Origin of the sequence: Flavobacterium sp. FlaQc-57 (assembly GCF_044007395.1) — a bacterium.
Taxonomy (GTDB): domain Bacteria; phylum Bacteroidota; class Bacteroidia; order Flavobacteriales; family Flavobacteriaceae; genus Flavobacterium.
The window spans coordinates 1-57,671 of sequence record NZ_JBIPDA010000007.1 but is presented as its reverse complement, the minus strand read 5'-3'; the positions used below and the strand labels follow the sequence as shown (position 1 = coordinate 57,671).

Below are 57,671 nucleotides of genomic sequence, written 5' to 3'. Positions count from 1 at the left end.
GATTGCCAGATTAGGTATGGGTGATTATGTTTCCCAAGTTTTAGTACCTACGGAAAAAGTAGTTACTGTAAAAGAAGGAAAGAAAATGTCTAAGGATAAAGTTTATTTCCCTGGATATGTTATGATCGAAGCTAACTTGGTTGGTGAGATACCTCATATTATTAAGTCTATTACTAGTGTAATTGGATTTTTAGGTGAGATCAAAGGTGGGGAACCTGTTCCTTTGAGACTTTCTGAAGTAAATAGAATGTTAGGTAAAGTAGATGAGTTAGCTGTAAATACAGATACTCGTGCTATTCCTTTCAACTTAGGTGAAACTGTTAAAGTGATCGATGGTCCTTTTAATGGATTTAATGGAACAGTTGAAAAAATAAATGATGAAAAGCGTAAACTTGAGGTTATGGTGAAAATTTTCGGAAGAAAAACTCCATTAGAATTAAGTTTTATGCAAGTTGAAAAAGTATAATTTTTGTTACATCTATAATAACCACTGTAATCGCTTCCAATGATTAGGGTGTTAAATTTTTTAAAAAATGGCTAAAGAAATTAGTAAGGTAGTTAAACTACAAGTTAAGGGAGGTGCTGCGAATCCGTCGCCACCGGTTGGACCTGCTTTAGGAGCTGCTGGGGTTAATATCATGGAGTTCTGTAAGCAGTTCAATGCTAGAACACAAGATAAACCTGGCAAAATATGCCCAGTACAAATTACTGTGTATAAAGACAAATCATTTGATTTTGTTGTAAAAACTCCTCCAGCTGCTGTCCAATTATTGGAAGCTGCAAAGCTAAAGTCTGGATCAGGTGAACCAAATCGTAAAAAAGTAGCTAGTGTTACTTGGGATGTTATCAAAGCAATTGCTGAAGATAAAATGGTAGATTTAAATGCATTCACAATCGAAGCTGCAATGAGCATGATTGCTGGAACTGCTAGGTCTATGGGTATAACTGTATCAGGAGATGCTCCTTTTTAATTAAGAGAAAGAAATGGCAAAATTAACAAAAAAGCAAAAAGAGGCTGCTTCAAAAATTGAAAAGAACAAACTATACTCTTTGAAAGATGCAGCTGCATTGATTAAAGTTATAGCTTCTGCAAAATTTGATGAGTCTGTTGATATCGCAGTTCGTTTGGGTGTAGATCCAAGAAAAGCGAATCAAATGGTTAGAGGTGTAGTTACATTACCTCACGGAACAGGTAAAGACGTTAAAGTATTAGCATTGGTTACTCCAGATAAAGAAGCGGAAGCTAAAGAAGCTGGAGCTGATTATGTAGGTCTTGACGATTATTTACAAAAAATTAAAGATGGTTGGACAGATGTTGATGTTATTATCACGATGCCAGCTGTTATGGGTAAATTAGGTCCATTAGGTCGTATTTTAGGACCTAGAGGTTTAATGCCAAACCCTAAAACAGGTACTGTAACTATGGATGTTGCAAAAGCTGTTGCAGAGGTTAAAGCTGGTAAAATTGACTTTAAAGTTGATAAAACTGGTATCGTACATGCAGGAATTGGTAAAGTTTCTTTTGGAGCTGAGCAAATTTATGACAATGCACACGAAATTATTCAAACATTAATCAAACTTAAACCAACTGCTGCTAAAGGTACCTACATTAAAGGTATTCACCTTACAAGCACTATGAGTCCTGCAATTGCATTGGACCCTAAAGCAGTATAATTGGTAGTTAATAATTTTTAGTATGACTAGAGAAGAAAAATCAATCGCGATTGAAGATTTAACTGCACAGTTAGCTGGTACAAATATTATTTATGTATCTGATATTTCTGGATTAAATGCAGAAACAACTTCAAACTTGAGAAGAGCTTGCTTTAAAGCAGGTATTAAATTAGAGGTTGTAAAAAATACTTTGCTTGCAAAAGCAATGGAAGCTTCTGCTAATGACTATGGTGATTTACCTTCAGTATTGACTGGTAATAGTGCTATATTTATTTCAGATGTTGCAAATGCACCTGGAAAAATAATTAAAGATTTCAGAAAAAAATCGGCTAAACCTGTATTAAAAGGAGCTTATATTAATTCTGAAGTTTATATTGGAGATGATCAATTAGATGCATTAGCAACTATTAAATCTAAAGAAGAACTTCTTGGAGAACTTATTGGATTATTGCAATCACCAGCACAAAGAATTATTTCTGCTTTACAAAACAAATTCGCTGGTAGCGAAGAAGAAGCTGAAGCATAATAATTCAAAGCAAGGATTTCATTCCTTGTTGCTTAATTAGCGCACAATAAATAAATTATATTTTACAAATCATTTTAAACGATAGAAAAAATGGCAGATTTGAAACAATTCGCAGAACAATTAGTTAACTTAACAGTTAAAGAAGTTAACGAATTAGCAACAATATTAAAAGACGAGTATGGTATCGAGCCTGCTGCTGCAGCTGTAGTAGTTGCTGCTGGTGGTGGAGAAGGTGCTGCTGAAGAAGCACAAACTGAATTTACAGTTGTATTAAAAGAGGCTGGAGCTTCTAAATTAGCAGTTGTAAAATTAGTAAAAGAACTTACAGGTTTAGGTTTGAAAGAAGCTAAAGATGTAGTTGACGGTGCTCCAAGTAACGTTAAAGAAGGTGTTTCTAAAGAAGAGGCTGAAGGTCTTAAAAAATCATTAGAAGAAGCTGGAGCTGTAGTTGAGCTTAAATAATTCAACTCAGTTTTAAGAACTAGGTTTAGGTCTTGAGTTAACTCAATGACCTAAACCATTTTTCGTATAATAAAATAGATCAAGTTTTATTATCAAATAGTTTAAAATACGAAAAAGTTTTTGATCAATACGAAGAAAAAAATTAAACTGTCTTATACTGGTTTATTTTAAAGATGTATTGATTATAATAAGAAAGTATAGATTAAACAGTGTGTTTTACACAAAAAAATTACTTTTTTTTAATCAAAATTTTGTCCATTGATGATAACAAATCAGACTGAAAGATTGAATTTTGCCTCTACAAAAAATATCCCTGACTATCCAGATTTTCTAGATGTTCAGGTTAAATCTTTTAAAGATTTCTTTCAATTAGAAACGAAATCTGACGAAAGAGGCAACGAAGGGTTATACAACACCTTCATGGAAAACTTCCCAATTACAGATACAAGAAATAACTTTGTATTGGAATTCCTAGATTATTTTGTTGATCCGCCACGTTATACAATTCAAGAATGTATAGAAAGAGGTCTTACTTATAGTGTGCCTTTAAAAGCAAGGTTAAAACTATACTGTACAGATCCAGAACACGAAGATTTTGAAACTATTGTACAAGACGTTTATCTTGGAACAATACCTTACATGACTCCAAGCGGTACTTTTGTTATCAATGGTGCTGAGCGTGTAGTAGTATCTCAGCTACACCGTTCTCCTGGGGTTTTCTTTGGACAATCATTCCATGCAAATGGAACAAAACTTTATTCTGCCAGAGTAATTCCTTTTAAAGGTTCTTGGATAGAATTTTCTACAGATATTAACAGCGTAATGTACGCTTATATCGATAGAAAGAAAAAATTACCTGTAACAACTTTATTCCGTGCAATTGGATTCGAAAGAGATAAGGATATCCTTGAAATTTTCGACTTAGCAGAGGAAATTAAAGTTTCTAAAACTGGTATTAAGAAATATATTGGAAGAAGACTTGCTGCGCGTGTATTGAATACATGGCACGAGGATTTCGTTGATGAAGATACCGGTGAGGTAGTTTCTATCGAGCGTAACGAAATCATCCTTGATCGTGATACAATTATCGACAAAGATAATGTTGAAGAAATCATCGATTCTAACGTTAAATCTATTTTGTTACACAAAGAGGATAATAACCAAGCTGATTATGCTATTATCCACAACACGTTACAAAAAGATCCAACAAACTCTGAAAAAGAAGCTGTTGAGCATATTTACAGACAATTGCGTAATGCAGAACCGCCTGATGAAGAAACTGCTCGTGGTATTATAGATAAATTGTTCTTCTCTGATCAACGTTATAACTTAGGTGAAGTTGGTCGTTACAGAATGAACAAAAAACTTGGTTTGGATATTCCTATGGAAAAGCAAGTGCTTACCAAAGAAGATATCATTACCATTGTAAAATATTTGATCGAATTAATTAACTCTAAAGCAGAGATTGATGATATTGATCACTTATCAAACCGTCGTGTTAGAACAGTTGGAGAACAATTGTCTCAACAATTCGGTGTAGGTTTAGCACGTATGGCTAGAACTATCCGTGAGAGAATGAACGTTAGAGATAACGAGGTGTTTACACCAATCGATTTGATTAATGCTAAAACATTATCATCGGTTATCAACTCTTTCTTTGGTACTAACCAGTTATCTCAATTTATGGATCAAACGAATCCATTAGCTGAGATTACACACAAAAGAAGACTTTCTGCACTTGGACCAGGTGGACTTTCGAGAGAGAGAGCTGGATTTGAGGTTCGTGACGTTCACTATACACACTATGGTCGTTTATGTCCGATTGAAACTCCAGAGGGACCAAACATTGGTTTGATTTCATCTCTTGGTGTTTATGCAAAAGTTAACGGAATGGGATTCATTGAAACTCCATACCGTAAAGTAACTAATGGTGTAGTTGATTTAGAAAGTACTCCAATTTACTTAAGTGCTGAAGAAGAAGAAGGAAAAATGATTGCTCAGGCAAACATTGAAATGGATGAAAATGGTAAAATTACAGCAAGCAATGTTATTGCTCGTGAGGAAGGTGACTTCCCGGTTGTTGAGCCATCTGTAGTTCATTATACAGACGTTGCACCTAACCAAATTGCTTCGATTTCGGCTTCATTGATTCCTTTCTTGGAACATGATGATGCGAATAGAGCCTTGATGGGATCTAACATGATGCGTCAGGCGGTTCCTTTGATCCGTCCGGAAGCACCAATCGTTGGTACAGGTTTAGAGCGTCAGGTAGCTTCAGATTCAAGAGTATTAATCAATGCTGAAGGGCATGGAACTGTTGAATATGTTGATGCTAATATCATTACTATTAAATACGATCGTACTGAAGACGAGAGAATGGTTAGTTTTGATGCTGATGAGAAAACGTATAATTTAATTAAATTTAGAAAAACCAATCAAGGTACTAGTATTAACTTGAAGCCAATCGTAAGAAAAGGTGACAGAGTTATTCCTGGACAAGTATTATCTGAAGGATATGCGACTCAAAATGGTGAATTAGCTTTAGGTAGAAACTTAAAAGTTGCGTTCATGCCATGGAAAGGGTACAACTTCGAGGATGCGATTGTAATTTCTGAAAAAGTAGTTCGTGATGATATTTTTACTTCTATCCACGTTGATGATTATTCATTAGAGGTTAGAGATACTAAGTTAGGAAATGAAGAGTTAACAAACGATATTCCTAACGTTTCTGAAGAAGCTACTAAAGATTTAGATGAAAACGGTATGATCAGAATTGGAGCAGAGGTTAAACCTGGCGACATTTTGATCGGAAAAATTACACCAAAAGGAGAATCAGATCCTACTCCGGAAGAGAAATTGCTTCGCGCAATCTTTGGGGATAAAGCAGGTGATGTAAAAGATGCTTCATTAAAAGCTTCTCCATCTTTACACGGTGTAGTTCTTGATAAAAAATTATTTGCAAGAGCCGTAAAAGATAAACGTAAACGTACTCAGGATAAAGATGCTTTAGGTGCTTTAGAAATGGAATTCGAAACTAAATTTGTTGAATTAAAAGACAGATTGGTTGAGAAATTATTCTTGATCGTAAACGGAAAAACATCTCAAGGTGTAATGAATGATTTGGGTGAAGAAGTTTTACCAAAAGGTAAAAAATATACTCAAAAAATGCTTTACGCAGTAGAAGATTTTGCTCACTTAAGCAAAGGTCAATGGGTTGCTGATGATGCTACTAATAAAATGGTGAATGATTTAATTCATAACTATAAAATTAAGCTGAATGACTTACAAGGATCTTTAAGAAGAGAAAAATTCACTATTACAGTTGGAGATGAATTACCATCTGGAATCTTGAAATTAGCGAAAATTTATATCGCTAAAAAACGTAAGTTGAAAGTAGGGGATAAAATGGCAGGACGTCACGGTAACAAAGGTATTGTTGCAAGAATCGTTCGTCATGAAGATATGCCTTTCCTTGAAGACGGAACACCGGTAGATATCGTATTGAATCCACTGGGGGTACCTTCACGTATGAACATTGGTCAGATTTATGAGACTGTTCTTGGATGGGCTGGACAAAATTTAGGTAGAAAATTTGCTACTCCAATTTTTGATGGTGCTTCTTTAGATCAAATCAATGCTTTGACTGATGAGGCTGGAGTGCCACGTTTCGGACATACACACCTTTATGATGGTGGTACTGGAGAGCGTTTCCATCAAGCTGCAACTGTGGGTGTAATTTACATGCTTAAATTAGGACACATGGTTGATGATAAGATGCACGCACGTTCTATCGGACCATACTCGTTGATTACACAACAGCCACTTGGAGGTAAAGCTCAATTTGGAGGTCAGCGTTTTGGAGAGATGGAGGTTTGGGCACTTGAGGCTTATGGAGCATCAAGTACACTTCGTGAAATCTTAACAGTTAAGTCGGATGACGTTATTGGTAGAGCTAAAACTTACGAAGCTATCGTTAAGGGAGAGTCTATGCCAGAACCAGGATTACCTGAATCATTCAATGTATTAATGCATGAATTAAAAGGTCTTGGACTTGACATTCGTTTAGAAGAATAAATAAAGTTTTCAGTTACAGTCTCAGTATTCAGTTCAACACTGAAAGCTGAGACTGAAGCTGTTTATTAAAATAAAGTTTTTAGGATTTATACCCGTAACCCGTTCCGATTTTTTACTTAAACCTTTAAGGTTTGTAATTAGCACTTCAAAATCGACGTTTGAAGTTTAGAGAAGTAATCCGTGGTAGTGACTTGATGGTTTTACTCTTTTTAAAGAGAAGGTTATAAGTTAAAATCAATTTTTTAATTGCAGATAAATCAATAGTAAAAACTATGATGAATAATAGAAATAATAATAAAGATAAAAATCCGGTTAAAAGATTTAACAAAATCTCGATTGGATTAGCTTCACCAGAATCTATCTTGAAAGAATCAAGAGGAGAGGTGTTGAAACCAGAAACAATTAACTACAGAACTCACAAACCAGAACGTGACGGACTTTTTTGCGAAAGAATCTTCGGACCTGTTAAGGATTTTGAATGTGCTTGTGGTAAATATAAAAGAATTCGTTACAAAGGTATCATCTGTGACCGTTGTGGTGTTGAAGTTACAGAGAAAAAAGTACGTCGTGACAGAGTAGGACACATCAACCTTGTTGTGCCAATTGCTCACATCTGGTACTTCCGTTCTCTTCCAAACAAAATTGGTTATATCCTTGGTCTTCCATCTAAGAAATTAGATATGATCATTTACTACGAAAGATATGTAGTAATTCAAGCTGGTATTGCTAAAAATGCAGATGGAGAATCATTACAAAGATTAGATTTCTTAACTGAAGAGGAATATTTGAATATTTTAGATACTCTTCCGCAAGAAAATCAATATTTAGATGATATGGATCCTAATAAATTTGTTGCCAAAATGGGAGCAGAGTGTATTATGGATTTATTAGCACGTATCGATTTAGATGAGTTGTCTTACCAATTGAGACACAGTGCTAATAACGAAACATCTAAACAACGTAAAACTGAAGCTTTAAAAAGATTACAAGTTGTTGAGTCTTTCCGTGAGTCTAACTTAAACCGCGAAAATCGTCCAGAATGGATGATTATGAAAGTGGTTCCTGTTATTCCACCAGAATTACGTCCGCTTGTGCCACTTGATGGAGGTCGTTTTGCAACTTCAGATTTAAATGATTTATACCGTCGTGTAATCATCCGTAACAACCGTTTGAAAAGATTAATGGAGATTAAAGCTCCAGAAGTTATCTTAAGAAACGAGAAACGTATGTTACAGGAATCTGTAGATTCATTATTTGATAACACTCGTAAAGCTTCTGCTGTTAAAACAGAATCTAACAGACCATTAAAATCATTATCTGATTCCTTAAAAGGTAAGCAAGGACGTTTCCGTCAAAACTTACTTGGAAAACGTGTGGATTATTCTGCTCGTTCGGTAATTGTTGTTGGTCCTGAATTAAAATTATTCGAATGTGGATTGCCAAAAGATATGGCATCTGAATTATACAAACCTTTCGTTATCCGTAAATTGATTGAAAGAGGTATTGTTAAAACAGTAAAATCTGCTAAGAAAATCATAGACAAAAAAGAGCCTGTAGTTTGGGATATCCTTGAAAATGTAATTAAAGGACACCCAGTGTTACTTAACCGTGCTCCTACGTTACACAGACTTGGTATTCAAGCTTTCCAGCCAAAATTAATTGAAGGAAAAGCGATCCAATTGCACCCATTAGTATGTACGGCTTTCAACGCCGATTTTGATGGGGATCAGATGGCAGTTCACTTGCCATTAGGACCAGAAGCTATTTTAGAGGCACAATTATTAATGTTGGCTTCTCACAATATCCTGAATCCTGCAAACGGTGCTCCAATTACGGTACCTTCTCAGGATATGGTCTTGGGTCTATATTATATGACCAAAGAGCGTATCTCAACACCAGAACACATTATTTTAGGTCAAGACTTAACATTCTATTCTGCTGAAGAAGTAAATATTGCATTAAACGAAGGAAGATTAGAATTGAATGCTCGTGTAAGAATCAGAGCAAAAGATTTTAATGACGCTGGAGAATTGGTGTTTAAAATTATTCAAACAACTGCAGGACGTGTATTATTTAATGAAGTAGTACCTGAAGCAGCTGGATATATCAATGATGTATTGACTAAGAAAAACCTTAGAGATATTATTGGACACATTTTAAGTGTGACTGATGTACCTACAACGGCAGCTTTCTTGGATAATATGAAAGATATGGGGTATAAATTTGCATTTAGAGGAGGTTTATCATTCTCTTTAGGTGATATTAGAATTCCAGAACAAAAAACTAAATTAATTGCAGATGCCAGAGAGCAAGTTGAAGGTATTTCTGTGAATTATAACATGGGTCTTATTACCAATAACGAACGTTACAACCAAGTTATTGACGTATGGACTTCAGCAAATGCTCAGTTGACAGAATTAGCAATGAAAAATATTAGAGAAGACCAACAAGGTTTCAACTCTGTATATATGATGCTTGACTCTGGAGCGAGGGGTTCTAAGGAACAGATTCGTCAGTTAACTGGTATGCGTGGTTTGATGGCTAAGCCTAAAAAATCTACTGCTGGTGGTGGTGAGATTATTGAAAACCCGATTCTTTCTAACTTTAAGGAAGGTCTTTCGATCCTTGAGTACTTCATTTCTACTCACGGTGCTCGTAAAGGACTTGCGGATACGGCTCTTAAAACTGCCGATGCCGGATACTTGACAAGAAGGCTTCATGACGTATCACAAGATGTTATTGTAAACATCGAAGATTGTGGTACTTTAAGAGGTGTTGAAGTTTCTGCATTGAAGAAAAATGAGGAAGTTGTTGAATCTTTAGGAGAAAGAATTTTAGGACGTGTTGCATTGCAAGATGTTATTAATCCTCTTACTAATGAAGTTCTGGTTCAATCTGGACAACAAATTACTGAAGCAATCATGAGAGTTATCGAAGCTTCTCCGATTGAAAAAGTAGAGGTTAGATCTCCATTAACTTGTGAGGCTTTAAAAGGTATTTGTGCTAAATGTTACGGTAGAAACTTAGCTACTGGTAAGATGACACAAAGAGGTGAAGCTGTCGGAGTTATTGCAGCTCAGTCTATTGGAGAGCCAGGTACACAGTTAACACTTCGTACGTTCCACGTTGGAGGGGTTGCTGGAGGTATTTCTGAAGAGTCTAGTATTGTTACAAGATTCAACGGTAGACTTGAGATTGAAGATTTGAAAACTGTAAAAGGTGAAGACAGTGAAGGTAATGCGGTAGATATCGTAGTATCACGTTCAACTGAATTAAAATTAGTTGATGAGAAAACTGGAATCGTTTTAAATACACACAACATTCCTTACGGATCTAGTATTTTTGTTAAGGATGGTGAAGTAGTTACTAAAGGATCTGTGATCTGTAAGTGGGATCCATATAATGGTGTAATTGTTTCTGAATTTACTGGTAAGATTGCTTACGAGGATTTAGAGCAAGGACAATCGTTCATGGTTGAAATCGATGAGCAAACAGGTTTCCAGGAAAAAGTAATTTCTGAAGCAAGAAATAAAAAATTAATCCCAACTTTATTGGTTTACGGTAAAGAAGGTGAATTGATTCGTTCGTATAACTTACCAGTAGGGGCACACCTTATGGTTGAGAACGGTGAGAAAATTAAAGCAGGTAAAGTATTAGTAAAAATTCCACGTCGTTCTTCTAAAGCAGGCGATATCACGGGAGGTTTACCAAGAATTACTGAGTTGCTTGAGGCTCGTAACCCTTCAAACCCAGCAGTTGTTTCTGAAATTGACGGTGTTGTTTCTTTTGGAAAAATCAAAAGAGGTAACCGTGAAATTGTTATCGAATCTAAATTTGGTGAGATTAAAAAGTATTTAGTTAAACTTTCTAGCCAAATCTTAGTACAAGAAAATGACTTCGTAAGAGCAGGAGTGCCATTGTCTGACGGTGCAATTACACCAGACGACATCTTAAGAATTCAAGGTCCGGCTGCTGTTCAACAGTACTTGGTAAATGAAATTCAAGAGGTATACCGTTTACAAGGGGTAAAAATTAATGACAAGCACTTTGAGGTAGTTATTCGTCAAATGATGCGTAAAGTAAGAGTTCAAGATCCAGGAGATACATTATTCCTAGAAGATCAATTAATTCACACTAAAGATTTCATCGTTCAAAACGATAAATTATACGGTATGAAAGTAGTTGAAGACGCTGGAGATTCTGCTGTATTGAAACCAGGTCAAATTATTTCTCCTCGTGATTTACGTGATGAAAACTCATTGTTGAAACGAAATGATAAAAATCTAGTTGTAGCTAGAGATGTAATTACTGCAACTGCAACGCCAGTTTTACAAGGTATTACAAGAGCTTCGCTACAAACTAAATCATTCATCTCTGCTGCTTCTTTCCAAGAGACAACAAAAGTACTTAACGAAGCTGCTGTAGCTGGTAAAGTAGATGATTTAGAAGGATTGAAAGAAAATGTAATTGTTGGACACAGAATTCCTGCGGGAACTGGTATGAGAGAATACGATAATACTATCGTAGGATCTAAAGATGATTACAATGAAATGATGGCTAATAAAGAAGAATATATTTATTAATTAGGAAACTATGAGTAATCCGAAACAACAACAAGAGCAAATTAATATTGAGTTAGACGAAACTATTGCAGAGGGAATTTATTCTAATCTTGCAATTATCAATCACTCATCATCAGAGTTTGTTTTAGATTTTGTAAGCATTATGCCAGGTATTCCTAAAGCCAAGGTAAAGTCAAGAATTGTCTTGACACCACAACATGCTAAAAGATTATTAAAAGCAATTGGTGAAAACATTCATCGTTTTGAGGCAGCCCATGGCGAAATCAAAGAGACAGAACAAGCGCCAATACCGCTTAATTTTGGTCCGGCAGGACAAGCATAAAATTAAAAGCCCCATTTAATGGGGCTTTTTTGTTTTATAGCAATAATGACAGAGATGTATTTCAACTGATTTAGGTCTACTTTCATCGACTAAATTTTTTATTTTAATTCTATTTTTCTACTTTGGTTTCTCCTAATAGAAAAGATTAATTTTTGGAATATAATAACTAGTAAGGTTGGATTAATTCAAATTAAAAAAAAGCGCTAATTATAAATTAGCGCTTTTTTTATGATTACTGGTTTAGTTCTGAGACAGAAACACTATCGGTGTTAAAATCAATTTTCGTGTCTTCCCAACCTTTTTATTAAAAATGTACTCTATTTAAGTAATAAGAATCTGCAAAAGATTTTAAATTTAAAAAAGTACAACATGAAAAATAAATTCACTTTAGAGATAGCAAGCCCTTGTTCAGAAAATTTTAATAAAATGATTCCAAGTGCAACTGGTTCTTTTTGTAACTCATGTGCAAAAAACGTTATTGATTTAAGCAAGAAATCAAATTCTGAAGTGGCTAAATTTATTGCAGAAACTAAAGATGTAAGTATTTGTGCGCGTTTGAGAGTAACACAATTAGAGCAGGAGTTTGAATATAATGAAATTTCTAAAATTAATAATTTGAAATATGCAGCAGTAGCCGCATCAATTTTATTAGCTTCTAATGTTGTTGGGCAAGAAAAAACAATGGTTAAAACTGAAATAAGCTCTCCAAAACCTGGCAATTATTTAATGGGTAAAGTAGCCTATAATCATAACGTTGATAAAGAATTGTTGATAACCGTCAAGGGAAAATTACTAGATGCTAAAACGAATAAACCATTTGCCAGTAAAGATTACCCAAACTTGGTACTTGAAATTAATGGTTCAGGAAGAACATTTAGGACAAATTCTAAAACTGGCGAATTTTCAATTCCTGTACAAGTTTTAAAAAACAGCAAAAGTTTTATGATTACCATTACGGGAGATGATTATTATCTTTCAAAAGAGATCCCTTTTGCCGTAGAGTCAGTTAAGAATAATATATTATTGCAAGATATAATCATTGCTGAAGATGAGCTTACTAAAATTATGATTGCCGGAGGATTAGGAATTAATTATATTAAGGACAAGTAATATTTTAAATTAAAAGACCGTCTAAATAAGTTTAGACGGTCTTTTTATGGTTTTATCTTTTGGACGAAATATTATTCAAACTCTGATGTGAAGAATAATTTTACACTAGGGTATTTACTTTGTGTCATTTGAATTGTAAAATCAGAATCAGCCAAAAATACCAGTTGACCGTATTTATCGTGTGCTAAGAATTTTTGTTTGATACGTTTGAATTCTTTAAATTCATTGTTTTTAGCATCATCAGGTTTTACCCAACATGCTTTATGAACAGGGAAGTTTTCATAAGTACATTTTGCACCATATTCATGTTCCAGACGATATTGAATAACCTCATATTGAAGAGCTCCAACAGTTCCAATTACTTTACGATTATTCATTTCAAGTGTAAATAACTGCGCTACACCTTCATCCATTAACTGATCGATACCTTTGTCAAGCTGTTTTGCTTTCATAGGATCGGCATTGTTGATGTATCTAAAGTGCTCTGGAGAGAAACTTGGGATTCCTTTGAAACTCATTATTTCACCTTCAGTTAAAGTATCACCAATTTTAAAGTTTCCGGTATCATGCAAACCTACAATGTCACCAGGATATGAAATGTCTACAATTTCTTTTTTCTCAGCAAAAAAGGCATTCGGACTTGAAAATTTTAAATTTTTCTTTTGACGAACGTGATAATAAGGTTTGTTTCTTTCGAAAGTTCCTGAAACTATTTTGATAAATGCTAAACGATCTCGGTGTTTTGGATCCATATTAGCGTGAATTTTAAATACAAATCCAGTCATTTTCTCTTCAGTAGGATCTACTAAACGAGTTTCAGAATCTTTTGGTCGTGGAGAAGGAGCGATAGATACAAAACAATCTAATAATTCGCGTACTCCAAAATTATTTAAAGCCGAACCAAAAAATACTGGTTGAAGTTTTCCATCTAAATAATCCTGACGATCAAATTTAGGATAAACTTCATCAATTAGTTCTAGTTCTTCACGTAATCTGTCTGCTGGTTTCTGACCAATTATTTTTTCTAATTCAGGATTTTGAACATCAGAAAAAGCAATTGTTTCTTCAATATTTTTTCTACTGTCTCCACTAAAAAGATTGATGTTTTGTTCCCATAGATTATAAATTCCCTGAAAATCATAACCCATTCCTATTGGAAAACTTAAAGGCGTAACGGTTAGACCTAATTTTTGTTCTACTTCATCCATTAAGTCAAAAGCATCTTTTCCTTCACGGTCTAATTTATTGATAAAAACAATCATCGGAATGTTACGCATTCTACAAACTGCAACTAATTTTTCAGTTTGTTCCTCAACCCCTTTTGCAACATCAATTACCACGATAACACTATCAACAGCCGTTAAAGTTCTAAAAGTGTCTTCTGCAAAATCCTTGTGTCCGGGCGTATCAAGAATATTGATTTTTTTGTCTTTATAATTAAAAGCAAGTACAGAGGTTGAAACCGAAATACCTCTTTGGCGTTCGATTTCCATGAAATCACTCGTTGCTCCTTTTTTAATTTTATTATTTTTTACGGCACCCGCTTCCTGAATAGCGCCTCCAAACAACAATAATTTTTCAGTTAATGTTGTTTTACCGGCATCGGGATGCGATATAATTCCAAATGTTCTTCTGCGTTGTATTTCTTTTAAAAAGCTCATATTTCGTATAAATAGGTTGCAAAAGTACTATTAATTACTGCCATTTAAAAATAAATAAGTTTCTGTTTTTAGTATTGCAGGATTGGTTTCTGACTGAAATTGCTATTAAAAATCCTTTAGAAATTTCTTTTTGCTGTATTCGTTTTAATAATGCATATAATTTTTTGTTAATAGTATAGCCGATAGTTGTATTATGTAATTGAATTGTTATTTTTGTTCGTTATAAGTTAAAAAGAACTAGATCTTAATTATTTAGTGTTTTCAGGTTTATTCATTGGAGATGCATTTTAAAATGATTTTGGTTTAAAACGAAATTCTAAAGCAAGATCTTTACATTCAAATTAAATTTAAAATAATGTTATTAAAAAAATTACCGCTAAAAACAATTGATTTCAAGTTAGTGTTGACAATGTGTTTTTTATTTTTTTTCAGCTCAATTATTTCGGCTCAGGAAGTCATTAAGGATTCAGTAGCTAAGAAACCGGTTGGAGTTGTGCCTTCAGGGCAGAAACTAAAAATTGACGGTATTATTGCAAATGTTGGAGATTATATTGTTTTAGATTCTGATATTGACAAGGGATATTTAGAAATTTCAAGCCAAGGAGGTTCTATAAAAGATATTACAAGATGCCAAATGCTTGGAAAACTTTTAGAAGATAAGCTTTACGCACATCAGGCAATTCAGGATAGTATTGTTGTTAGTGATGCCGAAGTTAAAGGAATGATGGATGAACGATTGAATTATATGCTTCAACAAGTTGGAGATATCAATAAAGTTGTCGCTTATTACAAAAAGAATTCAGTAGAAGAGTTTAAAACTTATTTTGCTGACATATTAAAAGAGCAAAAATTAGCTCAAGAGATGACGAAGAAAATTGTTGATGCTGTAGAAATTACACCAGAAGAAGTTCGTAATTTCTTTAAAAAAATACCGAAAGATGAGTTGCCAACTTTTGGAGCAGAAATGGAAGTTGCACAGATTGTTGTAGAACCTAAAGTTTCGAAAGAAGACGAACAAAAGGTAATTGACAGATTAAATGCAATCAAAAAAGAGGTATTAGAAGGATCTAGCTTTGCAACAAAAGCAGTTTTGTATTCCCAAGATCCAGCATCCTCACCAAACGGAGGTTTTTATAAAATGACAAGAAAAACTCCTTTCGTAAAAGAGTTTAAAGATGTTGCTTTTAGTTTAGGCGAAGGAGAAATTTCAGATCCTTTTAAAACTATTTTTGGATATCATATTATTATGGTAGATAAAATAAAAGGACAAGAAGTTGAATTGCGTCATATATTAATTGCACCAACTGTTTCTGAAAATGCATTAAAAGATGCTAAAGAAAGAATTACAAATATCAGAAATAAGATTATTAGCAAAGAAATTTCTTTTGCAGATGCTGCGAGAACAGAATCTGATGAAAAAGAAACAAGAGCAAATGGAGGAACTTTAGTGAATCCTAATACTCAGGATACACGTTTTGAATTGACAAAAATGGATCCTACTTTATACGGACAGGTTTCGAATTTAAAAGACGATGAAGTTTCTCAGCCAATTTTAAATACAGACGATAAAGGTAAAAAGACTTATAAGTTAATTACAGTTACCAATAGAATTGATCAGCACGTTGCAGATTACGCTAAAGATTATACGAAAATTAAAGAATTAGCATTGAAAGAAAAACAAATCACAACAATCTCAAAGTGGTTTGATACTAAAATAAAAGATACTTATATTAAAATTGTTGGAGAGTACAGAGATTGTAATTTTGTATACAATTGGTTGAAAAAATAATTTTTATTAAATAAATAAAAAGAGTTAGTTTTATGAATTCATAGAGCTAACTCTTTTTAAATTTAAAAACATACTTAAATGTCTGACGTAGCAGCAATTCATAATTTAGTTCAAAAACGAAATGAATTAAAAAACGAAATAGCAAAAATTATTGTAGGCCAAGATGCAGTTGTAGATCAAATTTTACTTTGTATATTTTCAGGTGGACATGCCCTGTTAATTGGTGTTCCGGGTTTGGCAAAAACATTAATGATAAATACTTTGTCTCAGGCTTTAGGTTTAGATTTTAAAAGAATTCAGTTTACTCCGGATTTAATGCCTTCTGATATTTTAGGTAGTGAAATTTTAGACGAAAACAGACAGTTTAAATTCATCAAAGGGCCAATTTTTTCGAATATAATTCTGGCCGATGAGATTAATAGAACTCCACCTAAAACGCAAGCAGCTTTGCTTGAAGCAATGCAGGAACGTTCAGTAACAATTGCAGGGCAAAACTATAAATTAGATTTACCATACTTTGTTTTAGCAACACAAAACCCAATTGAGCAAGAAGGAACATATCCTTTACCGGAAGCTCAGTTAGATCGTTTTATGTTTGCAATCAAACTGGAATATCCAACTTTTGAAGAAGAAGTACAAGTTGTAAAACGTACAACTTCTGACGCTAAAACAACTATAAATCCATTGTTTACAGCTCAGGAAATTATCGATTTTCAACATTTGATTCGTAGAATTCCTGTTGCTGATAATGTAATTGAATATGCGGTAACTTTAGTTAGTAAAACACGTCCTGATAATGCTTTGTCAAATGATTTTGTTAAGAATTATTTAGATTGGGGAGCAGGGCCAAGAGCCTCTCAAAACCTAATTTTGGCAGCAAAAGCACATGCCGCTTTTAATGGCAAATTTTCTCCGGATATTGAAGATGTTAAAGCAGTAGCAACCGGAATTTTGAGACATAGAATTATTAAAAACTACAAAGCAGATGCTGAAGGAATAACAGAAGAGATTATTATTCAGAAACTAATGTAAGTTTTGTATAAAAAATATAAAAAGCCTAATAGATGTAAAAATCTATTAGGCTTTCTTTTTTAAAGCATTTTATTTGTTTCGTTTATAAGCCGTATTGGTTTGTTATAAACGAGTTTTATTAGCAAAACTTCAATAAGAGAACTGTATTTCTTATTATTGCATTCGTACCACCAATAGGAAGAATATAGTTCGTTGTTTTTCTCCATTTTCGCAAAGCATATTTCTTCATTGTTTTTTTTAATGACTTTTGATTCTATCACTTTATATCCATTTCCGGTCCAGCAAATTAAAGGATTGTGTGCTGGAGTTTTAATATAAATGAGTTTGTTGGCAGCTACGATTTTAAAAACCTCTTTGTTTACCCAAATTCCTTTGCTTGCTTCATATGTTGGATTTAATCCGTCAAGTAATTTATAATCTTGTTCTTTTTTGATTTCTAAACTTGTTGCAAAAAGAATAACTGTTGCTATAATAAGTGGAAAAAATTTGAAATTTTCGGATTTTGAATCTGCAATTGTTTCTTTAGCAGGTTTAAAAAAACGAATTAAAAACAACATTGGAGCAATTTGATAAAACACAAAACAAATTAAGCCGATAGTGTGATGAAAAGCATTCTCTTCGGTGCAGTTAAAAAGAATCAAAGTTATAATTCTGAAATAATTTGAAATAATATTTAAGAGAATCAAGAAAAAAGAAAACAATAAAATTTGTTTGATATTGAAGTGTTTTTGTTGTTTTCGCTCTTCGAGAGTTAATAAAAAGGCTCCGGCAAGTAAACCGGTTTTAAACATTGATAAGCCCATGCAGGCTGTGTCTATTGTGATTTTTGCATTGTTGATATAAAAATTCACGCCTTCGATTTTATCAATATGAATGAAATTTTTTAAGGTTAAATAAACAGTATAACAAAGAGTTTGTTTGATTTCTACTGTCAGATAATCAAAAAAAGTATTGAAGAGTGAAGAGAATAGCAGAACACAAATAAAAGCAATAAACGAAAATTTTTGGGTAAAGCTATAATATACAAAACATACAAAAAGTGATAAAGCTAAAAAATGTATCGATTTGGTGTGTAAACGATAACTAATAAATTCTAGTAGAAAAATTAATCCCAATAGAGGGTAGTTCATATTAAATGAAGTTTTTCTACCTCCGATTAGAAATAATAGTATCGAAAATAAAATTCCAAAAAGATTGCTATTAATTCCATTTACTATAATAATATAGTTGATTGCTAAAAGGCAACCTAAAATAATTAGAGCAATCTTTTTAGAATGTTGAATGATGAAGTTATGCATTAAATCGTTTGTTTTGATTTTCGATAATAGAAAAAGAGAATTGTAGAACCAATGATAATTAATAACCATTCATGTGGTTCGGGTACTGCTCCGTCATTGTTGATTGAGGCATTTCCTAAAGTATTGACATTTTTCTCAATTTCATTATTTTTGTAATCTTCATCAGTTTCCAGAACAATCAATGATGAAATTGGCGTAACAATGTTAGCCTCTTTTGCCAATTCTACATATTGATTTTGTGCTAAAGTGTCATTTTGAATTTTGACGTGTTCTTCCAGAACTTTTCCAAAAGCGTACATTCTGTAAATATGATCAGGACCTTTGCTTTTAAGAGAGTCATTTTTTGAATTTTCTGAAATTGAAATATGAGCAGGTTCGATATTGACAGTGTTTTTCTCGGTTTTGTATAAAATAAATTGATTTTGCTCAATTAATTTTAGGCATTCTTTGGAACTGGTTTGAAAATAATCTACATATTTCTGTTCTTTTGCAGTTTGCCAGAACGGATTAATGTCTGATGAGATATTGAGCACTTTCAGATTTCGCTGCTTTGTTTCAGTTTTTATTTTTTTTAGATAATTAGAATCTTCAAGTTCTTCAAAATTGGCCGAAAATGTGCCACATTTTGTAATGATTAAACTATTTGGAGCGATTTTGTAAAGAGGTAATAAAGAATAATGTAAGTTTTCAAAATCCAATTCGATAGCCCTGAAATTTTCTTTATTAATTGCTTTCTTTTCGCCATTTATAAATACAAACAAGTTTTTTTTGTTCAGATTTACGAAAGATTCTATTTGTCTAATAGTCCAACTGCTGTTCAGGTCTAATATGATTTCGGATGGTGAAAAAGGGATAGTTGATTTCTGAATGTCCTTTACTTCATAAACTTTGTCTTTCCATGCAAATGAATTTAATTTTGTTTTTTTTGTTAGCGGCATGAAAGCTTCCCAATTATCTAATCCTTTTGATTGGTTGATATAGTAATGATTCGTAAGCTCAAAATCTTTGCTGGTTTCTATTTTTGTATTTCCGACAATTTGAATTCTTGAAATAGTTTCAGCATTCGAAATGTTTGGCCCTTTTATAGAAAGGCTTTGATATTTCATTTCATTGTCTTGGACTTGTAAAGGAGTCGTAAAGCCACATTTAAATGTTCTTGGAGTTTTAAGGTTAATTGGAAAAACTCGTACTACTACTTTGTTTCCTTCTTTCCATTGCATTATAGAGGGATCACGACTTTCTACTCCAACAATTTGTTTGTAGGCTTTTTGAGCTTTTTCTTTTGTTGTTAGAACCCCTTTTCGCTCAATGCCATTAACCCACAGCGAGAGAGAAGTTGCCACCGAGCCTTCAGGTAACTGAAAAGAGTAAATAGCTTCTTTGTCTTGCCAGGAATCTTCAGTACAGGCAATTTTCATCGTAATTTCGGTGTATGCTAAGCGTGCATCTGCATAAATTTTCACATCTTCTTTGATGCTTTTGGTAATTAAATCCTCCCCACTCCAAAGTTGCTCTTCGGTTTCTAATCGTTTATCAAAATTTGATTTCAAAATATTAATTCGATCGTCGTTATTCAAATCCAAATCTTGACAAAACAAATATGCAATAGAGATAAAAGGGTTGTGAATCTTTCTTTCATTGTATTGTTTGCTTCCAAAAGAGTTAAAGCTTCCAATTGAGAATATATCGTGAAGCGGAATGTAAACGATGTCTTTTTTTAGTAGAATTTCGTTAAAAAAGTTCGGCTTTAAATTTTGTGAAATAACGATGTGATTTGGTAAATCGCTGTTGTTATTAAAAGAGTTTAAAGTATTGACTTTCGCAATTTTACTGCTTTCAAGACTTAACCCAATTGTGAAAATAGCAAGTCCAATCAAAACGATAAAGAATCCTGCACTAAAAGAAAGTGAATAATTTCTGTTTCCGGATAAGTGTCTAATGATTGTTAAGCAGTGAATAATAAGAACTAATGCAGGAACCAAACCGTAGAAACCCATTCCTAAAGCTATTATTCCGATAAAAGAAATTGGCATTATAGGAATTAAATAGAGAACAAAGTACACTATGATTCCAAAGGATAAACCGTTTATGAAAAAGGGAACTGAAATGTTGTGATCTTCTTCTGAGCTTTTATAAATGAAGAAATTAGACAAACAAAAGACGAGTGTTGCCAGATAAACCCATATTGGTAAATCGTGAAAAACAGGAATAAAAGTATTTAAACAAAAGCATCCGATAAACCAGTTCAAGATCAAAAATGGAGTTAAATGAATGTATTCTTCCTTTTTTCTTAGAATTAGAAATGAAAGACCGGCTCCATAGATAAATTCAAAGATCAAACTTATTATTGCAATGGATTCGAAATTGTAAAAATCGAGTTTTTTGCAAAACAGTGCACTTATGAGTAAAAGAGTATTCAACGCAGTTACAGCCAAACTAATTTTGACTCCTTTTTTTTGAGAGTAAAGTTCTAGAATATCTAATTTGTATTTCATAGTTGTGTATATTTAAAAGTACTTTGAATTGCAAAGTTATTAGAAAATTTGAAATACAAGTTTTTTTTTATGTTTTTTTTGAGCTTGGTGAACTTTGATAGGAAAGTTGTAAAATGAGAAGAGAAAAGAGTAACTATAACGTTATAAATGCTAATTTAGAAAGGTTCTTTGGTAAAATAGAAGTAAAATCCGACTTCTCTTTTAACATTAAATTTCGACTTTGTTAAAGAAAAGATTTTAAAATATCAATAATTCATTTTTTTAATGCAAAACTGATATTTTGACAAAAACAAGCAGTCAAAATCGTTTTTTAGCAATAATAATTTTTGAAAAGGCGAGTTCTATTATATTATTTTTAATTATCGGCATTAATTCTTAAATTTGCGTACAAAAAAATAAAAATACCTAGAAAAGACTTCTATTATGAATATTTACAAGGATTACATTCAAGAAATTAAAGAAAGAAAAGAACAAGGGCTTAACCCAAAACCAATTGATGGAGCTGAATTATTAAGCGAAATCATTGAACAAATTAAAGATTTGAATAATGAGTACAGAGCTGATTCTCTTAACTTTTTTATTTATAATGTTGTACCTGGGACTACCAGTGCGGCAAATCTTAAAGCTAAATTTTTAAAGACAATTATTTTAGGTGAATCTGTAGTTGCTGAAATTACTCCTGCATTTGCTTTAGAATTATTATCGCACATGAAGGGTGGAACTTCGATAGAGGTTTTACTTGATTTGGCTCTAGGTGCTGATGCTTCTATTGCTAAAGAAGCTGCAGAGGTTCTAAAAACACAAGTTTATCTTTATGAAGCCGATACAGATCGTTTAGAAGCGGCATTCAAAAATGGTAACGGAATAGCTAAAGAAATTTTAGAGAGTTATGCTAAGGCTGAATTCTTTACTAAATTATCAGATATACCAGAAGAAATTAAAGTTGTTACTTATATTGCTGGTGAGGGAGATATCTCAACTGATTTACTTTCTCCAGGTAATCAGGCGCACTCAAGATCTGATCGTGAACTTCATGGTAAATGTTTAATTTCTGCAGAAGCACAAGTTGAAATTAAAGCATTAAGCGAAGCACATCCTGATAAAAGCGTTATGTTAATTGCTGAGAGAGGTACTATGGGTGTAGGATCTTCAAGAATGTCAGGAGTAAATAACGTGGCATTATGGACAGGTAAACAAGCAAGTCCATATGTTCCATTTATCAATATTGCCCCAATCATTGCAGGTACAAACGGTATTTCACCAATTTTCCTAACGACTGTAGGTGTTACTGGTGGAATTGGAATTGACCTTAAAAACTGGGTAAAAAAGTTAGACGCACAAGGTAATGTTGTATTTGATGAAGCAGGAGAGCCTGTTCTTGAAGAAGTGTACTCTGTTGCTACAGGAACTGTTTTTACAATTAACACAAAAACGAAAAAGCTTTATAACGGAGATAAGGAATTGATTGATATTTCTTCTTCTTTAACTCCTCAAAAAGTTGAATTTATAAAAGCTGGTGGATCGTATGCTATCGTATTCGGTAAAAAGCTTCAAACATTTGCTGCTAAAACTTTAAATATAGATATACCTCAGGTGTATGCTCCATCAAAAGAAATTTCTATCGATGGGCAAGGTCTTACTGCAGTAGAAAAAATATTCAATAAAAACGCTGTCGGAACTACTCCGGGTAAAGTCTTACACGCTGGTTCAGATGTACGTGTCGAGGTAAATATTGTAGGGTCTCAGGATACAACAGGACTTATGACATCTCAGGAGTTAGAGTCTATGGCTGCTACTGTGATTTCTCCAATTGTTGATGGTGCTTACCAATCTGGTTGTCATACAGCTTCAGTTTGGGACAATAAGTCTAAGGCAAACATTCCTAGATTAATGAAGTTTATGAACGACTTCGGTTTAATTACTGCTCGTGATCCTAAAAACGGATATCATGCAATGACTGATGTAATTCACAAAGTACTTAATGATATTACAGTAGACGATTGGGCAATTATCATTGGTGGTGACTCTCATACAAGAATGTCTAAAGGTGTTGCTTTTGGTGCAGACTCAGGAACAGTTGCTCTTGCACTTGCTACAGGTGAGGCTACTATGCCAATTCCGCAATCAGTGAAGGTAACATTTAAAGGAGAAATGAAGAATTACATGGATTTCCGTGATGTTGTTCATGCTACTCAAGCACAAATGCTTCATCAGTTTAAAGGAGAAAATGTATTCCAAGGAAGAGTAATTGAGGTACATATTGGTACGCTTACTGCTGATCAATCATTTACATTTACTGACTGGACTGCAGAGATGAAAGCAAAAGCTTCTATTTGTATTTCTGAAGATGATACTTTGATTGAGTCATTAGAAATTGCAAAGAGCAGAATCCAGATCATGATCGATAAAGGAATGGATAATGCAAAACAAGTTCTAAAAGGATTAATTGCTATCGCTGATAAGAGAATTGCAGAGATTAAATCTGGTGAGAAACCAGCATTGGCTCCAGACGCAGACGCTAAGTATTATGCTGAAGTAGTTGTTGATCTTGATGTGATTGCTGAACCAATGATTGCAGATCCAGATGTAAACAATATTGATGTTTCTAAAAGATATACTCACGATACAATTAGACCACTTTCTTTTTACGGTGGAGATAAAAAAGTAGATCTTGGATTTATTGGATCATGTATGGTTCATAAAGGAGATATGAAAATTTTAGCTCAAATGCTTAAAAACATAGATGAGCAAGAAGGTAAGGTAGTGTTCAAAGCTCCACTAGTTGTAGCTCCACCTACATACAATATTGTAGATGAACTTAAAAGCGAGGGAGACTGGGAAATTTTACAAAAATACTCAGGTTTTGAATTTGATGATAATGTGCCTAAAGCAGTAGCGCGTACATCATACGAAAAAATGTTGTATTTAGAGCGTCCAGGATGTAACCTATGTATGGGGAATCAGGAAAAAGCGGCTAAAGGAGATACCGTAATGGCTACTTCAACACGTCTTTTCCAAGGAAGAGTTGTTGAGGATACTGAAGGTAAAAAAGGAGAGTCTTTACTTTCGTCTACTCCGGTTGTAGTTTTATCTACAATATTAGGTAGAACTCCTACTATTGAAGAATACAAAGCTGCAGTAAAAGGAATCAACTTGACTAAGTTTGCTCCACCTCACAAACAGTTGGTTAGATAATTACAGATTTCGATCAAATATATTGAAAAGCCCGAGTTATAAACTCGGGCTTTTTCTTTTATAGCTCCTCTATTTTTTGTAACTTGTGATGTTCAAAAAAAACAAACAAACAAAAACAATTATAAAACTTATGGCTTTTGATATTGAAATGATAAAAAAAGTGTATGACAACATGCCAAGTCGTGTTGATAAAGCACGAGAAATTGTTGGTCGTCCACTTACCTTAACTGAGAAAATTTTATACAATCACCTATGGGATGGAAATCCGACAAAGGCGTTTGGAAGAGGAGTAGATTATGTTGATTTTGCGCCGGATCGTGTTGCCTGTCAAGATGCAACTGCGCAAATGGCATTGTTACAATTTATGCACGCCGGAAAATCAAAAGTGGCAGTTCCTACAACGGTTCATTGCGATCACTTGATTCAGGCAAAAGTAGATGCTGCGACCGATTTGGCCAGAGCAAAAACACAAAGTAATGAAGTTTTCGATTTCTTATCGTCAGTTTCAAATAAATACGGAATTGGTTTCTGGAAACCGGGAGCAGGAATTATTCACCAGGTAGTACTTGAAAATTACGCTTTCCCTGGAGGAATGATGATTGGTACCGATTCTCACACTGTAAACGCAGGAGGATTAGGAATGGTGGCTATTGGTGTTGGTGGAGCCGATGCTGTAGACGTTATGTCCGGTATGGCGTGGGAACTTAAATTTCCGAAATTAATTGGAGTTAAACTAACTGGTAAATTATCAGGATGGACAGCTCCTAAAGATGTTATTCTTAAAGTTGCCGGTATCTTGACTGTAAAAGGTGGTACAGGTGCAATTGTTGAATATTTTGGAGAAGGTGCAACTTCTATGTCATGTACAGGAAAAGGGACTATTTGTAACATGGGTGCCGAAATTGGAGCTACAACTTCAACTTTTGGATATGACGATTCTATGAGTCGTTACCTGCGTTCTACAAACAGAGCTGATGTTGCTGATGCTGCAGATAAAGTAGCTTCTTACTTAACAGGAGATCCTGAAGTGTATGCTAACCCTGAAAAATATTTCGATCAGGTTATCGAAATTAATTTAACGGAATTAGAGCCGCATCTAAACGGTCCTTTTACTCCGGATTTAGCTACTCCGATTTCTAAAATGAAAGAAGAAGCAATCAAAAATAACTGGCCTTTGCAAATTCAGGTTGGTTTAATAGGTTCATGTACAAACTCTTCTTATGAAGATATCGCCCGTGCAGCTTCTTTGGCTAGACAAGTAAGTGCTAAAAATCTAAAAACTAAATCTCAATTTACAATTACTCCAGGTTCTGAAGTAGTTCGTTATACAATCGAAAGAGATGGATTTATCGATACTTTCGAAAAAATTGGTGCTACTGTTTTTGCCAACGCTTGTGGACCATGTATTGGTATGTGGGATAGAGAAGGTGCCGAAAAGGAAGAACGAAATACAATCGTTCACTCTTTCAACCGTAACTTCTCAAAACGTGCAGATGGTAACCCAAATACGTTAGCTTTCGTAGGTTCTCCAGAATTGGTTACCGCTATGGCTATCGCAGGAGATTTAGGTTTCAATCCATTGACGGATACACTAATCAATGAAGATGGAGAAGAAGTTAGACTTGATGCACCAACAGGAGACGAATTGCCTCCAAAAGGATTTGATGTAAAAGATCCAGGATTTCAGGTTCCTGCTGAAGACGGTTCAGGAGTTCAGGTAGTAGTAAGTCCAACATCTGAACGTTTACAATTATTAGCCCCGTTTGAGCCTTGGGATGGTAAAAATATTACAGGTGCTAAATTGTTGATCAAAGCATTCGGAAAATGTACAACAGATCATATTTCTATGGCAGGACCATGGTTGCGTTTCCGCGGACACTTAGATAATATTTCTAACAATATGTTGATTGGTGCCGTAAATGCATTCAACCAAAAAACAAACTCAGTTAAAAATCAATTAACAGGTACTTACGATGCGGTTCCTGCCGTAGCTCGTGCATATAAAGCAGCAGGAGTTCCATCAATTGTTGTGGGAGATCACAATTATGGTGAAGGATCTTCTCGTGAGCATGCTGCAATGGAGCCACGTTTCTTAGGTGTGAAAGCGGTGTTAGTGAAATCTTTTGCTCGTATCCATGAAACAAACCTTAAAAAACAAGGTCTTTTAGGATTAACATTCGCTAACGAAGCTGATTATGATAAAATTCAAGAGGACGATACAATTAATTTTACTGATTTAACTGAGTTCGCTCCAGGAAAACCATTAACGTTAGAATTCGTTCATGCAAATGGTACAAAAGATATCATTCTGGCAAATCATACTTACAACGCAGGTCAGATTGGCTGGTTCGTTGCAGGTTCAGCATTAAACTTAATTGCTGCCGGAAAAGCTTAATCTTTAAGATTCAATTATAACTAAGAACGCTCTGTCAAAACAGAGCGTTTTTTATTAGAAGCTATTTTAATTTACTTTGGCTAGATTTATTTCTTTATTCAGAGTTTTAATTCGGGTAGGTTTAGTGTCTTTAAATTCGGCAATAGCAATGCTAAAAATATTTGATGAAGGTGTTTTAGAATATTTGCTTTCAGTGCGTCCTCCTAAAATATAAAGTTTGTCATCGTCAAAATACATTGACGCATACTTTATGGCTAACTCAGTTTCATATTCTTTAAGCTGTTTTGTTTTTAGATCATAAGTATATAGTAATCGATCTTCATATATATAAATCATATTTTCATGATAGGCTATGGCAGGTTTTTCTAGTCCGTAAAATAATTCGCCTTCCGTTTGCCATTTTTGAGTGTTTAAATCAAAAGTTTCTATTTTAGCTACCGGTTTTCCATTATCTCCACCAATGAGATAGATTTTGTCCTCTACCACAATTCCCGAAGTTTCTTTTGCTGTTGGCATATTATCGAGTTCATACCAATACCCAGAAGTAATGTTGTATAAGTGTACCTTGTTGGTAAAATCCTTTATACCACTTTCAGTAGATTTTACGGAACCTCCCATTACAATAATATTATCCTTGTAGGTAAAAGAAGCAAAATCAGATGCTTGATGCGGATTAGTGTAATCAATTTTAATGGTTTTGTTATTAAGATCAAGAACTTCGTTTTGGTTTTGCAAGTATTCCCAACTGCTTTTTTTATTTTGCATAACCCCTTTTCCGCCTAAAACATAAATCGAATTATTGTAGTAATGAATATTGTGATGGGCTCTTTTTTTTAATTTTGATTCCAGTTTAGGATATTCCCACGTGTCTGTTTTAATGTCGTAAATAGAGAAATCTCGTCTGTAATACGAAAGAGTATAAGTATCTTGATAAGATTCCAAGTAGTTCATTAATGTAAAATCTGCTCTTGTTGATCGCATTTGTTCCAGTCGATCGACCTCATATGAAGCATCGCCACCAATAATATAAATTTTGCCATCTTTCAAGAAAGACCCAAATGAGAATAGATCACGTTTTATTGGCGTTAACTTGTTGTATGGGATTTTTAAATTCAGTTTGTGATTGCTCGTAATAATTACATCTGATAAATTTTGAACTTCCTCTTCAAGGAAAATCTTATAGTTTTGTTTTGCTAAATAACTTAAGGTAAAGTGTGCAGTAATATAGCCAATGTGCGAAAATTCTAGTATTTCGTGGTTCTTAAATTTTGTAAGGAGTTTCAAAGAGAATTGACCATCTTGATTAGTTATGGTTCCTACTTTGCTTGATAGCGCAAATACATTGGTGTTTTCAATTGGAAGATTATTTTTCTGTGAAACTATAGTGCCATTTATATTCTGAGCAATTGATAATAAAGGGTAAACGACGAAAAGTAAAAGTAATTTTTTCACACTATTTTCGGTTTAAAGTTGGTTTTTGGCTAGAAAAAACACTCTCTTTTGTAAGGGGCGTAATTTCAGTTAGTTGGCTCAATTTCTATGCCGAATTTGTTAATTTGAACCAAATTAGTTGTTAAAAAACGTGCTTTTTTTACTTTAAAAAGTTAAATTCGCTTATTCAGTAATAAAGTTGGGTTTTTTGAGTTTAAAATTAGAGAATAAATTCAAAAAGGAATAATAAAGTATTAAAATGTAATAGATAATGGTTTTTAGGCTAATAATAGTTTTGTTTTTTTTTAGTGTAGGCGTCTTTTCTCAAGAAAAGTTTACAAAACATAAAATCTCAAATGGGGAAAATCTTTCTATTATTGCAAAAAAATACGGAGTTAAAATAAAAGATATTACAGAGGCAAATCCTAATGCTCCTAAGGTTTTAAAATTAAATTCGGTTTTATTAATTCCGAATAATAATATAAAAAAAACTGAAAAGAAATCTGAAACGGCCGCAAGTTCAAGTAAAATTGTAGCTGTAAGTTCAGGTCAGCATGAAGTAGCTGAAAAAGAAAATCTGTGGGTAATTTCAAAAAAATACAATGTCTCTGTTGATGATTTAAAAAAGGCAAATCCGTCACTAGAAAATGAAGATTTGAAAATTGGACAGAAGCTTAATATTCCGACTAATGCAATTGTATCAACTGAAAAGACAACAAAAAATCAGAATACTGCGAAGCCTGAAATAATTCCTTCAACAGATGTTGAGGTTGTTGTTGAAGTAAAACCTAAAGAAACAAAATATCTTATCGCAAAAAAATATGGAATTACAGTGGCAGAATTAGAGCGACAAAATCCATCTATTAAGAAAAAGTTGCCGGTTGGTTATGTTTTAAAAATTAGAACTTCTAAAGAAAAAGCAAATCAGGAAATAAACGATACCGCTATTGCATCTCAATTTCAAATTAACGAGAAAACAGATGAAGCTCCAGAAATCATTGCCAAAACAGATGATTTAAAAAGCGCAAATGAATCTTCTAAAAAGGTTGATGTAGTTGTTGAGGTACAGCCAAAAGAAACGAAATATGCAATTGCAAAAAGATATGGATTGACAGTTGCAGAGCTAGAAAGACAAAATCCATTTATTAAAGGGAAATTGCCAGTTGGTTATCTTCTAAAAATTAATACTTCAAAAGAAAAGGCTGATGCAGCTACTGCTTCAATAACAACTCCGCAAATTAGTGAAGGTTTATCTCAGCAGACTCAAATTGCTGATAATTCAGAAATAAAAAAAGATACTACTACAGTATTTAGAGTAAGCAATCATTCTGATTTAGTGAATCAATTAATTGTAAACGCAACAGAAAATATTGGAACTCGTTATCGGTCTGGCGGAACCTCAAAAGCCGGTTTTGATTGCTCAGGGTTAATGATTTGTACTTTTAGCAACTTTGATATAAAATTACCAAGAAGCTCGATTGAGCAATCTCGAATAGGTATGAAAGTCGGTACAGATGAAGCTAAAAAAGGTGATCTAATCTTTTTTAAAACAAATGGAAGACGCCAAATCAATCATGTTGGAATGGTAGTCGAAGTTGTTGATGGAGAAATTAAATTTGTTCATTCTTCAACGCACGGAGGAGTAATGATTTCTTCAACCAAAGAACCTTACTATCAAAGAGCTTTTTCGCAAGTAAATCGTGTTTTAGAATAATCTATTAATTGCTGGTTAAGATTATTTGTAAATTCTTCGATAGGAAAGGGCTTGTTTAAGAAGCCTTTTATGTAATTATTGCCATTAATCAGATCAATTTCATGCGGATCCAAAGTCGAGGAGAGAATATAAATTTGAGTTTCCCTTTTTAAGTCATTATTTAGTTTATCGTACTCATCCAAAAATTCAAATCCATTCATTATCGGCATTTGAATATCTAACAAGATAATTAGGGATTGCAGGCTTTTATTTTCATTAATCCACTGAAGTCCTTCCTTTCCATTATTTGCAATTGCAATCTGATCAATCTTCAGTACCTTTTTAAATAATTGTTTGATAATAAGTTGATCAATCAAATTATCTTCAATTAGCAAAATCGTTTCTTTAAATTCCATATGAGTTCGGTATTGTTACTATAAACTTACTGCCAATCGTTTTTTCTGAAACTACAGAAATGTTTCCTTTAATATTCTCGACAGCTTCTTTTACAATATATAAGCCTAACCCCGAACCTTTATTTTTGTTAGTTCCAAAATACATTTCAAAAATAGAATCTTTAAATTCTTCATTAATTCCAATTCCATTATCGGCAACTTCTATTTTATGGCAGTCATTATCGACATAAGTTTTGATCGAGATAAACATTTCCTGTTTGCTGTTGTCTGCATATTTTATAGCATTAGAGATTAGATTACCAATAATTATTCTGAGTCGCAATCCGTCACTCTGAATTTCATCAATCAATAACTCTTGCTTAAATGTTATTTTGTTGGCATTTTCGATATGCATTAATTGTGAGATCGCTTCGTCAAATAATTCTCGCAGACTAACAGGTTCTATAACGATTTGTTTTCTTTTGTTTTTAGAATAATCAATAATATCATTTATAAATTGATCTTGCTTTGCAAGACTTTGATGCATTAGTTGCAAATAATATTTAATTTGATTTACATCATCTTCGAGCTGCGTAATTTCGATTAAGCCTTTTAATGAAGTTATAGGAGATCTCAAATCGTGTGATGCGCTATAAACAAAACGATCTAGTTCACGATTGACAATTATTAAATCTTCATTTTTAACTTCAATTTCTTTTTTAGAAATAAGCAAACGCTTTACCATTATAGAATAATAGGAGCAGACACTTAGAATAATAATTAAAATAAAAATGATATTGGTTATAATTAATAAATTCTTGATTTTTCGCGTTCCTTCGCCTAAGGTGTTTGAGAAATTACGCTCATTAATGGTCAGTTGATCACTAATCTGACTAATCTTAGTTAGAAATTTTTGCTGATCCATTGCTGTTAAAGAATTACGCTGAATTTTTGCATTAATTTGTGTGCCAATGATAAATAATTCATTGATTAAATTATCGCCTTGTTCCCATTCGTGAATTGCTTTTGCCAGGAATGAGACATTTTTAAAATTCACAAATAACCAAACTAGATCATCCAAATCGTCTTTATGATTGCGGCCTGTAGTAAAGCCTAATCGGGCTACTTCATTATCGCCAACTTTTAAAAGTGTTTTACGGGCAATACCATCACCTTGAGGAACTTTTAGCTCTTGTATATAATGTTGCCACTGAATGGGTTCTTTAGTATAGAGATATGTAATAAGGTGACGAGAAGCATCTTTCTGTCCTTTCGAGTAATGTGATTCGCCATTTACATATGCTCTATTGGCAGACAGTATTTTTATGGTGAAAAAATTGATACAAATTAATAATGCACAGGAAATAAATACAATTAACAACAGAACAAAAACATTGGGCAGACGAAAATTTTTAAAAAATAATCTTTTAGGCATAATTTCGGATTTGTAGGTTAATAATTTAATGCGATGCCTTTTAAAGATTGCTGCTTTGTGAGTCATTTTACAATAACAATTGTTTGGGGCAATTGTAATGTGTATTGTCGAAAAAACTAAACAATTGTTAATGAATTGTTTCGGATTTTTATGACTGATTGGCTATTATTCCAAATTTAATAAAAATTATAATATAGTTCTGTAAATAATATATTTTTTCTTGTTAAATAATATTAACAATTAAATCATCTGTTAGTCAGGTAATTGATAGTTGTTTTACTGGAAAAATTAATTTTGAGAAATCAATTTTGTGAATTAAAAAGAAAAAAAAGGAATTTTAGGGATATTTTTTTGTTTAAAGTAATGTGTTGAAGTAAAGGATGTTTTTATTTGGTGATTTTATCAAAAGCCTCTTTTTTCATAACACTTAGTTCGTCTGTTTTGCAATTCCATATTGAGACATATTCCTTTGACATTACGTAATTAAACTGATTATAGGGTTTTAGTTGAGGTTGTATTAAGATCTAAGTTAATGTTTCAAATATAAAAAGTAAAAGTATTGTGCTAATACGGAAAGACGTATAGAGACTAAAATGTAGTTTACATAATGAAAAATTAAAGAACTTCTTTTAGTTTTAAAAGATTTTCTAACGCTTCTATTCCGTTTTCTTCAGATTTTCTAAAAAGCATTTTTATAACCAAATACCGAATAGTAAATGCTACAACAGCAAACATAATAGCCTCTTTGATTTTTTGATCAGGTGCTTTATTTGGAGTAATAAAGATCACGGCAAGCAAACCGACAAACCACAACGCAAAAAGCCATTTAAAAGTCATATGAAATTTTTTGGTTATCGTAATTTGTGTAGGGATTGATTCCTCTATTTTACCTTCAAAAACACAAAACATAGCAGTTTTTGGATAGGAAGAAATAATTTTAAATCTATAAGTTTCAATTTCACCAATAAACATTTTGTTCGTTTTGTGTGCTGTACTGCTTAGCGTTCCTTCTAAAGTGTTTTCTTTTAAATGTTGTACTATTTCAGAAGAAGTATATTCTGATTCAAATATCGAGGTTTCGTTTGGGAAAAGATTGAGAGCCATTTTAGTTTTTTTAAATCAGATTCGAAGATATAGAATTATTGTTTTAATTAAAAAAAGCTATAACTTTTCGAGAGTCGTAATTTCAATTCCTCTTATCTGAATTTGCAATTGCATAATTTAGAATTTCAAATCTTAGGATTTAAGAAAAAAGTATATCTTTAGCCAACCCAAAAAACCAAAACCATGCAAGAAAACGACCAGGAAAATTTTAAAAGAGAACTCGGATTACTAGACGGAACCATGCTTGTAGTAGGTTCTATGATTGGATCCGGGATATTTATAGTGAGCGCCGATATCGCCAGACAAGTAGGTTCTGCCGGTTGGCTAACACTAATTTGGTTAATCTCAGGATTGATCACTATAATAGCCGCAGTAAGTTATGGCGAGCTGAGCGCAATGTTTCCAAAAGCCGGTGGACAATACGTTTATCTAAAAGAAGCCTATAATAAATTAATCGCCTTTTTGTACGGCTGGAGCTTTTTCGCGGTAATTCAAACCGGAACAATTGCCGCTGTTGGTGTCGCTTTCTCAAAATTTGCTGCTTATCTGTATGAACCGTTAAGTGACGAAAATGTACTTTGGGAACTGGGTTCTTTTAAACTCAATGCAGCGCAAATTGTATCGATTTTGACAATTATTTTACTAACTTATATTAATAGCCGTGGAGTAAAAGACGGGAAAATTTTACAGACTATTTTAACGATTATCAAAATTTTGTCCTTAGTAGGGTTAATTGTTTTTGGTTTTACACTGGCAGCAAAAGCTTCGGTTTGGGATGCTAACTGGGCTGATGCCTGGACAACACGTTCTTATATTAAAGATACTGGATCATGGTTACCAATTAGCGGAACTGCTCTAATTTCAGGAATATCGGCAGCAATGGTTGGATCATTATTTTCAAGTGATGCCTGGAACGGTGTAACGTTTATAGCCGGAGAGATTAAAAACCCAAAACGTAATGTTGGTTTCAGTTTATTTTTAGGAACTTTTATTGTAACGATTATTTATGTTTTGACCAATTTGATGTATTTGGCCGTAATTCCGTTTGAAGAAATTGCAACAGCAAAATCTGATAGAGTAGCAGTGGTGGCTTCGCAATATATCTTTGGAAATATCGGAACCTTGATTATCGCGATTATGATCATGATTTCGACTTTTGCCTGCAACAACGGATTAATTATGGCGGGTGCTAGAGTATATTATACGATGGCAAAAGATGGTTTATTCTTTAAAAAAGCTGCAGTTTTAAATAAATCAAGTGTTCCTGCGTGGGCACTTTGGGCGCAATGTATTTGGGCTTCGGCTTTGTGTTTGACAGGGAAGTACGGAGATTTATTAGATTTCGTAATCATCATAGTTTTGATTTTTTATATTTTAACGATTTACGGAATTTTCATTTTACGCAAAAAAATGCCAGATGTAGAAAGACCTTATAAAGCTTTCGGTTATCCATTTTTACCAATGTTATACATCGTTATTGCGACAGCAATTTGTGTTTCATTATTGTGGACTAAATTCTCAACTTGCGGGTGGGGAGTATTAATTATGCTAACAGGAATTCCTATATATTACTTGACAAAACCAAAGGAGTCTTAAAAAAATAAGAGATTCTGAGTTGATAAAATTGTTATAAATAAAAAAATGCCTTGTCTATACAAGGCATTTTTTTATGATCTATTTTTAAGTCTCGAAAGCCTTGAATAGAAAAGAATAAGTGTTATTTGAATTTAGTTAGTAAGATCATTATTGATTCGTTCTTCTGTAGGTCTTAGGAAAACTAGATATACAATAATAAGTACACCGAATAATACAAAATCTGATTTTAAGAATAATATTAGAAAAGCTGCGCCTTCAAGAATCGCCCAGCGTGTTATTGAAGCAGTTTGATAAATAGGGAACTTATCTTCGGTTTTTAGTTTAGGATCTATTTGTTTTAACTGTGATCGGAATAAAAAGGTACTTAAAACGAAAGCTAAAACAGGTATAGACAAATATATAGCTGATGATGAATTAATAGAAGGAATGGTTTTCAATTTTTCAATTGAAAGTTCTCCTACAAAGAAATAGACAAGAATTGTTCCTGCACAAACAGCAAGATGGATGATTTGAAGGGTTTTGATTTTTTCGTTCATGATTTAGGTTTTTTGGTAGTGCAATATAAAATTTATTATATTAGAAATGTAAAACTTTGGATCTTCACGATTTTAGAAGTAAAAAAAAGACACTACCTCATTTGCAGAAGCAGTGTCTTTTTACTTAAAATAATCCGGAAAACTTTGTAGTGTTACACCATTTCAGTTTCAACAGGGGATTCTATAGTTGAATTAATAATAGATAATGTAAGCGGATCAGTTTCTCCTGAGAAAAAAGCATCTAATATTTCGTGAAATACAGGATTCGTGTTTTCTACCAAAGAGAAAAGAGTCATTGAAGAACGCAATTTTCGTGCATCTAAATCACCCAGAATTCCATCTGCTGATTTTCTTTTAAAAGTCAAAAACAGCTCTGAAATTTCAATAAGATGTTTTCCTAAAATAGGGTGTTGTAAAAATTCGGTTGCTTCTTTAAGGTTGTTAATGGCATAATAATTTGCAGTATCGCTCTTACCCAATCCTTTAATCTGTGGGAAAATGAACCACATCCAGTGTGTTTCTTTTTTTCCTTTTTTGATTTCAGAAAGAGCCGTAAGATAAAGTTTGTTTTGCGCATCTAAGAAACGCAATAAATCATTGTTTGAATAAGCCATTGTGGTATTGTATATGTAAAAAAAGGTTGCAAAAGTACTAAAAAAGATAAGGTCTGCCTAATAAAAGGTTCATACACTGAGTATTTTAACTTTTAGAGGAGGAATTTTCCTCTTCGTTTCGAAGTCTGAAAAAACTCATTTAGAGTGATTTACAAATCATTCGCTTCGGTTAGTTCGTCTAAAGGTTAAATTGATTCGGGGCAATACATTTCGAGCTGTTTTGGGTACCTGATGTTGCCAAAAACTATTGGTTGTTCCTGCCATTAATAAAAAAGATCCGTGATGTAGCGGAATCTCCACCTGCGGAATCTCTTTTCTAAATTTATGCCGAAGTCTGAACATTCGGGTTTCCCCAAAAGTCACTGAAGCAATAATAGGGTTTGGTCCTGAATGGTGTTCTTTATCACTATGCCAGGCAACGCCATCATTTCCGTCACGATATAAATTGAGCAACAGACTATTAAAATCAAGCTGCGTTTCTCTTTCAACTCGGCCTCTAATAGTTAATAATTCATAAGTCCAGTCGGGCCCATTTTGATCTGCTCCGGTATTATCTTTGTCTTCATACCAGGAAATCATTCGGGGAGCCGTAACAACTTTATCATACATTTCCATTTCGTATTCTCTCCATTTAGTTTGATGAAGTAATTTTTCATAAAAACGATCAGATTCTTCTTTGGTAAAGAAGTTATCGATCAGAATAAGTTCTGCATCAGGGAGGTCAAATATTTTTTTTCCTTTTAAACCTGTGGCAAATAATTCGGTATCGCTAAATAGTGTCATAAGTCTATACTTTAAATTTAGAGCTCTATTTTAAAAATTAGATTAGTTTCATATCCCTTATTTTAGCAAGTTCTTATTGAAAAAAACTTTTCTGGGATTTTTTTCTGCAAAAGCAAAAATCAGTTGCGCCATATATTGGTTGCTTTTATATGGGGTAACATAGTCTTTTACTTCTGTAGGATCTGTAATGAGAACATCTGACGGAATATAACCCATACCATAAAAATGACCATTCTCAATCCAAATGCAGCTGCGTTCATCTCTCGATCTTCCTTTGTCTATAATGGCAAAACTTGGTCGGTTGGTTAATAAAAAATCTATGGCATTATCGATTTGAATATTATGTTCACTAACATCGGGTAAAACGGGAACAACATTGCTCTGAAATATTTCTCCCACTTCAGGCTTAGTGTATTTGCAAAATCGATGATCAATTTTAAATTGTTCTGCCAGGCTTCGCAATAAAGTTATAGCAGCATGCTGACTATTAAATTCATGAATACAAGTCTGAAATTTATTCATTTTGCCAATTACCAGATATTTGTAATCGTTGCGCGCTTCGTATTGATAAAGCCCAAATTTTGGTTCAAATCGTTTTAGTGCTCTGTTGTAAGTTGGCCAGAGTTTTTTAATTTCAGTACATTCTAATAGCAGTGCCATTAATTCGGTAGCACAAACTTCAAAGGAAATTTCGTAAATATCACGCAGAAAATTTTGCCTTTGCGAATTGATTTTATGACCGCTAAAATGAGAAGCTACACGTTTTTTTAAATTGATAGCCTTTCCCACATAAATTACCTTTTTTACCTCATTATAAAAATAATAAATACCGGGTTTTTCGGGTAATTTATTAAAATCTTCTGGAGGTAAATTAGGAGGTAAACGCTGATCTTGTGCTGTATTCTTGATCATTTTTGCAATATGGCCTTCGTCGTCCCATTCGAGTAATCTGGAAAATAATATAGCAGTAGCGTCTGCATCTCCGCCGGCACGATGTCTGTTTTCTAAAGATATGTCTAATGAATCGCAAAGATTTCCTAAACTATACGATCCTAAACCCGGTTTGATTTTTCTTGCTGCACGAACGGTACAAAGTTTTCTTGCTGTCCATTTAAAACCCGCTTGCTCGAGTTGATGACGAACAAATGAATAATCGAAGTTGACATTATGAGCGACAAAAATACGATCAGTAAGCATTTCTAAAACTTTCTCTGAAATAGCATCAAAAATGGGTGCATGACGAACCATTTCATTATCAATTCCTGTTAGAGCAAAAATCGAAATTGGTATTTCTTTTTCGGGATTAACAAGCGTTTCATATCGTTCGATTACGTTTTTACCATCATGAATGATAATGGCAATTTCTGTAATGCGGCTGCCACTGGCGTTACCACCTGTGGTTTCGATATCTACTATGGCATATTCTTGCTTTTTCATCTCATTTTATATAACTTAAAATTTATTCTTATTCGGGTCAAATCTTCGAATTATGTGTTTTGAAATTTCATACGGTGTCTGGGTAAATTAATTTCATGTCCTTGCGGATAAGGTTCTCGATGTGTAGGACTAACATCCTCTTTAATTTGGCGTTGTGTTTTAAATTGATCTTTAGCATCCATATAACGGGGATCTGGAATAAAAGGCATTTTGGCCATTTTAAAAATTGTAATAGTCGGAAAATGATAATCAACTTCGACATTTCCTAACAAAAGATAACAGCCTCCACCCTGAAAAGGATATTGCGCCAAACTATCAGGAAAATGTGCAGTATCAAAATAAGAACCTTCATGATCAATCCAGGTTCCAAAATACATTGTTCCTTTTTTAGTCGGAACTTGTTTTCTGGAAATTAAATACGCCAGCATCCGAACTTGTTTTTTATGATGAATCACTAAATCTTTGGCCATAATATCACCGCGATATTGGGTCTGAAGCAAATCAAAAACGGTACAAGAAACAGGAAAACTCAATAACTCAATTTCATCAAAGGCATCTTCAAAAAGAGAACGTTCTAAAGAGGGTAATTTGTATTCTTTTACAGGTTCCTGCATCAGCATCAAACCCTTATTTTCTGGTTTAAAATTGTTTAAGAGCAAACTGGCGATAACCAAAAGTTGGTTTTTGGTTTTTCCTGTAAAATGAAAAGCTCCAATAAAAATCAGGATTTTCATGCTTTCAATTCCAATTGGAATACGATTGATGAAATCTTCTAAAGAAATAAAATCACCATTTTTCTCCCGATCCGATTCGATTAAATGAGCAGTTTTTGATTCTAAACTCTGCAGATGCATAAAACCAAGGTAAATGTCGGTGCCATACAAAGTGGTTTGATATTCGCTTTTATTTACGCACGGATTATGAATCGTTCCGCCAGACATACGTGCTTCATGTACATAAACTTCGGTTCTGTAAAATCCGCCCTGATTGTTGATTACCGCAGTCATAAATTCTACAGGATAATAAACCTTTAAGTATAAACTCTGATAACTTTCTACTGCATAAGAAGCCGAGTGTGCTTTGCAAAAAGAATATCCTGCAAAAGATTCAATCTGGCGATAAATTTCCTGACTCAACGTTTCCGGATGTCCTTTTTGAGCGCAGCAGGCAAAGAAATTGTCTTTTACTTTTTGTAAAGCCTCTTTAGAACGTCCTTTTCCTGACATAGCGCGACGCAGAATATCGCCATCTGCTGCAGGAAGACCTCCGTAATGCAGTGCAATTTTAATAACATCTTCCTGATACACCATAATGCCATAGGTTTCGCCAAGCTGCTCTTTAAAAACATCATGAAAATATTCGAATTGATTTGGGTAATTGTGTCGGAAAATATATTCTTTCATCATTCCGGACTGCGCGACACCGGGACGAATAATAGACGAAGCTGCTACGAGGATTTTATAATTATCACAATTCAATCGGCGTAATAACCCGCGCATAGCAGGACTTTCGATATAAAAACAGCCAATAGTTCGGCCTTGAGCCAAATAAATATTGCACAAAGCTTCATCTTTAGAAATCGAAGTATTCCTAATATCAACTTTAATTCCTCTGTTTTTCTCAATCAGTTTTACGCTATCATCAATATGGCCAATACCGCGCTGGCTCAGAATATCGAATTTTTCGAAACCAATCTCTTCGGCAATATGCATGTCAAAAAGTACAATTGGAAAACCTTTTGGAGGCATTTCCAGAGGTGTATAATTGGTAATTGGTTCTTCAGAAATGATAATTCCGCAAGAATGCATACTACGCTGATTGGGGTATTTTTCGAGCATCATACCGTAATATTGTACCAATTTTACGATAGAATTGGTTTCATGTAATGCCATCGGATTTTTAGCCAGCATATCAAGTTCCTCTTTAGGAAGACCAAACACTTTTCCTACTTCCCTAAAGATGGATCGGTATTTAAATTCGACATTGGTTCCGCAAAAAGCAACATGTTCTCTACCGTATTTTTCGAAAATATACTTTAGGATAATATCGCGTTCTTTCCAGCTCCAATCGATATCAAAATCGGGTGGACTTTTGCGATTCAGATTCAAAAAACGTTCAAAATACAAATCCAATTCTATCGGACAGATATCTGTAATTCCAAGACAATAAGCAATAATGCTGTTGGCACCGCTGCCACGGCCGATATGCATAAAACCTTGACTATTACTATACTGGATAATGTCCCAGGTAATTAAAAAATAACCGCTGAATTCTAATTCGTCAATTACTTTAAGTTCTTTTTCGATACGTGCTTTTGCCAGTTTATGATTTTCGCCGTAACGCCACAATAATCCTTCTTGTGCTAACTCAGTTAGTTTTTTAATATCATTTTGACGATTTTCAGTATAAAATTTCTTGTTTTTAGGAGGGGCAAAATCATATTGAAAATTACAAGAATCAATTATATATTGTGTGTTGGCAATAATTTCAGGATAGTTTTCATAATAAGGTAAAAGCGATTCTAAGGGCATCATTTTCTCGGAAATATTAGAATAATCAGCTTCTGTTAGTTTTGATAAAATGATGTTAGTATCAATCGCACGTAAAATCTTGTGTAAATTGAATTCTTTTTTATTTCTGAAGGTTACCGATTGCAGGATAACCATTTTGGAGATTTTGCTTTTATGCTCTGAAGTAAAAAGCCTGGAAACTTCATCAGGGCGAATTCCGATAAATTCATTCTCACGAAGAAATTCCGGAGCATCTTTTAAAGTATAAATAATAAAGACAGATTTGAATTCAGGGGCAATCACTGGCAAAGATTCTCCATTAAAATTATGTTCCGTCAAAAAACGATTCATTTCTCCAAGTCCGCTGGTATTTTTGGCCAAGCCGATATAACGCAATTGATGATTCCAACGAAATTCCATACCTACAAGAGGTTTGATTTCTTTAGTTTCGCATCTTTTTATAAAATCGTAAATTCCGGTAACGGTATTAATGTCTGTAAGGGCCATTGCTTTTACACCACAAGAAACTGCCTCGTCGATAAGATCATCAAGAGGAATCGTGCCGTAACGCAGAGAGTGAAAAGAATGGCAGTTGAGATACATGATTTTATTTTATACGTTTTAAAATTTCATCTTTAGTATTAGGTTTAATATGCGCTCCGGCGCAACGCATTACGGCATCAAAACCATAGCGTTTTTTCATTCGGTCCATCGCATCATATAGAGATAACATTTCCTGAGTATCTTCAAAAAGATCAATTTGATACGTACCACGAACCAATCCGCTAAAGCGAATGCCAATTAAGCGTAATCGCATACGACGCTGGTAGACTTTATCGAAAAGTTCCATTACGTTTTTGGTCAGAATATGATCTGCTGAGGTATAAGCGATTTTACATTGTTTGGTTTCAGTATCAAAATTGGCATAGCGTATTTTAACGGTAATCGTTGAGGTTATCCATTGCTCAGATCGAAGCTGAAAAGCTAGTTTTTCGACCATTCCGATAAGTACTCTTTTGAGTTTTTCAATGTCAATAGTATCCTGAGAAAACGTATTCTCGGTAGAAATTGATTTTCTTTCCGTATAAGGTTCAACAGGAGTGTTGTCAATTCCGTTGGCTTTTTTCCAAATATCCAAACCATTTTTGCCAATCATACGTTGCAGTACTTCGGCAGGCATTTCAGATAAAGTTTGGATGGTTCGAATACCAATTCGGGATAAAAGTTGAAAAGTCACTGTTCCGACCATAGGAATTTTTTGAATTGATAACGGATTCAAAAAGGCTTGTACATCATTTTCTGAAATTTCTAAATTTCCTTTTGGTTTACCTTCGCCAGTAGCAATTTTAGAAACCGTTTTATTGATGGATAACGAAAAACTAATAGGAAGCCCTGTTTCTTTAATTACAGATTGTGCCAGTTCATTGGTCCATTTATAACTGCCATGAAATTTATCCATTCCGGTAATATCAAGATAGAATTCGTCGATACTGGCTTTTTCCATAATCGGTGCTTTTTCCTGAATAACCTGCGTAACATCATGCGATAATTGCGAATATAATTCCATATCGCCTTTGATAATTTTCGCCTGCGGACAAAGTTTCATTGCCATATGAATAGGCATTGCAGAACGTACACCAAAATAGCGTGCTTCATACGAACAAGAAGCCACAACGCCGCGATCGCCACCACCAATAATCAACGGAATACCGTTTAATTCTGAGTTAGTTAGCCTTTCACAGGATACAAAAAAAGTATCTAAATCCATGTGTACAATTGCCCTTGCCATTTTCTTGTTTTTGTATGGAACAAAATTAGTACAGATTAGAACATTTTTTTGTATATTTGCTGTTCCAAATTATAACAAATTAATTATGTCCTTATTTTCAGATAACATCAGAGCATTGAGGGTTAAGCATAAAATATCTCAGGAGAAATTAGCTGAAAACCTTAGAATTACCCGAGGAAGATACGTTAAATATGAGGACGGAACCTCTGAGGCGCCGTACGATATCTTAAAGCAAATTGCTTTATATTTTCACATGAGTATCGATTTATTATTGTCTGTCGATATACGAAAGATAAATATTGAGAACTTGATAAAACTGGAAGGCAACCGACTGATTTTACCCATACAAGTAGATAGTTTTGGAGAGAATTATATTGAAATTGTATCTCAAAAAGCAAAAGCAGGATATTTAAACGGATATGCCGATCCGGAATATATTGAAAGCTTACAACAAGTTTCACTTCCGTTTTTGGGACCGGGAAAACACCGCGGATTCCCTGTAGAAGGCGATTCGATGCCGCCACACGAAGATGGATCTATTATTATTGGTCGTTATGTAGAAAGGCTGGGAGAGGTGATGGATGGTAAAACGTATATCCTGATTACAAAAAATGAAGGAATGGTGTATAAACGTCTCAACAAAAACAAAAAGAATGCTTTGGTTTTAGAATCAGATAATCGCTTTTATCCGAATTATGAAGTGAAAGCCTCTGATATTTTAGAAATCTGGGAATACGAATGCAGTATTGGCCGAAGCGATAAACGACACGAAATAACAGAATCGCAAAGTATGAAAGATTTGCTTTTGGAAGTGAAAAGAGAAGTTATGGAGATTAAGAATAATACTTCGAATACATAAAAAGTTTTTTGCCACAGATTTCACAGATTAAAAGGATTTTTGTTTGCCACGAATTACACAAATTTGCACGAATTATTTTGATTATATTTTGAATGGAATTTGTGTAATTCGTGGCAAAAAAACTTGGCAAAGCCATTCAAAAAAAAATCTTTTTAATCTGTGAAATCTGTGGCAGATAAAAAACTAAAAAACCTTCACAAAACCCAACCCATATTGATGACCATTATAAAAAGGCATTACCATAGAAGTTGAATTAGTTTCAGACGATGATTTGAATAATTTTTTTGTGATATATGGATTCATCCAATAAGCTAGTTTTGTACTCAAAATACCAATTCCGGCTCCGGCGGCAACATCTGTTAACCAATGACGGTTATTGTAAATTCTAAACAATCCGGTTCCGGTTGCTACAGCATAACCCGCAATTCCATACCAAATCGATTTGTCTTTGTATTCCTGCCATAAAAATTCGGCTCCCATAAAAGCGGTTGCAGTATGACCAGAAGGAAAAGAGTTATTATTACTTCCGTCAGGGCGTTCTTCTTTTACAAGTGATTTTAAGCCCAAAACAGTTGTAGCCATAATAGCGTACGAAGTCACAAGTATTACTGAACGATCCCGCATGTTATTTTTACCTTTTACGCCAAAAGCGTTCAATGCATATACAGATGCCGCGGGCGCGTACTGTGAGAAATCATCAATCGTGATTTTGTTATCAATATCTTCGGTAACCTCATTTTTGATTTGCGAATTAAAACTCAGCAATTGATCACTTTCCAGACCAATAACGCCATAACCAATTAATACACCTGGAATAATTAGTTGCTTATAATTGAATTTTAAGTTATGTGAAGTACTGTCAATTTTGGTTATCGAATCATTTTGTTGCGCATTCGCATTCAAAAAACCGAATAAAAATACAAGGAAAATCGCTTTGTAAAACATCTTTCGTTATTGTTATAAGTTGCAATAATAACGAATGAGTGATCTAACTATTTTTGCCTTAATCTAACCTTAAGTCAATATTAATTTGTTGGTTTTAAATGAGATAGTTGTATTAAGATTGGCTAAATATTATGTCGTTTTTGAGTGTCATCCTGAGCGATTCCGAAGCTTCGGAATCGCTTATACGGACAATAGAAATGGAAAATGATAATTTCAACATCAGCTAAACAAAATTAAATATAGTTGTAGTCCCATCGGGACGTTATATTTATAAAAGTTTGTTATTTCATTTCAATGAACCCCAGTGGGATACATATTTCGTTAGAGATATCGCTCCGATGGAGCTTTATAGAAAACTTAGTTAAACCTTCAATGAAAACCAAAAGGTACTTCCCAAACCTAAATTACTTTCTACGCCAATAGTACCATTTTGGGCTTCAATAAATTCTTTGCTAATAGCCAAACCTAATCCGGTTCCTGATTTTTGACTTCCCGGAATTTGAAAATATTTATCGAAAACTTTATCTTTATATCTTGCGTCGATTCCTTTTCCTGTATCGATAACCTGAAAAACAATCTGATTATTTTCTTCTTTTAATTTAATTATAATTGTACTTTTTTCAGATGAGTAAGTAATGGCATTTGATAAATAATTAATCAAAACCCAGCCTGTTTTTTCGCTATCGGCTTTTACATCGTGTAAGTCTTCGTCGGCATCAATTACCAATTTAATTTGTTTTTGATCGGCCTGAACTTTTACGGCTTCAACAGCATAATTTACAATTGCATATGGATTGCTTTTGTCTATATTCAGCTGTATATTTCCTGTTTCTAATTGCGATAAATTCAACAGTTCGCCTGTGATTTTTAATAATCTCTGACTGTCATCTTTAATGCTTTCTATCAATTGTTTTTGATCGTCATTGAGATCACCGGTTTTGTTATTTTGAAGTAACTGAAGACTTAGTTTTATAGACGCAATTGGAGTTTTTAATTCATGCGAAACCGTTGCAATAAAATTGGTTTTTGCAAAATCTAATTCTTTAAATAAAGTAATATTTCGAAGAATAATCACATCTCCAATATTGATTTCTTTTTCTTCTCCGGTTGGCGTTATCGTAATATTGATGGTTTCTTTATCAAAATAACTTTCCTTTCCGTTGGCAAAAATCTTCATCGGTTGTTTTTTCTGAGAATCGTTTACTGATTCTTTCAAAATTAACGAACGAATCAAATCATTTGACAAGGCCAGGGTAGAAGCTGATTTTCCGATAACATCTTCAGATTTCATTCCGATGATTTTCAGGGCTTCATCATTCACAAACAAAATAATACCATCATTATCCAATCCAATAATAGGATCATGCATATTATTGATTAAAGTTTCCAGTCGCTTTTTCTCAAAGAAAAGTTTATACAAATTACTGTCGTGATATTCTTCGAGTTTTTGCGCCATCGTATTAAATGATTTTGCCAAATCTCCGTACTCATTGTGATTGGTAAAATGTACCCGTTCCGAATAATTTTTATTTGCTATTTCTTTAATACTCAGTGTTAATTCCTTAATTGGATTCGCAATATTATTAGGCAAATTAACCAATAAATTAAAAGCAATTAAAAAGCACAAACTTCCAACAATGGCAATCCATAAATTAGCATTCTCGGCAGTAAGTTTAGCAATATCGCTTTTCTGCTTTATGGCATCCAGATTAAGTTTCATAATAGCAAAAATATCCTTCCTGATTTGCGTTTTTACAGCTTCATTGGTTCCATTTTTTTCTAATACAGCAAAACTTTTTTCAAGATTAGCAGTAGCTTCTTTTTCTCCAGGTTCAGTAATATTTTGCGTTTGTTTTTCAAGATATTCCTTAAAAGTATAAATCTTACTATCGCTACTAACTTTAATTTCATCCAAAGACAAGATCATATTTCTGGAATATTCCAATGTATTATAATTTGCTTTTAATATATTCTCAGTGTCTGCTTTTATTAAAAAAACAGAATATCCACTGACTAGTGAAAGTATGATAATCATTAAAAATAATAATCCAACTCCCAGATTTAATTTAGTTTTAATTCTCATGGCATCATTGCGAGGAACAAAGCAATTCATCCTCTAAATTTAATTATTGTTTTTTTGCAAAATGTTAGTTATCAAATGTGAAATGATTTTTTTTAAACATCAGACATTTTATATATATCATTTTACATTTAAGATAGAATAACAAGGTCTACGTTCGATAAAGAGAGGCTATTTAATAAGCGTCTGAAAATCGTTGTAGACAAAATTACTTTAAATAAATTCAAATGTGGTTTTCCGATACAAACAGTTGTTATATGTTTTTCTTCGACGGCAATTAAAATTGCATCAGCAATATTTTTATTCTCTATTTTAATAACTTCCGCACCTAGTTGCACCGCCAGTTTAAAATTATTAATTAGATGACGTTGTTTGTCTAACGCAATTTTGGTACTGCTTTCTTTAGGTGTTTCGACATACAAAACATACCACGATCCGTTGTAATAACTTGCCAAACGTGCCGCTTTTCTAATCACAATTTTAGCCGTTTTGTCATTACTGCTAATACAAGCTAAAAGTTTTTCATGTCTCAAAGCATGTAGTTGCGGTACTTCATTTTCGACTTTTCGAACCACCTGACTTGCTACTTCTTTCAACGCCAACTCACGCAATTGTAAAATTTGGTCTGATTTAAAAAAGTTTGCCAAAGCCGTCTGAATTTTATCAGCCGTATAAATTTTCCCTTCTTTCAAACGCGCAATCAAATCTTCTGATGTTAAATCGATATTAACGACTTCGTCTGCCAATCGCAAAACATTATCAGGAATTCTTTCCTGAACATCAATATTGGTAATGCGTTTTACATCTTCATTCAGACTCTCAATATGCTGAATATTTACTGCCGAGATTACATTGATACCTGCTTCCAGAATTTCTAAAACATCCTGCCAGCGTTTTTCGTTTTTACTTCCTTCAACATTTGTATGCGCGAGTTCATCAACAATTACAACTTCAGGTCTTAAGTTGATAATCGCCTGCACATCGAGTTCTTCGAGCTCTTTTCCTTTATAGAAAATGGTTCGCCGCGGAATTACGGGCAAACCAGATAAAAGTTCATGCGTTTCTTTTCGCATATGCGTTTCGATGTAACCAATTTTCACATCAATTCCATTCTTCAGTAGCGAATGCGCTTCTTGCAGCATCCGGTAGGTTTTGCCCACACCGGCACTCATCCCAATATAGACCTTAAACTTTCCTTTTCGTGATTTCTGAATTAAATCGAGAAAGTGCTGTGCATTATTTTCTTTTTCCTGTTTCATTTTTTTGCTTTATGCTGTAAGCTTTAAGCTTTAAGCAATAAGACTTTTCAAGAGCCTATTGCTTAAAGCCTATAGCCTAAAGCTAGAATGAGATCGCCAACGAAGTCGTTACAAACGCATTCGTATTTGTTGGGAGATTGTCTTTTGTAAATATTTCATCTTTACTGGAAAGATTTCTTGCTTCCAATCTAAACATTACATTATCAGTAACTAAGTAATCAAAGTTAGCTGAAAATCCGTAAGTTTTAAAACCATTCGGAGTTCCGGTTGCGATAATAACACCTTTCTCATCACTGTAATATTCGCCACGAGCCGCAAGCTGAATTTTATCAGTTGGTTTGTATTGCAGAATCAAAACTGGAGAAAACCAAGTGTCATATTTATTACTGTTTTTAGCTGCTTGTTGCGATCCAATATCAAAACCAGCCGTAACATTTGTTTTATCTGTTACTTTAAATTGTCCGTAAAAGTTATTAAAATAACGCCATTTTTTGTCGATATCCGGTTGCTCATTTCCAACATAAGTACTCCAATTCAAGACCACTTTGTCTGATGGTTTGTAGGTAACCTGTGTTCCAAAAGCTGGCGTATGGTTGCCTTCCACTTTCTCGATACGCTGCCAGCCGTTCAAATACAATCCGGCTAAATACCATTCTCCCGACTCAGATGTGTAACCAATTTTTACACCCGTTTCATAATAAGGAGAGTTTTCAGCCAAAATGCTTCGGGTTAAAGTCTGACAATCTTTTCCAATTGCACTTTCAAAACCTATATGAGCCGGCATAATTCCTGCATCGATCCATAAATTATGACTTTGCGAAATCTTCACTCCTACATTTGCCTCGTAAACATTTTTTAGCAAACCTTGTTCAGCCGCCATATTGTATTCGGCATAAGTTCCAGCCATTAAAGCAAAGTTTCCGCGAACATTATCTTTCGAATAATTTACTTTAGCTAAACCTAAATTAATATTAACTTCATTGCTTTTATTAAAATTATAAAAAAAACCTGGACGAGTGTGATTATCTGGTTTCCCAAAATCATAACTATAATAAGTTTCTACATATCCTGAAAATGTAAACGGACTTTTTGTTTCTTCCTGAGCGTGTAAATTGCTAAAACCAAAAGCGATTAAAGCGGTAAGTATTATTTTTTTCATTTTTGTGGTATTCAATTATTTATTTAGTAGATTTTTTAGGAGCTATTTCCCGCTCCCGAAGCCTCGGGACGTTTCAATCTTTTACTTTTTAAAGAAAAAAGTAAAAGGATTTCCTCCCGAGGCTTCGGGACTATCGGGGCTAGGGCATTTGGGGTAAAAAAGGCGTTTTCATTATCCTAACAATCCCGAAGTTTCGGGACAAAACCTGTTAGGCATTAGTTGTACGTTTTAGTTTTTTCCTAAGAGTTTGTCATTTCGACGCAAGGAGAAATCACACTAGAAATTCCATATAGTATGTCGTCAAATTTTGTCAAGTTACGAGTGTGATTTCTCCTCCGTCGAAATGACAAAATTGGTAAAAATCTTTGTCAAACCCGACAGGTTTTTAAAACCTGTCAGGTTTAAAAACGTACTACTTCAATTGATCAAGCGCCACATTCAATTCCAACACATTCACAGTTGGAGTTCCCATAACTTTTGGAGTATTGATATTAGCTTCAACCAAAGCTTTTACTTTGGCTTCAGCTAATTTTCTTTCTTTGGCAACACGTTTAACCTGAATCAAAGCACCTTGTGGAGAAATATTAGGATCCAATCCACTTCCAGAAGCCGTAACCATATCTGCTGGAATCTCTGATTTTTTCAAATACGGATGAACAAGTAAAAGCGTATCAATTCTTTTTTGAACCAAAGCCAGATATTCAGCATTGCTTGGTCCTTTGTTGCTTCCGGCACTTCCTGCCGCATTGTAATCAACAGCCGAAGGTCTTCCCCAGAAATAATTCGACTTATCGAATTTCTGACCAATTTTTTGGTATCCAACCACTTTTCCGTTAACCGAAATAGTTTCTCCTTTTCCCTGATTTGGAGCAAGCTGAGCAATTCCATAAATTGCTAAGGGATAAATAACTGCAAACAGAATTACGGTAAGCAGAGTAAGTTTTAATAGTGAGAATATTGTTTTCATTTTTTTTATTTTTAAGGTTCTGAGTTGCTAAGTTTCTAAGAGGCTAAGAAAAAAACTTAGAACCTTAGCAACTTAGCGTCTTAGTAACTTTTATTTACATAAATAAGGCAACGAGTAAATCAATTAATTTAATTCCGATAAAAGGGACAATCAATCCGCCTAAGCCATAAATCAAAAGGTTTCTTTTTAAGATGGCACTTGCGCCAATTGGTTTATAATCTACACCTCTCAACGCTAATGGAATCAATATCGGAATGATGATCGCATTAAAAATTACCGCAGATAAAATGGCACTTTCAGGACTATGCAAACGCATGATATTCAAACCTTCAAGCGCAGGAATCGCAGTAATAAAAAGAGCAGGAACAATAGCAAAATATTTCGCAACGTCATTTGCAATAGAAAAAGTAGTTAAAGTCCCTCGAGTCATTAAAAGCTGTTTACCAATTTCGATAATCTCAATTAATTTAGTTGGATCATTATCTAGATCGACCATGTTTCCGGCTTCCTTTGCAGCCTGAGTTCCGCTGTTCATGGCAACACCCACATTGGCTTGCGCAAGGGCAGGAGCATCATTCGTTCCGTCACCCATCATGGCAACAAGTTTACCCAGGTTTTGTTCATTTTTGATGTAATTCATTTTATCCTCAGGTTTCGCTTCGGCAATAAAATCATCAACACCGGCAGCTTCTGCAATAAATTTGGCTGTAAGTGGATTATCACCGGTAACCATCACCGTTTTTACACCCATTTTTCTCAAACGGTCAAAACGTTCTTTCATTCCGGTTTTGATGATATCCTGCAATTCGATAACACCTTGAACCTGATTATTTTTAATAACAACCAATGGAGTTCCTCCTTTAGACGAAATATCAATTACTTTTTGAGCAGTATCTTCAGGGAAAGTATTTCCAGCTTGAAGTGAGATGTTTTTTGCAGCATCCTGAGCCCCTTTTCTAATATTGGTTCCGTCTTTTAAAATAACTCCGGAAGTTCTGGTTTCTGCGGTAAATTTGATTAAAGTAGCACCTTCAATAGATAATTTATTGGCAGTTTCGGCCCCTGCCAGTTCCACGATACTTTTCCCTTCCGGAGTGTCATCTGCTAGTGAACTTAACACAGCAGACTTTATAAAATCTTCTTCAGTAACACCTTTTGCAGGGTAGAAGTTGGTTGCTTTTCTGTTTCCAATTGTGATCGTTCCGGTTTTATCCAAAAGTAATACATCGATATCTCCTGCAGTTTCAACCGCTTTTCCAGATTTTGTAATCACATTGGCACGCAACGCTCTGTCCATTCCTGCAATCCCAATAGCTGATAATAGGCCTCCAATTGTGGTTGGAATCAAACAAACGAACAATGCAATAAAAGCCGCAATCGTGATGGGTGCATTTGCATAGTCGGCAAACGGTTTTAGCGTAACGCACACAATCACGAAGATTAAAGTAAATGCGGCTAATAAAATAGTTAAGGCAATTTCGTTTGGTGTTTTCTGACGGCTTGCACCTTCAACCAAAGCAATCATTTTATCCAAAAAGCTTTCGCCAGGTTCAGAGGTTACGATTACTTTAATCTTATCGGACAATACTTTTGTTCCTCCGGTTACAGATGATTTATCACCGCCAGCTTCCCGAATTACAGGAGCACTTTCTCCAGTAATGGCACTTTCGTCTATAGTAGCCAAACCTTCGATGATTTCACCATCAGTTGCAATTAAATCACCTGATTCGCAAACAAAAATATCTCCTTTTTTCAATTCAGATGAACTGATATTTTTGATTTCTCCGTTTGGTAAAATTTGTCTTGCAGGAGTTTCTTCACGTGTTTTTCTTAAACTATCCGCTTGAGCTTTTCCTCTTGCTTCGGCAATTGCTTCTGCAAAATTGGCAAACAAAAGCGTTGCTAGTAAAATTAAAAACACAATTAAATTATAAGTAAAACTACCTTGATCCTGCGCTCCCATTAATATGGAAATGCAAACAGCAAACATAATAGCAGTTCCTATTTCTACGGTAAACATTACCGGATTTTTGATCATCAATTTCGGATTCAGCTTCACAAAAGATTGCACTAAGGCTTCTTTTACCTGTTTGCTTTCAAACAATGATGTGGATTTATTAGTTGTCATTTTTTTATATTATTTTGTTTAGCTGAATGTTTATTTAAACACATAGAAACATAGATTTTTGAATTGAGATTAAGGCGTTTCACTTGCATACAAACACATAGCTATGTTTCTATGTGTTTAAAAATTTTCAGCATTGAAAAATGAATTGTTATTTTAAAGTAAAATATTCTGCCAATGGACCTAAAGCCAACGCTGGGAAGAATGATAAAGCAGCAATAATCGCAATTACAGCAAAAACCATTACACCAAAAATAGAAGTATCAGTTTTTAAAGTTCCGGCACTTTCAGGAATGTATTTTTTACCGGCTAATAATCCTGCAATTGCCAATGGTCCAACGATAGGAATGAAACGACTCAATAACAACACAATTCCTGTAGTGATATTCCAAAACGGATTGTTATCTCCTAAACCTTCAAAACCAGAACCGTTATTGGCAGCGCTTGAAGTATATTCGTATAACATTTCTGAAAATCCGTGATGTCCGGGGTTGTTTAACCAGCCTGTTGCATTTCCACTAAACCAATAACCCATCGCTGTGTCATTAGCAGCAAAATAAGATGCTAAAGCAGTTCCTGATAATATTAGTAAAGGATGAAGAATGGCAATAAAAGCAGCAATTTTAACTTCACGTGCTTCGATTTTCTTTCCTAAAAATTCAGGTGTTCGACCGACCATTAATCCGGAAATAAATACTGCCAGAATTATGAAAATGTAGAAGTTTAAAATACCAACACCACAACCACCATAAAAAGCATTGACCATCATGGCAAGCAATTCCATAGCACCAGAAATTGGCATTGAACTATCGTGCATACTATTTACAGAACCTGTAGAAATTACAGTTGTAGCAATACTCCAAAAGCCTGAAATGGCAGGTCCGAACCGAACCTCTTTACCTTCCATAGCTCCTGTTGCTTGTGCTATTCCCATTTTTTCGATAGCAGGATTTCCGTTGATTTCACTTATAACTGTTGGAATAACCAGTAATAAAAAACCAATCGTCATGACTCCAAAAATTACATAGGATAATTTTCTTTTCTTTAGATAAAAACCTAAAGCAAAAATCATGGCAAACGGAATAATTAATTGTGACCATAATTCAACGGCATTTGTAAAATAAGTTGGATTTTCTAATGGATGTGCTGAATTGGCTCCAAAAAATCCACCACCATTTGTACCTAAATGTTTAATAGCAATAAATGCTGCAGCAGGACCACGAGAAACTTCCACGTGATCGCCTTGTAAAGTAGTAATAGCATCTTTGCCTTCAAAAGTCATAGGTGTACCGCTAAATGCTAAAATAGTAGCGACTATAATCGAAAGAGGTAATAAGATACGTGTACAACTTTTTATAAAATAGTTATAAAAATTACCTAGTTGTTCAGTAGTTCTTTCTTTCATTGCAGTAAAAATCATTGCTGCGGCTGCCATTCCGACGCCGGCAGAAACAAATTGCAAGAACATCAATAGCATTTGTGATAGGTAAGAAACTCCAGTTTCGCCTGAGTAATGCTGTAAATTACAATTGACAACAAATGAAATGGCGGTATTAAATGCCAAATCGGGGCTCATCGACGGGTTGTTGTCAGGATTTAAAAATAAGGATCCCTGAAACAATAAGACAAAAAAACAAAGAAAGAACCAAATCATGTTGATACTTAAAAGTGCTTTTAAATGTTGTTTCCAGTTCATTTCTTCAGAAGAATTGATACCGCTGATTTTAAATATAAATTTTTCAATTGGATTGAAAATCGGGTCAAGCAATGTTTTATCTCCCAAATAAACTTTAGCGATATATTTTCCTATTGGAATGGCTAAAATTATCGAAACGATAAAAATACTGATGACGCCTAATAATTCTGTGTTCATAATATGTGATTTGTTAATTGTAAAATGTGAGAGGTAAAAGACAGCGATTAATTAAATATGATTTTTGCATTTCACATCTCACTTACAACATTTTACTTCGTTAAAATTTTTCGGGTTTGATTAATACATAAACCAAATACACGAAAACGGCAATGGAAACAATAAATAGTGCAGTCATGATTTAGATTTTTTCAAAAAATTCAATTAATTTAAAACAAATTGCAAAAAGCAAAACAGCCAATGCGATTAAAAGAAAAGTGATTAACATATAGAGGATTTTAGATTTAGATTCTTGTGCGATTAAACGAATAAATATTTTATACGCCTGAGGTATTAATTTGTTTGATATATTCCGCTTTTAATGTTTGAGGAAAAAGGTGCGAAATGTTACAGTGACGTACTTCCATAAAAGATGAAACCGAAAAAACATACACATTAGAAATGGCATTTTTAGTTTCGATACTTCCCGTAACAAATAGACGCTCAGCAAGTGCTAAACATTTTTTTGCTCGTACAATGTTACCGGATATGATTGATTTTTTAGTAATATCTGCAAAACGTTCGGCTTGTTTGTAGATTGAGGTGACTTGGTTTTTCATGAGAATGAATTTTTTGTGTTCTCTCTCCTTATGCCAAAATATGTTCCGAAAAATCACTAAGGTGCGTAAAGTGTTGCCAATAAAAGAATTGCGTTTTTATGCCAGAAATGAGGCATAAAAAAAGCCTATCAAAATGATAAGCTTTTATTGAAATGATAGGATGAATGTATAATTACAAGTGTTATTGTATACTGTACTCTTCTAATTTTCGATACAAAGTAGCAATGCCAATTTCGAGCAGTCGTGCTGTTTCTGCTTTATTGCCTTTAGTATAATTTAAAACCTTCTGAATATGTAGTTTTTCAACACTTTGCATAGAGAAAGCTGATATTGATTTTGTAGCTTTTTCAGGCTGATGTTGCATTTCATAAGGCAAAACATCCGTAGTTAATGTTTCTCCATTGCTTAAAATAACAGATCGTTCAATAATATTTTTAAGTTCTCGAATATTTCCCGGCCAGGAATAAGTTTCTAATTTCTGAAGAAAATCATCAGTGATATTTAAGTTCTTTTTATTCGTTTTTTCAGAAAATTGTTTAACAAAGTAATTTGTTATTGGTGCAATATCTTTGATTCTTTCGCGTAAAGGCGGAAGTGTAATCTCAAAAATATTCAGACGAAAATATAAATCAGAACGGAAACGATGTTCTTCACTTTCTATTTTTAAATCTCTGTTGGTAGCCGCAATTAATCTGAAATTTGATTTTTTTGGAGTTGTATCTCCAATAGGAATATATTCACTCGTTTCTAAAACACGTAATAATTTGGCTTGGAGTTCAATTGGCATTTCTCCAATTTCATCCAGGAATAGAGTTCCGCCATTTGCTTCTTCAATAAACCCCTTTTTATCTTTCAGTGCTCCGGTAAACGATCCTTGCTTGTGTCCGAATAATTCGCTCTCTAGAATTTCTTTACTAAAAGTACTGCAATTTAAAGCCACAAAAGATTTTCCTACACGATTGCTATTTTCATGAATAGCTTGGGCAAAAACTTCTTTTCCTGTTCCGGTTTCTCCGGTAAGCAAAACAGTCGAATCTGTTTTGGCAACTTTTTTAGCTAAATCAATAACTTGTTCAATTCCTCTCGATTTTCCAATTATAGAATTAAAAGAATATTTATCGTTAATACGCTTCTCAAGCTGCTGGACCTTTTTTTGCAAATGCACTTTTTCGACAGCTTTGTATAAAAGCGGAATAATTTTGTCATTATCGTCACCTTTTACAATATAATCAAAAGCACCATTTTTCATAGCTTGAACACCATCAGGAATATTCCCGAAAGCAGTCAATAAAATTACTTCTATAAAAGGAAAACTTCCCTTTATATTTTGTAGAAAATCAACACCATTTCCGTCAGGTAATTTTACATCGCATAAAACCACATCAATATCAGTTTGTTCAAGTTTCTTAAAACCAGACTTCAAATCTTTGGCTTCAATAACTTCAAAACCTTCTGATTTTATAATGCGTGCCAGCAGACTTCTCAGTTTTTCTTCGTCGTCAATAATTAAAATTTTGTGTGTCATTTGAGGGGAATTCTGGAATCGAAATTCATTTTTGAAATACAAATTTAGGTTTTAAATCATTCAACTTTTTTGATCGATAGCAAATTCTTGCGAAAAAATAATTTTACGATCATAAAGTTGTTGCCTCTAGTATAAATTTAAGTTTTAAGTTATCTAATGGCGATATTTAAGTTGTATATAACAGTATTAAAATATTTAACACTGGTAAATTTATAATTCTATTAACATGAAAAAATTTAAGCATTGTGCCAAATGAAGTAATTTTGCGTAAAAGTTACATTATATGAAAGACCCAATTTCAATCTCAATATTAGAATTAGCTATCATAACACAAGATAGCAACGCATCAGAAACTTTTCAAAAAACAAAAGAAATAGCCCAACTCGCGGACAACTTAGGTTATAAACGATTTTGGCTGGCTGAACACCATAACATGGCGCACGTTGCTAGTTCGGCAACAGTAGTTCTAATTGGTTATGTCGCAAGTCAAACTCAAAATATTAGAGTTGGTTCTGGTGGAATCATGCTGCCAAATCATTCTCCTTTAATAGTAGCTGAACAATTTGGAACCTTAGAAACACTTTATCCAAACCGAATCGATTTAGGATTAGGAAGAGCTCCCGGAACAGATCAGCCAACTGCCGAAGCAATTCGAAAAGACTTTTTTGAACAAGCACAACGGTTTCCTCAAAACGTAACCAAGCTTCAGGATTATTTTTCGTCCGAAAATGCAACAGCAAAAGTAAGAGCATTTCCGGCTGAAGGCACAAATGTTCCCATCTGGATTTTAGGTTCAAGCACAGAAAGTGCAGCTCTTGCAGCAGCTTACGGTCTGCCTTATGCATTCGCTGGACATTTTGCACCACGCCAAATGATTCAGGCTTTTGAGTTCTATCGTGAAAATTTTCAGCCTTCTGAGGTTTTAAATAAGCCCAAAACAATGGCATGTGTAAATATCATTGCCGCAGATACAAATGAAGAAGCTGAATTTCTATCAACGAGTTTGTATCAAATGTTTTTGAATCTAATTCGTAATGATCGCAAAGGTTTACAGCCACCAGTACCATCTTTAGATGATATAATGAGTGAGGAAGAACGTTTTCATGTCAATCAAATGACCGCTTGTACTTTTACAGGAAACAAAGAGCAACTAGCAACTGATCTTAAAAAGTTTATTGATTATGCACGTATAGATGAATTGATGGCAACAAGTCCAATATTCGATCATCAAGCTAAGCTCAAAAGTATTCAGATTACAAAAGAAGTTATTGATAGTCTAAAATAAAGTATATATATAGGAGTAGAAATTTGTACTATAATATGTAAGGACTAATTTTGCTAACATAACCCGACAGCTCTTTAAAAGCTATCGGGTTTTTTAGTTCTATATTAAGTAAAGAATCATACTATAATATATAAGAGTAGCTTTTGTTCAGCTGAGCGTCCCGATACTTAGTGGGCAGCTTTTATAATTAGAAGAATTATGAGGAGCTTAATCCTGCTATCCGCTTCAATCTTTTGTGCCGAACCCCGGCACAAAAGGATTTTCTCCCGAAGCCTCGGGACTATCGGGGCTAGGAGAGTTGCTTTCAAAAGAAGGAGTAAGGTAAAAGAAGATACTTATTATGTTTGAGAGAAGCTATAACACGAAAGAAAGGAACTACTTGTTTTATCATCTTGCAGGAAAACGCCATTAAACGGTACAGATCCGATAAAAAAGAGAATATACAAGCTGGCTTAAATAATCAAAAAAGAGGTGAGGCCAGTAAAAATGGCATGTTTTAAAAAGATGCAGATGAGGTATAGGTATTTGTCTAAAGAAAAAACCTATAAATTGTAAAATAGCATAAAAGTTAAGTTTTGTGTTATCAGTGAGTTAAGATAAAGTTTAGAAAAAGATTAGAAATAAGTGGGTTTTAGGTATTGTTAAACGGAATAAAGGGTGTAGTTTTGCACCCGCAACAGCGATAAAGGTTCACAGAAATACTGACAGGCATACGAGATAAGGATTGAGATTTATTTTCAAAAAAGATTAAGAAAAGCTTGTGAGGTTCGAAAACGGATATTACATTTGCACCCCGCAAAACAAGGGAAGTTCATTGATAGATTGGTAGTGTTTAGGAGTAAAGAGAAAAGAGATTTTCTTTTAAAAAAACTTCAAAAAACATTTGCTATTTAGAAATAAGTTTTCTACTTTTGCACCCGCTTTGAGAAACAAGCGAAATACAAAAAGAAGATACGTTCGTAGACATATTGAATTGACAGCCGCTTTAACAGAGATGTTAGAGCAAAAGAATAAGAGTAATAGAATTGAGAGATTCGAAGAGAAAAGCTAGAATGA

General features: G+C 33.9%; 40 protein-coding genes (1 of these 40 running past the window's edge). 17 read left to right on the top strand and 23 right to left on the bottom strand.

All coding sequences use genetic code 11. From position 1 onward, the window contains the following. The 9 genes from nusG to ACHRVZ_RS19170 form a co-directional block, all read left to right on the top strand. A protein-coding gene (nusG, locus tag ACHRVZ_RS19210; protein WP_271334895.1) for a transcription termination/antitermination protein NusG crosses the window boundary here: on the top strand, positions 1–466 show its 3' portion. Its footprint begins 86 nt before the window's first position; the window shows 466 of its 552 coding nt (coding positions 87–552); its start codon lies beyond the left edge, outside the window; its stop codon occupies positions 464–466. A gap of 67 nt (positions 467–533) precedes the next feature. Then, entirely contained in the window at positions 534–971 is a 438-nt protein-coding gene (rplK, locus tag ACHRVZ_RS19205; RefSeq protein ID WP_166919979.1) for a 50S ribosomal protein L11, read from the top strand. A 13-nt stretch (positions 972–984) separates the two neighbouring features. After that, on the top strand, positions 985–1,674 hold the full coding sequence (gene rplA, locus ACHRVZ_RS19200; RefSeq protein WP_007807440.1) for a 50S ribosomal protein L1: 690 nt from the start codon (positions 985–987) through the stop codon (positions 1,672–1,674). A gap of 22 nt (positions 1,675–1,696) precedes the next feature. After that, a complete protein-coding gene (gene rplJ / locus ACHRVZ_RS19195) occupies positions 1,697–2,200 on the top strand; it encodes a 50S ribosomal protein L10 (RefSeq protein WP_041517376.1) in 504 nt (167 codons plus the stop codon). A gap of 90 nt (positions 2,201–2,290) precedes the next feature. Beyond that, complete coding sequence (gene rplL, locus ACHRVZ_RS19190; protein ID WP_007807437.1) at positions 2,291–2,662, top strand: 50S ribosomal protein L7/L12; 372 nt, start codon at positions 2,291–2,293, stop codon at positions 2,660–2,662. 261 nt (positions 2,663–2,923) lie between these two features. After that, positions 2,924–6,736, top strand: coding sequence for a DNA-directed RNA polymerase subunit beta (gene rpoB, locus ACHRVZ_RS19185; protein WP_395424500.1), 3,813 nt, complete (start codon positions 2,924–2,926; stop codon positions 6,734–6,736). 272 nt (positions 6,737–7,008) lie between these two features. Next, complete coding sequence (gene rpoC, locus ACHRVZ_RS19180) at positions 7,009–11,319, top strand: DNA-directed RNA polymerase subunit beta' (RefSeq protein ID WP_395424498.1); 4,311 nt, start codon at positions 7,009–7,011, stop codon at positions 11,317–11,319. Between the two features lie 10 nt (positions 11,320–11,329). Further along, positions 11,330–11,641: a DUF3467 domain-containing protein gene (locus ACHRVZ_RS19175; protein WP_072959407.1), complete on the top strand. Its 312-nt coding sequence runs from the start codon at positions 11,330–11,332 to the stop codon at positions 11,639–11,641. Between the two features lie 369 nt (positions 11,642–12,010). After that, a complete protein-coding gene (locus ACHRVZ_RS19170; protein ID WP_395424497.1) occupies positions 12,011–12,751 on the top strand; it encodes a hypothetical protein in 741 nt (246 codons plus the stop codon). Between the two features lie 71 nt (positions 12,752–12,822). Here the strand turns inward: ACHRVZ_RS19170 and ACHRVZ_RS19165 are convergent, their stop codons facing one another. Further along, complete coding sequence (locus tag ACHRVZ_RS19165) at positions 12,823–14,412, bottom strand: peptide chain release factor 3 (protein ID WP_395424495.1); 1,590 nt, start codon at positions 14,410–14,412, stop codon at positions 12,823–12,825. Between the two features lie 355 nt (positions 14,413–14,767). Here ACHRVZ_RS19165 and ACHRVZ_RS19160 point away from each other — a divergent pair, with 355 nt between their 5' ends. Together ACHRVZ_RS19160 and ACHRVZ_RS19155 are read left to right on the top strand one after the other, a co-directional pair. Beyond that, positions 14,768–16,201 (top strand): peptidylprolyl isomerase, encoded by a 1,434-nt coding sequence (locus ACHRVZ_RS19160; protein WP_395424494.1) that lies wholly within the window; start codon positions 14,768–14,770, stop codon positions 16,199–16,201. A 78-nt stretch (positions 16,202–16,279) separates the two neighbouring features. Continuing rightward, entirely contained in the window at positions 16,280–17,233 is a 954-nt protein-coding gene (locus ACHRVZ_RS19155) for an AAA family ATPase (protein ID WP_395424493.1), read from the top strand. Positions 17,234–17,292: 59 nt separating this feature from the next. On the opposite strand, the gene xrtN is transcribed toward ACHRVZ_RS19155, so the two are convergent. Both xrtN and ACHRVZ_RS19145 read right to left on the bottom strand, forming a co-directional pair. Beyond that, positions 17,293–18,531, bottom strand: coding sequence for an exosortase N (xrtN, locus tag ACHRVZ_RS19150; protein ID WP_395424492.1), 1,239 nt, complete (start codon positions 18,529–18,531; stop codon positions 17,293–17,295). Further along, a complete protein-coding gene (locus ACHRVZ_RS19145) occupies positions 18,531–21,026 on the bottom strand; it encodes an XrtN system VIT domain-containing protein (RefSeq protein WP_395424491.1) in 2,496 nt (831 codons plus the stop codon). The genes xrtN and ACHRVZ_RS19145 overlap by 1 nt, the downstream gene beginning before the upstream one ends. Positions 21,027–21,449: 423 nt before the next feature. On the opposite strand from ACHRVZ_RS19145, the gene ACHRVZ_RS19140 reads away from it, so the two are divergent. Together ACHRVZ_RS19140 and ACHRVZ_RS19135 are read left to right on the top strand one after the other, a co-directional pair. Further along, complete coding sequence (locus ACHRVZ_RS19140) at positions 21,450–24,221, top strand: bifunctional aconitate hydratase 2/2-methylisocitrate dehydratase (protein WP_395424490.1); 2,772 nt, start codon at positions 21,450–21,452, stop codon at positions 24,219–24,221. Between the two features lie 130 nt (positions 24,222–24,351). Then, the gene (locus ACHRVZ_RS19135) at positions 24,352–26,616 is read left to right on the top strand and encodes an aconitate hydratase (RefSeq protein ID WP_395424489.1); all 2,265 of its coding nucleotides are present in this window, start codon (positions 24,352–24,354) and stop codon (positions 26,614–26,616) included. A gap of 66 nt (positions 26,617–26,682) precedes the next feature. Here ACHRVZ_RS19135 and ACHRVZ_RS19130 read toward each other — a convergent pair whose 3' ends face one another. Beyond that, positions 26,683–28,068, bottom strand: coding sequence for a carboxypeptidase-like regulatory domain-containing protein (locus ACHRVZ_RS19130; protein WP_395424488.1), 1,386 nt, complete (start codon positions 28,066–28,068; stop codon positions 26,683–26,685). 250 nt (positions 28,069–28,318) lie between these two features. Between ACHRVZ_RS19130 and ACHRVZ_RS19125 the strand changes: the two genes are divergently transcribed. Beyond that, positions 28,319–29,761: a LysM peptidoglycan-binding domain-containing protein gene (locus tag ACHRVZ_RS19125; RefSeq protein ID WP_395424487.1), complete on the top strand. Its 1,443-nt coding sequence runs from the start codon at positions 28,319–28,321 to the stop codon at positions 29,759–29,761. On the opposite strand, the gene ACHRVZ_RS19120 is transcribed toward ACHRVZ_RS19125, so the two are convergent. The 3 genes from ACHRVZ_RS19120 to ACHRVZ_RS19110 form a co-directional block, all read right to left on the bottom strand. Next, complete coding sequence (locus ACHRVZ_RS19120; RefSeq protein ID WP_395424486.1) at positions 29,722–30,156, bottom strand: response regulator; 435 nt, start codon at positions 30,154–30,156, stop codon at positions 29,722–29,724. The genes ACHRVZ_RS19125 and ACHRVZ_RS19120 overlap by 40 nt on opposite strands. Next, entirely contained in the window at positions 30,146–31,570 is a 1,425-nt protein-coding gene (locus ACHRVZ_RS19115; protein ID WP_395424485.1) for a sensor histidine kinase, read from the bottom strand. The genes ACHRVZ_RS19120 and ACHRVZ_RS19115 overlap by 11 nt, the downstream gene beginning before the upstream one ends. A gap of 615 nt (positions 31,571–32,185) precedes the next feature. After that, positions 32,186–32,674, bottom strand: coding sequence for a hypothetical protein (locus tag ACHRVZ_RS19110; protein ID WP_395424484.1), 489 nt, complete (start codon positions 32,672–32,674; stop codon positions 32,186–32,188). Between the two features lie 183 nt (positions 32,675–32,857). Here ACHRVZ_RS19110 and ACHRVZ_RS19105 point away from each other — a divergent pair, with 183 nt between their 5' ends. Further along, a complete protein-coding gene (locus ACHRVZ_RS19105) occupies positions 32,858–34,270 on the top strand; it encodes an APC family permease (protein ID WP_395424483.1) in 1,413 nt (470 codons plus the stop codon). A gap of 131 nt (positions 34,271–34,401) precedes the next feature. On the opposite strand, the gene ACHRVZ_RS19100 is transcribed toward ACHRVZ_RS19105, so the two are convergent. The 6 genes from ACHRVZ_RS19100 to dinB all read right to left on the bottom strand — a co-directional run bounded on the left by ACHRVZ_RS19100 (position 34,402) and on the right by dinB (position 41,939). Beyond that, positions 34,402–34,806: an MFS transporter gene (locus tag ACHRVZ_RS19100; protein WP_395424481.1), complete on the bottom strand. Its 405-nt coding sequence runs from the start codon at positions 34,804–34,806 to the stop codon at positions 34,402–34,404. 152 nt (positions 34,807–34,958) lie between these two features. Further along, entirely contained in the window at positions 34,959–35,420 is a 462-nt protein-coding gene (locus ACHRVZ_RS19095) for a DUF1810 domain-containing protein (RefSeq protein ID WP_395424479.1), read from the bottom strand. Positions 35,421–35,576: 156 nt separating this feature from the next. Then, positions 35,577–36,203, bottom strand: a complete 627-nt coding sequence (locus tag ACHRVZ_RS19090; protein WP_395424478.1) for an alpha-ketoglutarate-dependent dioxygenase AlkB family protein — start codon at positions 36,201–36,203, stop codon at positions 35,577–35,579. A 57-nt stretch (positions 36,204–36,260) separates the two neighbouring features. Continuing rightward, positions 36,261–37,640: an exonuclease domain-containing protein gene (locus tag ACHRVZ_RS19085; RefSeq protein ID WP_395424476.1), complete on the bottom strand. Its 1,380-nt coding sequence runs from the start codon at positions 37,638–37,640 to the stop codon at positions 36,261–36,263. 50 nt (positions 37,641–37,690) lie between these two features. Continuing rightward, complete coding sequence (locus tag ACHRVZ_RS19080; protein WP_395424474.1) at positions 37,691–40,753, bottom strand: DNA polymerase III subunit alpha; 3,063 nt, start codon at positions 40,751–40,753, stop codon at positions 37,691–37,693. A 4-nt stretch (positions 40,754–40,757) separates the two neighbouring features. Then, positions 40,758–41,939, bottom strand: a complete 1,182-nt coding sequence (gene dinB, locus ACHRVZ_RS19075; protein ID WP_395424473.1) for a DNA polymerase IV — start codon at positions 41,937–41,939, stop codon at positions 40,758–40,760. A gap of 85 nt (positions 41,940–42,024) precedes the next feature. Here dinB and ACHRVZ_RS19070 point away from each other — a divergent pair, with 85 nt between their 5' ends. Beyond that, positions 42,025–42,798 (top strand): XRE family transcriptional regulator, encoded by a 774-nt coding sequence (locus ACHRVZ_RS19070; protein WP_395424859.1) that lies wholly within the window; start codon positions 42,025–42,027, stop codon positions 42,796–42,798. A gap of 183 nt (positions 42,799–42,981) precedes the next feature. On the opposite strand, the gene ACHRVZ_RS19065 is transcribed toward ACHRVZ_RS19070, so the two are convergent. The 10 genes from ACHRVZ_RS19065 to ACHRVZ_RS19020 form a co-directional block, all read right to left on the bottom strand. After that, positions 42,982–43,743, bottom strand: coding sequence for a phosphatase PAP2 family protein (locus ACHRVZ_RS19065; protein WP_395424472.1), 762 nt, complete (start codon positions 43,741–43,743; stop codon positions 42,982–42,984). A gap of 361 nt (positions 43,744–44,104) precedes the next feature. Beyond that, positions 44,105–45,826 carry an ATP-binding protein gene (locus tag ACHRVZ_RS19060; RefSeq protein ID WP_395424857.1) on the bottom strand — a complete coding sequence of 574 codons (1,722 nt, stop codon included), beginning with the start codon at positions 45,824–45,826 and terminating at the stop codon, positions 44,105–44,107. 128 nt (positions 45,827–45,954) lie between these two features. Further along, positions 45,955–47,082, bottom strand: a complete 1,128-nt coding sequence (locus ACHRVZ_RS19055) for a sensor protein KdpD (protein WP_395424471.1) — start codon at positions 47,080–47,082, stop codon at positions 45,955–45,957. Between the two features lie 82 nt (positions 47,083–47,164). Beyond that, positions 47,165–48,241, bottom strand: a complete 1,077-nt coding sequence (locus tag ACHRVZ_RS19050) for a porin (RefSeq protein WP_395424470.1) — start codon at positions 48,239–48,241, stop codon at positions 47,165–47,167. A gap of 412 nt (positions 48,242–48,653) precedes the next feature. Continuing rightward, positions 48,654–49,208 carry a K(+)-transporting ATPase subunit C gene (locus ACHRVZ_RS19045; protein WP_395424469.1) on the bottom strand — a complete coding sequence of 185 codons (555 nt, stop codon included), beginning with the start codon at positions 49,206–49,208 and terminating at the stop codon, positions 48,654–48,656. Between the two features lie 94 nt (positions 49,209–49,302). After that, the gene (gene kdpB, locus ACHRVZ_RS19040) at positions 49,303–51,336 is read right to left on the bottom strand and encodes a potassium-transporting ATPase subunit KdpB (protein ID WP_395424468.1); all 2,034 of its coding nucleotides are present in this window, start codon (positions 51,334–51,336) and stop codon (positions 49,303–49,305) included. 148 nt (positions 51,337–51,484) lie between these two features. Next, the gene (gene kdpA, locus ACHRVZ_RS19035) at positions 51,485–53,206 is read right to left on the bottom strand and encodes a potassium-transporting ATPase subunit KdpA (RefSeq protein WP_395424467.1); all 1,722 of its coding nucleotides are present in this window, start codon (positions 53,204–53,206) and stop codon (positions 51,485–51,487) included. Between the two features lie 100 nt (positions 53,207–53,306). Continuing rightward, positions 53,307–53,384 (bottom strand): K(+)-transporting ATPase subunit F, encoded by a 78-nt coding sequence (gene kdpF, locus ACHRVZ_RS19030; protein ID WP_073489533.1) that lies wholly within the window; start codon positions 53,382–53,384, stop codon positions 53,307–53,309. A 139-nt stretch (positions 53,385–53,523) separates the two neighbouring features. Then, the gene (locus ACHRVZ_RS19025; RefSeq protein WP_395424466.1) at positions 53,524–53,805 is read right to left on the bottom strand and encodes a hypothetical protein; all 282 of its coding nucleotides are present in this window, start codon (positions 53,803–53,805) and stop codon (positions 53,524–53,526) included. 181 nt (positions 53,806–53,986) lie between these two features. Next, complete coding sequence (locus ACHRVZ_RS19020) at positions 53,987–55,330, bottom strand: sigma-54-dependent transcriptional regulator (RefSeq protein ID WP_395424465.1); 1,344 nt, start codon at positions 55,328–55,330, stop codon at positions 53,987–53,989. Between the two features lie 283 nt (positions 55,331–55,613). Between ACHRVZ_RS19020 and ACHRVZ_RS19015 the strand changes: the two genes are divergently transcribed. Then, positions 55,614–56,615 (top strand): LLM class flavin-dependent oxidoreductase, encoded by a 1,002-nt coding sequence (locus tag ACHRVZ_RS19015; protein WP_395424464.1) that lies wholly within the window; start codon positions 55,614–55,616, stop codon positions 56,613–56,615. Positions 56,616–57,671: the final 1,056 nt, after the last annotated feature.

Excerpts from the sequence above, each read along its gene's own strand:
- ACHRVZ_RS19145 (WP_395424491.1), bottom strand. The coding sequence starts at position 21,026 with ATGAAATACAAATTAGATATTCTAGAACTTTACTCTCAAAAAAAAGGA.
- ACHRVZ_RS19170 (WP_395424497.1), top strand. The coding sequence starts at position 12,011 with ATGAAAAATAAATTCACTTTAGAGATAGCAAGCCCTTGTTCAGAAAAT.
- ACHRVZ_RS19140 (WP_395424490.1), top strand. The coding sequence starts at position 21,450 with ATGAATATTTACAAGGATTACATTCAAGAAATTAAAGAAAGAAAAGAA.
- ACHRVZ_RS19090 (WP_395424478.1), bottom strand. The coding sequence starts at position 36,203 with ATGACACTATTTAGCGATACCGAATTATTTGCCACAGGTTTAAAAGGA.
- rplA (WP_007807440.1), top strand. The coding sequence starts at position 985 with ATGGCAAAATTAACAAAAAAGCAAAAAGAGGCTGCTTCAAAAATTGAA.
- ACHRVZ_RS19100 (WP_395424481.1), bottom strand. The coding sequence starts at position 34,806 with ATGAACGAAAAAATCAAAACCCTTCAAATCATCCATCTTGCTGTTTGT.
- ACHRVZ_RS19020 (WP_395424465.1), bottom strand. The coding sequence starts at position 55,330 with ATGACACACAAAATTTTAATTATTGACGACGAAGAAAAACTGAGAAGT.
- ACHRVZ_RS19135 (WP_395424489.1), top strand. The coding sequence starts at position 24,352 with ATGGCTTTTGATATTGAAATGATAAAAAAAGTGTATGACAACATGCCA.
- ACHRVZ_RS19055 (WP_395424471.1), bottom strand. The coding sequence starts at position 47,082 with ATGAAACAGGAAAAAGAAAATAATGCACAGCACTTTCTCGATTTAATT.
- rplJ (WP_041517376.1), top strand. The coding sequence starts at position 1,697 with ATGACTAGAGAAGAAAAATCAATCGCGATTGAAGATTTAACTGCACAG.
- rplK (WP_166919979.1), top strand. The coding sequence starts at position 534 with ATGGCTAAAGAAATTAGTAAGGTAGTTAAACTACAAGTTAAGGGAGGT.
- ACHRVZ_RS19175 (WP_072959407.1), top strand. The coding sequence starts at position 11,330 with ATGAGTAATCCGAAACAACAACAAGAGCAAATTAATATTGAGTTAGAC.
- dinB (WP_395424473.1), bottom strand. The coding sequence starts at position 41,939 with ATGGCAAGGGCAATTGTACACATGGATTTAGATACTTTTTTTGTATCC.
- ACHRVZ_RS19125 (WP_395424487.1), top strand. The coding sequence starts at position 28,319 with ATGGTTTTTAGGCTAATAATAGTTTTGTTTTTTTTTAGTGTAGGCGTC.
- ACHRVZ_RS19110 (WP_395424484.1), bottom strand. The coding sequence starts at position 32,674 with ATGGCTCTCAATCTTTTCCCAAACGAAACCTCGATATTTGAATCAGAA.
- kdpF (WP_073489533.1), bottom strand. The coding sequence starts at position 53,384 with ATGACTGCACTATTTATTGTTTCCATTGCCGTTTTCGTGTATTTGGTT.
- rplL (WP_007807437.1), top strand. The coding sequence starts at position 2,291 with ATGGCAGATTTGAAACAATTCGCAGAACAATTAGTTAACTTAACAGTT.
- kdpB (WP_395424468.1), bottom strand. The coding sequence starts at position 51,336 with ATGACAACTAATAAATCCACATCATTGTTTGAAAGCAAACAGGTAAAA.
- ACHRVZ_RS19120 (WP_395424486.1), bottom strand. The coding sequence starts at position 30,156 with ATGGAATTTAAAGAAACGATTTTGCTAATTGAAGATAATTTGATTGAT.
- ACHRVZ_RS19070 (WP_395424859.1), top strand. The coding sequence starts at position 42,025 with ATGTCCTTATTTTCAGATAACATCAGAGCATTGAGGGTTAAGCATAAA.
- kdpA (WP_395424467.1), bottom strand. The coding sequence starts at position 53,206 with ATGAACACAGAATTATTAGGCGTCATCAGTATTTTTATCGTTTCGATA.
- ACHRVZ_RS19065 (WP_395424472.1), bottom strand. The coding sequence starts at position 43,743 with ATGTTTTACAAAGCGATTTTCCTTGTATTTTTATTCGGTTTTTTGAAT.
- ACHRVZ_RS19160 (WP_395424494.1), top strand. The coding sequence starts at position 14,768 with ATGTTATTAAAAAAATTACCGCTAAAAACAATTGATTTCAAGTTAGTG.
- ACHRVZ_RS19095 (WP_395424479.1), bottom strand. The coding sequence starts at position 35,420 with ATGGCTTATTCAAACAATGATTTATTGCGTTTCTTAGATGCGCAAAAC.
- ACHRVZ_RS19155 (WP_395424493.1), top strand. The coding sequence starts at position 16,280 with ATGTCTGACGTAGCAGCAATTCATAATTTAGTTCAAAAACGAAATGAA.
- ACHRVZ_RS19105 (WP_395424483.1), top strand. The coding sequence starts at position 32,858 with ATGCAAGAAAACGACCAGGAAAATTTTAAAAGAGAACTCGGATTACTA.
- ACHRVZ_RS19115 (WP_395424485.1), bottom strand. The coding sequence starts at position 31,570 with ATGCCTAAAAGATTATTTTTTAAAAATTTTCGTCTGCCCAATGTTTTT.
- ACHRVZ_RS19085 (WP_395424476.1), bottom strand. The coding sequence starts at position 37,640 with ATGAAAAAGCAAGAATATGCCATAGTAGATATCGAAACCACAGGTGGT.
- rpoB (WP_395424500.1), top strand. The coding sequence starts at position 2,924 with ATGATAACAAATCAGACTGAAAGATTGAATTTTGCCTCTACAAAAAAT.
- ACHRVZ_RS19060 (WP_395424857.1), bottom strand. The coding sequence starts at position 45,826 with ATGAGAATTAAAACTAAATTAAATCTGGGAGTTGGATTATTATTTTTA.
- rpoC (WP_395424498.1), top strand. The coding sequence starts at position 7,009 with ATGATGAATAATAGAAATAATAATAAAGATAAAAATCCGGTTAAAAGA.
- ACHRVZ_RS19025 (WP_395424466.1), bottom strand. The coding sequence starts at position 53,805 with ATGAAAAACCAAGTCACCTCAATCTACAAACAAGCCGAACGTTTTGCA.
- ACHRVZ_RS19045 (WP_395424469.1), bottom strand. The coding sequence starts at position 49,208 with ATGAAAACAATATTCTCACTATTAAAACTTACTCTGCTTACCGTAATT.
- ACHRVZ_RS19080 (WP_395424474.1), bottom strand. The coding sequence starts at position 40,753 with ATGTATCTCAACTGCCATTCTTTTCACTCTCTGCGTTACGGCACGATT.
- ACHRVZ_RS19165 (WP_395424495.1), bottom strand. The coding sequence starts at position 14,412 with ATGAGCTTTTTAAAAGAAATACAACGCAGAAGAACATTTGGAATTATA.
- ACHRVZ_RS19050 (WP_395424470.1), bottom strand. The coding sequence starts at position 48,241 with ATGAAAAAAATAATACTTACCGCTTTAATCGCTTTTGGTTTTAGCAAT.
- xrtN (WP_395424492.1), bottom strand. The coding sequence starts at position 18,531 with ATGCATAACTTCATCATTCAACATTCTAAAAAGATTGCTCTAATTATT.
- ACHRVZ_RS19015 (WP_395424464.1), top strand. The coding sequence starts at position 55,614 with ATGAAAGACCCAATTTCAATCTCAATATTAGAATTAGCTATCATAACA.